Origin of the sequence: Microcoleus sp. LEGE 07076 (assembly GCF_015207455.1) — a bacterium.
Classification (GTDB): Bacteria; Cyanobacteriota; Cyanobacteriia; order Cyanobacteriales; family Microcoleaceae; genus Microcoleus.
Genome location: NZ_JADEWV010000006.1, coordinates 1 through 57671, shown reverse-complemented (window position 1 = coordinate 57671; position 57671 = coordinate 1). Strand labels below are relative to the sequence as shown.

The window sequence follows — 57671 nt, the reverse complement described above, 5'->3', positions numbered from 1 at the left end:
AGGTTTTCTTTAGAGGACTCATGAACTTTTTTAAATGTTGAGTATGAGTTGTCAGATGTTAGTTGTAGTTGTTATTTCTCTTAAATCGGCTGTTCTTTGTTATTATATAATAATTTCTGCTTGCCGATCGCCGGACCGAATGTTTTCTCCTTTCTGTTTTGTTAAATTCTAGCTTCTACCTTGTTGTGCGGTTGTCTCTTGGCTGTGAGGCGATCGCCAGTTAATGACCAATTACTCGATTTCCCAATCTGAAATCTCAAACTTGTACGTTGGCGAAGTCGAAGGATCTCAAATCTCAACCTGTACCTCATCTACCCAAGAGATATTTTACTTTGCGATAGTTCTTTCGGAATCGATCGCCTGTACATCTCGCACAGATGAGCGATCGCGTCAATCAGAGTCAAGCGGTAATCGAGCAATATTTCCTCGCTGCGCCCTTCTAATTTTAGCTGTTTAGCAAACTCCTCCATCAATTCCATGTGAATTTCTACAAGTTGAGTCACAGGAACGTCAGCAAAAAAAGCCAAATTCACAAATTCATCTATTTGATTGTTGACCGAACTATCTTCTGAAAAATAATGCAAAACGATGTCGCGATAACTTGACTTGAGTTGCTCCAAAAACTTTTGCTTGTCTGACTCAGACAGATTTCGTAAAAAAATCTGGGAGTTTCTTTTATAATACACACCTAAGTATCCCAATCGCTCACGTAATTTTTCCGCAAGTCGCCGCTGCTGTCGGCTTAGCAAACTTTGAGCTGTCAATTGGGTGGTCGCATCGACGCTTGCGGATTGGTCATTGATAGGAACCGGAGTTGAAAGTTTGAGAAATTGCGCGATCGCCCGATCGATACTGGCAGCTATTTCGCTCGCTCGGGCGATCGGCAGTTGCACCTCAGCAGGGTGATAAAAAAAAGCACAACTTTGCTCTTGACTCTTGTCGGCGCGACTGGGCGCGGCCTCAAAATGATCTGAAGGTGGTGGTTCTGGTATTCCATCCTCCGCCGGCTGGGGCGAAAAAATCACAGCAGGCAAAAAGAGCGATCGTTCTTGGAGCTTGCTCAGAAGCGCGCGCCGATCCCCATCTACCTCAACAACCAAACAATCGAGGTGGTAATTGTGTTTTAGGAGTCCCAAAAACTCCACCGCCGACTTCATGTGCGTTAAAGCATAGCGCTCGTCCCTCAAAAGATCGATCGCAGAGCCTGCGAGTTCCTGTGAGCCTACAAAAATACCGATTGACAGTTGGGGAAGCAAAGCTGTAGGTGAAACACCAAAGTTGCCCGAAAGTTCTGGATCGCTCAGAGCTGATATCTCCTTTACAAAAAACTTAACATTTGTAGGACTTACGCACCGATAGCGTTCGCCTTGATTTTTGGAGAAAATTATTCGTCCTAGCCCAGGAATCCTTTAAAGAACCCGGTTTATGCAAGTTTAGATAAGTAATTCCCCATTTGAAAACTTATCTAAAACCCAACGAACTATCAATACTTGCAGCCATTCAATAGTTCCTCTCTAGGAATAGTCGAGCAAAACACCGTTTTTAGGTGCTTTCAGGCCGTACTGGGACTGACTTGCTACTTACAGTGTCCCTTACTTGCTACCGCCGTACAAGCATACTCATCCATAGAATCTCTAGAGTTTGGTTGCTTGGGGAAAAAAACCGCTGGCGACGGGTTGCTAACGGGCAAATCTTGCTCGACGAGTGTTCGCTCACCCTGATTTTTTTGATCGCAAAATTGGGTTGGGCTGATTCATTTCCTAAAAGAGCTGCAATCTCAAACATCTAGGAGCAGAAAAAAATCAGTACAAATGCGATCGAACTGACATCTTGCACCACAGTCAAGAACAGGCTCTGGGCCTGTTCCACAACAAGTGCATTTTCTTGTGGGGTGGGGCCGAGAACCCGCCCATAAAAAGCTTATTGACCTTGGTGCAAGATATCAGTTAAAACAGACATCTTGCACCACAGTCAAGAACAGGAAAGATGCCCGTTCCACAAAAGATAAATTTTCTCGCTTCACAGGCAAAACAGCCTGTTCCCAAACAACTAATTGAGAATGGTGCAACATCTCATATCGAACAAATCAAGCAAGTCTTTAACTTCCGCTAAAAGACGGACAAAGACATTTATTCTATAGTTTAAGCGTGCAACAAACTCCCTTGCGCCGTCAAACATAACTACCCAAAAGTCCCCGAACAGTTGCTTTTACAAAAAATGTCAAAAAACGAAAAAAACAGATTTGTGAAAGAAGAATCTGCGACTTCAACCGCTGCTTGTCAGACCAAACCAGCCGGCATCCGTTGAAGATAATTTATCCGAATCTTTGGCGCAAAATGAATTCTGCTACGCTCAAATCAACGGGCGTTGTCACCTTCAAATTCGTATCTTCCCCCTCCACAATTCGCACTGCTAAACCGCATTTTTCAAACAAAGCCGCATCGTCTGTAACTTCCCAACCCTGCTGTCGCCCTTGTTCGTGACACTGCTTTAACAAATTCACTTCAAATCCTTGGGGAGTCTGGGCCGCCCACAAATTGCGCCTGTCGGGCGTGTCTCGCACGATTCTAGACTCGTCCACCACCTTGATTGTATCCTTGACCGGGACGGCGACAATCAAGCCAGGACAGTCCAACAGAGCCTCTGCCGAGCGATCGAACAATTCAGCAGTTGCCAAACACCTCGCCCCGTCATGAATCAACACTCGATCGGCATTGGGCGGCAAAGCCTGCAAACCCCTGTAAACTGACTCTTGTCTGGTAGCGCCTCCCAAAATCAGTTCCACGGGCTTCACCAAAGCTAAATCGCCCAAAATTGCCTTAAAATCTGGAAAATCATCAGGCTGGCCCATAATGCCGATCCAGCTAATCTGCTGCGAAGCTTCAGCAGCAGCCAAAGTCCAACTCAGCAAAGGTTTAGAGAGCAAAGTCAGCAGCAGTTTGTTCCGCTGACTCCCCATCCGTCGCCCCGAACCCGCCGCCGCAATTAATAAGTGCATTAACTAACCGTTTTTAACCCAACTAGATATATATAATAAGAGCGTCCTGTACTTTTGAGTCAGTTGTTTAGTTATCAGCCAGTAGCTTTTAAACTCTAAAAATACTATAAGCTGATAGCCGAAGATTGATCTCGGAGAGCTACCTCGATCAACAATAGCCCGATCGTTTATGATGCGAATACTAGCACTTGTCCCTGGCGGGATTGGCGACCAAATTTTATTTTTCCCCACTCTTGATGACCTCAAACAGTCTTATCCAGAGTCTCAGATTGATGTCATCGTGGAACCGAGGGCAAAAAGTGCTTACCGAGTCTGCAAGTCCGTCAAAGAAGTCTTGACGTACAATTTCAAAGACCGCAACGCTATGGCAGATTGGGGCAATTTACTCGGCGTAATTCGCGATCGCGAATACGAAGCAGTGATTTCCCTCGGCCAGCGGTGGACTGTAGGACTTTTGCTGTGGCTGACTGGAATTCCCCAAAGAGTTGGCTATGCAGCAAGCAACAATGGTTTATTTCTCACCGAGCCCGTACCGCTCAAAACAGAACAGTACGCCGCCCAAATGTATCACGATTTGCTCCAAGGATTCAACATTAACAATCCTTGTCCGCCCCTAGCAATTAATGTACCAAAACAAGACATTCAGTGGGCGGAAGCCGAACAGCAGCAGTTGGGCGTAAAAGAAAGCGGTTACATTCTAATTCACGGCGGTTCCAGTCAGCTAGCTTTGTCTAAAGGTATTGACAAAATTTACCCTACAGACAAATGGAAACAAATAATTGAAGACTGTCAGCAGCGGCAGCCGAATTTGCCCGTTGTTGTGGTAAAAGGCCCCGAAGATGAAGCTTTCGTGACCAAATTAGTTCAGTTGTGTCCGAAGCTGAAAGTTATCTCGCCGGAGGATGTCGGCAAGTTGGCGGCCACCATTGCTGCTGCTAATTTGATGATATGCACTGACAGTGCACCGATGCACTTAGCTGTGGCGGTGCAAACTTACACAATAGCTTTGTTTGGCCCGACTGAACCGGCGAAATTGTTGCCAAAGAGCGATCGATTTTTGGGAATTAAATCTCCTACTGGCAAAATGGCAGACATCTCTCCTCAAGAAGTTTTAAAGAAAGTTTGGGGCGCCTAAAAACAAAAGTTCGTAGTAAGGACTTTAGTCCTCCCAAAAGTTCGTAGTAAGGACTTTAGTCCTCAAGGCAGATTTGGGTAAGATAAAAAATGACAAAAGTCCTTACTGCGAACAAATTTTTTGAAACTTTTGTCAGATTTTCATCTATCAGAAAGTTAGATGTACAAGATGATGACACTTATAGTTGCACACAAACACATGAATTTACCCAAATTGATAGCAGTTACTTGTAGTGCGATCGGCCTAGCATCATCTGGAAATAGACCTTCCGAGTTAGCCGCAGATCCGCAACCTGGAAACAATAAACCTTCCGCATTAGTCGCTGATCGGCAACCGCGAAATAGTGGACGAACATTTGCGGATTGGTGTCGCCAAAAAGCTTCTTTGAGTCCTGAAGCTAAATATACTGTTGAGGCGCTATTGAAGGAAGCGGGGACTACTGAGTGCGATCCGGCTAATCAGAAACTTTCTAGTCTCACGCAACTCAACCTCGGCGTCGAGCGTCAAATCAGCGATCTCAAACCGCTAGCATCCTTGACTAACCTGACTGGGATCTGGCTCAACGGCAACCAAATCAGCGACATCAAACCGCTAGCATCCTTGACTAACCTGGATTGGCTTTACCTCAACGGCAACCAAATCAGCGACATCAAACCGCTAGCATCCTTGACTAACCTGGATTGGCTCATCATCAACAACAATAAAATCAGCGACATCAAACCGCTAGCATCCCTGACTAACCTGACTTGGCTCAACCTCAGAGACAATAAAATCAGCGACATCAAACCGCTAAAATCATTGACTAGACTGACCGATCTCGAACTCAACGGAAATCCGATCGCACCCAAAACTTGCCCTCTCAAGCCAGAGTCGATCTGTAATTGGGAACCACAAACTTAACCATAAAACTTTACAATTAATCACCCAATTTTTAACAAACAATACAACCATGAAACGAGCAGTATTTCTCGATCGAGATGGCGTTCTCAACATCGAAGCCGGCTACATCCACAAAGTAGAAGATTTGCATTTAATCCCCGGAGTCGCCCAAGCTGTACGTCGTTTAAATGACCGACAAATATTTTGCTGTCTGGTTTCCAATCAATCAGGCCCAGCGAGAAATTATTATCCTGTTAGCCACGTAGAAGCGCTGCACAAACGCCTTTGTCAGCTATTAGAAAATGAAGCAGGAGCAAAGTTAGATGCTCTTTATTATTGTCCTTATTTGAGCGCCGCCGAAGGCGGAACTAACCCCGAATTTACGCGCTATACAACTTGGCGAAAACCGAATACAGGGATGTTGGTAGCCGCGGCTTGGGAACAGGATTTAGATTTGCAAAATAGTTTTATGGTGGGAGACAAAGCGACTGATGTGGATCTGGCTCACAATGCCGGTTGTACTGGTATTTTGGTGCAAACTGGTTACGGGGAAAGCGTGTTGAGCGGTGAGTATCAGCACCATACTAAACCGGATTTTATTACACCAAATTTAGCGACGGCGGTTGAGTGGATTTTACAACACTTTGATTAGTGTTTGTAGTGGCATTTAAGTTGTTGACAATTGAGTTGTGGAGGAAAGGGCAACGTAAGGAAGCGCCACTCTAAAGGTAGTACCAAGGCCGATTTGGCTTTCGCAGAAAATCGCACCTCCTTGCACATCCACAGCTTTTTTAACAATCGTCAGTCCCAAACCACTACCTTGAATCTTCCCAGTATTCTTGCAGCGGTAGAACATTTCAAATATTTTCCCTACTTCGGTTTCTGGGATGCCGATACCTTCGTCTCGGATGCGGATAATTAGTGAGGGAGAGTTAATATTTGTAACTTTGGAATTGCGAAACAAACACTCAGGAGACAAGCACAAAATAGCTTCTTTGTCACCACCTTCTGCTTGATGGTATTCCAATTCCAAGCTGACTTCACCGCCGTTTGGGGAGTATTTGATGGCGTTGACAATTAAGTTAGAAATAATGCCGTGCAGCAGTTGTTGGTCTAACATCGCGCTGGTAACATCTGACGGGATTAATGTTAGTTTGTGCTTGGATTCATTTCCTAACTGCAATTGAGCCAGCAACTCTTGACAAAATTCGACTAAATTTATGGGTAATGGATTACATTTTAGTTTACCTGCTTCTGCTTTGCCCATGAACAGCATATCGTCGATTAGCTGGTTCATTTTTTGGGTAGCTGAGTGTACTAGCTGCAGGGTTTTGACTTGGGATTCGTCACTGCTGCGAGTGCGAAGCTTTAGCAGTTCCGCAGATATTAAAATCGCGTTTAGCGGGTTACGCAATTCGTGAGCAGCCATTGAAATATACTGGTTTTGGCGGTGCGATTTTTCTTCTAGCGACTCTGTAGTTGCTTCCGAAACTTTCAGAGATTCTCGCATCTTGGCTTCGATGGAGTGCCTGTGCAAAGCAATCTCGATCGCCACCCGCAAATCATTTTGTTTAAATGGTTTGATAATATAACCAAATGGATCGGTGATTTTCGCTCTTTGCAACGTTTTATCATCTGCATAAGCTGTTAAAAATATTGTCGGTACATCAACCTTGCTTCTGATTTTTTCGGCTGCTGTTACGCCGTCCATTTCACCTTTGAGCACGATATCCATCAGCACTAGGTCTGGCCGTTCTTCTGCGACTTTTTCAATGGCTTCTTCCCCTGAAACAACGGTAGCTATTACTGCATAACCCAGTTTTTTTAATCTGCCTGCTATGTCCTCGGCGACAATAACTTCGTCTTCTACAACCAAAATTTTTATATGGTTCATATTCTTTTCTTAAAGGCGCATTCGATATTTTAATTCAACGAAACTAATATTGTAACAAGTTCCGCACTCACTGTCAACAACAAGGGTTCCATCTAATTGGTTGGTCAACATCCGTACTAATCGCAATCCTAATGATTCGGTATTTTCTACGTCGAAACCCGCAGGTAATCCGCTGCCGTTGTCTTGAATACTTAAGTGAAATTGCTGAGAATTTATTTTATGAAAATTAATATTAATTTCACCGGCTAAACTTTGGCTGAAAGCATATTTTAAGGAGTTAGAAACCAGTTCATTAATAATTAAACCGCAAGGAATTGCTGTTTCTATATTTAAAAAAATTGGGTCAACGTTGAGATTGAATTGGATGGAAGTGTTGCCGCAACCAAAAGATTGATACAAATTAGCTACCAAATTTTCTACGTAGGGCGGGAGATCGATCCGATCGAGATTTTCCGATTGATACAGTTGCTCGTGAATCAAAGCCATTGAATGAATGCGGGTTTGACTTTCTTCAAATAAAGCTAGCGTCGGTTCGTCTTCAATGTATTGAGCTTGTAATTGCAGCAGGCTGGAAATTACCTGCATATTATTTTTGACTCGGTGGTGAATTTCTTTGAGCAATACTTTTTTTTCGCGGAGTGCTGCTTGGATGCGGGCAGAAGTCAATTTGCGATCGCTAATATCTTCGCAAATACCCGCGATGCGGTAAATGTTGCCCAATTCGTCGTAAATAGGAAAAGCTCGATCGCAAACCCAGCGAATACTACCATCTGGCAAAAAAATCCGATATTCGGTACTGGTGGACTCGCCCTGCAACACTCGCCCTATTGCCTCTTGCAAGCAGTGTTTATCTTCTGGATGCACCCAATCCATCCATTTTATCGGCTCTGCATACAATTCTTCGCGACTGCGCCCCCAGATTTGTTCGTAAGCTGGACTTAGATACAATAAATCGGTCAATTCAGCAGAAACTAGCCAGAAGGAATCTTGGATATTTTCTGCTAGCTGGCGGAAGCGTTCTTCACTTTCGCGGATGACTTTTTCCGAATGTTTTCGGTCGCTGATATCTTCTGCAATGCCAACGACGCGGTAAACTTTACCAGCTTGATTGGTAATCGGAAAAGCCCGATCGCGAATCCAGCGAATTTCGCCGTCAGGTCTGACAATTCGATATTCGATCTCGTCCTCAGCTACAATTTTTTTAGTGAATATAGCAATAACGCGGTCTCGATCTTCTGGATGGATAGAATCTGCAAAAAAGCGCCCGGAAGCATACAATTCAGCGCAGCTTCTGCCCCAAATTTTTTCGTAACCCGGACTGACATAAATAATTTCCTGGGGTTGAATGCCTACCATCCAAAACACGCTTTCAATATTTTCTGCTAGCTGTCGGAACCTTTGTTCGCTTTCTTTCAGTGCTGCTTCAGCTTGTTTGCGTTGCGTAGCTGCCGCCACAGCATCGCTAATATCGCGCTGCACGCCAAAATACCCCACAATTCTGTCGTGGGAATCGTAAATGCAGATATAGTCGCCTTCCACCCAAATTTTATCTCCGTCAAACTTGCGATTCTCATTTTCGATGTGAATTCTGCCAGCATCAAAAAATTGCCTGAACATCTCTCTGCTCGTTGCCAAGTTGTGGGACAAGAAAAAGTTAATTGTCCGGCCAATAAACTCTTCCCGAGTAGCTCCATATTGAGCTATCAAAGCATCATTGGCCTTCGTTACCCGCGCGTTAGCAAATACGTAATCCAAAACTTTTTCCTGGTCAGCGGTATTGTTCCAGCGCACTGGTTCCTCCAGCATCATAAAGAAAAAGCCATCTAAAGATTGAGAAAAAAACAATTCTAGCTGTTGCTGGCTTTCCCGCAAAAATTCTTCAGCGCGCCAGCGATCGATAATTTCTTCCCGCAATTGTTGGTTGGCTACTTTTAAATCTTCTGTGCGCTTTTGATATTTTATTTCTAGCTCGTTTTTCATCCGCCCAATCCCCAATTTTGCCTGCTTTTTTTCGCTAATATCTTGAGTAACTACCATGCCTGCAAAAATTTCTTTTTGGTCGTTTTTGACGGGAGAAATTGTTATTGAATAAAACCGATCGCGGTATTTATACTCAAAAGTATTTTCTTCTCCTGCCAAAGCGGCGCGATATTTGGTCTCAAAAAGTTGCAAATCTTCAGGTGGCGATATTTCCCGCAATGTTTTGCCTTCCAACAGTTCTTTAGACCAACCAGCTAGGCCCAAACCTTGACCGTCAACCAGAGTATAGCGCAAATCGCGATCGAACAAAAACACCGAGCCATTCGGATAGTTTTTAATCAGACTTCGGTACATTTCCTGGCTTTTTTGTAGAGATGCGATTAACTCAGGGCGATCGTCCTTGGCGAGATCCAATTCAGTTGTGGAACCGGAAGAACCAGGATTCTCGACTGCTTTGAGTTGTGCTTCTAATTTCTGGCACAATTCTCTCTGCTGCTCTAAATCCTCTTCGAGTTGCCGAATTTTTACTTTTTGCTCTGCTACTAATGCTTCGCAGGTTTCCAGAGGTCGATCGATCTCTGTAGGATCAATACACATAATGGCTGTATGTTTTTTAGTTGCAGACTTGAGTTTCAAGCCAATACTAACAAAACTCAAGCCTTGACTGCCAACTTATAGCACTTTTCTTGTAGCATCGGAATAATATATTTGGATGATAGTGAGCTAACCAAAGCGAACGGCATATCGCTCGCCAGACGCTTGCACGCTCATAATTCCGATGCTACTGAATTTGAGATTATATCGTTTGCGGTTGCATCGCTATTGTTCAAACAGTCAACAGTCAACAGTCAACAGTCATTAGTCATTAGTCAGTAGGGGCGGTGCCTGTGAGTGCGGGCCCTCAAGCGTCATTAGTCAGCAGTCATTAGTCATTAGTCAGCAGTCAGCAGTCATTACTCATTAGTTATTTGCTAGCAATTCCCAATGACCAATTCCCAATTCCCAATTCCCAATGACCAATGACCAATTCCCAATGACCAATTCCCAATTCCCAATTCCCAATGCCAACAGTCAACAATCATTTAGGAACTCCCGCCGTCAAGACCTCGCTACCGTCAACTGTCACCAAAACATCATCTTCAATTCTCACACCAATACCGCGCCATTTTTCAGGAATCTCCGGCTGTCCTTCAACGGGTTTAATATGAGGAGAAATATAAATGCCCGGTTCCACCGTCAGGACTTGTCCCGCCTGCAAAACTTGCGGATTTTCGCCGTACTGATAAACGCCGGCATCGTGCACGTCCAATCCCAGCCAATGCCCGGTGCGGTGCATATAAAATGGCTTGTATTTTTCCTCTTTAATTATCTCTTCTATGTCACCGACCAATAGTTTTAAATCCATTAAACCTTCTACCAAAACGCGCACTGCTGTTTCGTGAATTTTGCTGTAAGGATTTCCGGGATATACTTGACTAATTGCCTGCAATTGCGATCGCAAAACTAAGTCGTAAATAGTCTGTTGTTCGGCGGTGAATTTACCGCTGACGGGAAAGGTGCGAGTAATGTCGGCGTTGTAGTAGTTGCAAGCACAACCGGCATCTATTAGCAGCAAATCATTTTCCTGCATTTGGCGGTTGTTTTCGATGTAGTGGAGGACGCAGGCATTGTTACCGGATGCCACAATTGAAGGATAAGCGGGAGTGGCACCGTTCATGCCAAAAATATGTTCGATTTCTGCTTGAATTTCGTATTCGTACCTGCCGGGTTTGGCGAATTCTTGGGCGCGGTTGTGGGCGGTAACTGAGATATTAGCGGCTTGGCGCATTAATGCTAATTCTGTTTCGCTTTTTAGCAGCCGCATCGGGTGTAATATGATGTTGGAATCTTCGATTGCTGTTGGGCCTGTACCGCGTTTCGGGTAGGTTGCCATCAAGCTTTGCCAGTGATTGAGGATTGTTTGGTTGAAGGTGCGATCGCGCCCGAGGTGATAGTATATGCGATCGGCTTTTTCTAAAAATTTTGGCAGCTTTTCGGCAAGTTCGGCGATCGTCCAAGCTTCATCCGCGCCGTACAATTCCTTAGCGCCTTCTACTCCAGCGCGATAACCGTGCCAAGTTTCTTTTTCCAAGTCTTTTGGCTGCACGAACAAAACAAATTTGTGCTCTTCGTGGTGCGGCGCGAGCACTGCTACCGCCCCCACTTCGTTGAAACCTGTTAAGTAGAAAAAATCGCTATCTTGTCGGTAGGCGTATTCTACATCGTTGTGCATAACGGCTGCGGGCGCGCTGCGAAATATTGCTGTCCCGCTGCCAATTTTTGCCATTAACTGTTCGCGTCTTTGCCGGTATTCGCTGGGGTTTGTCATTCGATTTTAGATTTTAGATTTTAGATTTTAGATGGCAGCCTACACAAGTATAGGGTGCGTCAGGGGGGATAATTTTTGAGTAGGTACTCAAAATATTCAGCCCCCTGACGCACCACCCTACAATAACTTTTTTCTTGTGGGGTCGGTACTTTCGGAGTCCGTCCCAAAATTTGATTAAAAGGACTTTGGCAATTCAACTCTATTGCGCCCTAAGTCTCGATCGACATTTTAGGCTTATTCGATCGCCAATTGGCAAGTAAAGTCAACCAGCCGAGACAAATATGAGTTGCTGCGATCGACTAAAGTCCATCTGGGATCGAAATTCGACCAATTTTCGCCATCTTCGCTAACTCTGACAGTTCTAAACTCTCGCGAATTGCAGTTAACTTCCATCTGCACCTGCAATTTCTCGTTACTAAACTGCTGAGTTCCTATCATAGTTCGGACGGGATAAGATGGAGCACCGGGAATATCTGATTTAGTTGATTCAACGCTGCTGGGGTCGATGCAAATATCTACAAAACATCTTAATTTTTCGGCCCGGGCGCTCAAAGTATTGACGGAAATTAACGTTGAAATTACTATCAAACAAATCGATGAACTCTTAATCATATAGTTTCTTTTGACTCGGCGGTTGAAACCGCTTCTACACAGACAAAACCCGCCTGCGCGGGTTGAATTTCTTCAGTCCGCGTAGGCGGACTTTGTTTGTGTAGAAGCGAATTCTATTCGCCCTAAATATTCTAGTTAAAGCTGAGGAACGTATTGTTCTTTTTCAGGAACAAAAGTGTATTCAGAGACGATCAGTCGCAACTCTTCACCGTCGATGGTTTCTTTTTCGATCAACAAATCGACTAGGCGATCGACCACGCTACGATTGTCGCGAATAATTCGGCGAGCATCTTCGTAACAGCGATCGACAATTTCCCGGACTTGTCCGTCAATTCGAGAGGCAATTTCTTCGGAATATTCCGATCGCGCGGTGTAGTCGCGGCCGAGGAAAATTTCGCTTTGCTGAGCTTCCAGGGCGATCGGGCCCAAGGTAGACATCCCGTAGCGAGTCACCATTTGCCGCGCCATACCGCTGACTTGCTGCAAGTCGTTGCCGGCACCGGTAGTAACTTCAGCATCGCCGAAAACTACTTCTTCCGCCGCGCGGCCGCCCAAAGCACCGCTAATCCGGGCTAAGATTTGCGATCTCGAAATCAAACCTTGGTCTTCGCTGGGCATGAACCAAGTTAAACCGCGGGCTTGTCCGCGAGGAACCAAGGTAACTTTTTGCACGGGATCGTGGGCTTGAATCACGGTACCGACGATCGCGTGACCGATTTCGTGGTAAGCAATCAAGCGTTTGCTCTTGCTGTCCACCAGCGGTGTGCCTTCCATACCTGCTACCACGCGATCGACTGCATCGTCAACTTCGAGCATCGTAATCGCTTCTTTCCGTCGTCTCGCTGTTAAAATAGCAGCTTCGTTGAGCAAGTTAGCCAAATCAGCACCCGTAAAACCCGGAGTGCGACGGGCGATGGCATCCAAAGAAATCTCTGCCGACAGCTTCTTGTTGCGCGCGTGAACTTCCAAAATTTCCAAGCGGCCTTTGATATCCGGCGTATCTACGCTAACTTGGCGGTCAAAACGTCCCGGACGCAGCAGCGCTGAGTCGAGCACGTCGGGGCGGTTCGTCGCAGCAATGATGATAATGCCAGTATTGCCTTCAAAACCGTCCATTTCGGTCAGCAACTGGTTCAGGGTTTGTTCCCGTTCGTCGTTACCGCCGCCGATACCGGCGCCGCGCTGGCGGCCCACTGCATCGATTTCATCGATAAAGATGATGCAAGGAGCATTTTCTTTAGCTTTCTTGAACAAGTCGCGGACGCGGGATGCGCCGACACCGACGAACATTTCCACAAATTCTGAACCGGAGATGCTGAAGAAGGGCACGCCGGCTTCGCCTGCGATCGCTTTTGCTAGCAAGGTTTTACCTGTTCCGGGAGGGCCCACTAGCAGCACGCCTTTGGGAATCTTCGCTCCGACTGCGGTGAAGCGTTCGGGTTTTTTGAGAAATGTCACGACTTCTTGAAGTTCTTCTTTGGCTTCTTCCACGCCTGCTACGTCGTCGAACAGTACGCCTGTTTTAGCTTCCATTTGAAAGCGTGCTTTGGATTTGCCAAAATTCATGGCTTGGCCGGGGCCGCCGGGAACGTTGCCGCCGCGACGGAAGAGGAAAAATAGCCCTCCTACTAACAAGAGGGGAAATACTAGATTGCCTAAAAGTCCCCAGACAGCGCCGTCGTTACGCAGGGGATGAGTGTCGAAGCTGATTTTGGAGTCTCTGAGCCGAGAAACCAGTTCCGGGGCATTTGAGGGCAAGTCCACCCGCCACCGCTGCTCGTGATTGTCTAGTTCCGGATCGATTGCTAGGACGATCGCCGTGCGGCCTCCGTCGTAAAGGTCAACGCTGGTGACTCGATCGGCGTTTAAGTAATCTAAGAATCGACCGTAGCTTAAGCGGGTGCTGGCGGTGTTCTTGGTCATTTCTGCCGGGGAGGGGGCAAAGGCTCCCTGCCACAAGAAAAAGCCGATGACTAAGGCGGGTAAAGTCCAAAGTAGTATAGTTCGCCAAGATATTTTCATAAATGCGGATGCCTTGAATTAGGGACAGATCGGGTTAGATCGGGGTGCTGGAAAAGTGGGACAAAAATTTACACTCAGAATCTTAACTAAATTTAACTTAACAATGCACTCTCAGGCAACCAGGCCTTCGATCGCGATCGCTCGAAAATACTCCTTGACCGAAACCATTCAGGAAGCAAGCCCCCGGCTCGCGAGCCCTGTTGCCGCCTCAAAAATCAAAAATCAAAAATCAAAAATCTAAAATTCATGTTTGGGCGATCGTCCCGAATATAATGTTTGGTGCTGATTTCAATACGGATCTAGGTACAGTTAAAAGAATCGCCTCAAAACCGACTGTCTTTAAGCGCGACAGTGTCAAGGGATAAGGCATGATAATGGTGAGGCTCAGTGAGGTAACACATTTCAATGACAACTAGACAGCTTGTTCCTAATTCGGCTATGCTGACGCAGCAGACTAAGATCGCTTCTCACAAATCGATTATTAGTGCTGATTTGGGTCGTACTGCAACTAAAGCTTGCGTAAGTCGCAACCCGAGCAGCGTTGTTTTTATCCCCGCCAACGTGGCTAATATGCCAGTGGAAAAGGTGCGGGGCGGCAGCTTTGAGTCCAAAGCAACAGACCCTCTGTTGGATATGTGGCTGGAGTATCAAGGCAAAGGATACGCCATCGGTCAACTGGCTGCGGACTTTGGCGCTAATCTCGGCGGCGCAGACCAGTCGAAAGTAGTGGATGCTTTGGTTAAGGTTTTTTCCTGTGCTGGATATTTCCAGATGAAGGGCGAATTGGCAGTAGTGTTGGGTTTGCCTTTTTATTCGCAGGATCAGTTTGAAAAGGAAAAGGAAGAGATTATCAGCCAACTGCGCTCTCCCCACGTTGTGGTGTACCGCGGCGAGCGCGTGGAAATTGACATCCGCCACGTTTGGGTGATGCCGGAAGGATTCGGCAGCCTGATTTGGTGCGAGGCTCAAGACAATAAGGAGTTTACGCCGGATTTACCTGAGCTGTCGGTGGCTGTTGTCGATATCGGACACCAAACTACTGATTTGTTAATGGTCGATCGTTTCCGGTTCGCCCGGGCAGCTTCTAAGAGCGATTCTTTCGCCATGAACAAGTTCTACGAACAAGTTGCCTCAAAAATTCCGGGGGCAGACCCTCAATCTCTGTCTTTACTAGAAGCGGTGAATAAACCAGAAGGCGAGCGTTTCTACCGTCCTAGAGGAGCGACTAAGCCGACTAATTTAGATCCGATTATTAAGGATTTGCGGGAAGCTTTTGCTAACGAACTGTCCGAACGTTTGGTGCAGTGGCTGCCTGAACGGGTGACGGATGTGGTTCTGACTGGTGGCGGTGGCGAGTTTTTCTGGGAGGTGCTGCAACCTTTGCTCAAAGACGCCAATCTTAAGGCTCACTTGGCTCAACCTTCTCGGAAAGCTAATGCTTTGGGACAGTTTATTTATGCTGAGGCTCAGCTAGCCACAATTAAGTAACGCATTAAGGCTTGAACCCTATGGCACTGTGGGCAAAAAATAAGGCTAATTTTTCGGTGGCGTTTACGGAAGATGCTGCGGATCAAACTTTGTTGGCAGCTATTGAAAAAGAGTTAGCTTTTACGAAGTATCAGACTTTCAGTAATCTCTGCAAGCAAGCTTTGTGGCAGTTTTTGTCTGTCTCTGAGTCTGCTAGCTCGACAGATAGCTTTCAGCGGTTGGAACAGATTATTGCTGAACTTGCGGTCAAATTTGCTGAGTTTGAGCGCCATGTTTCTGCTGAGGAATTAAGCCGTTTGGAGGGACTGGAACATCACCTGAGTCAACTCGGCGCCCAGTTGGATCAGTTGCAGGGGAGTGTTAACACTAAGTTTGCTCAAGTTTCTTTTGCCCAAGTTTCAAAAGTAGTAGAGCCTGACCCGATAGAGTCTGATTCTGTGGCGGATGATAATGTAGTGTCTGATGCTGAGGTTGCTCCTCGTCGGGATTCCGATCCTTTGTTGGAGCGTTTAAGTTCTTTGTTACCGCAAGATTTCTAGAATGAGGTAGACCAAGGCTATAAATCCTTGAGATGTGATGTTAGTAGCCCGCTGTTGACAGTGGTTACTGAATAAATAAACAAAACGATCGCTCTTTTTTTCTAAAGGGCGATCGTTTTGTTATTAGTTATTGGTTGTTGGTTATTGGTTATTTGTTATTTGTTATTGGTTATTTGTTATTGGTTGTTGGTTGGTTGTTGGTTGGTTGTTGGTTATTAGTCTCGATATAGCGGTTCTCAATTTTCTTGAAATCGTAACCAATGCCCAATGCCCTGCTTAGTTATTTGTTGTTGGTTATTTGTTATTTGTTATTGGTTATTGGTTATTTGTTATTGGTTATTTGTTATTGGTCATTAGTCTCGATATAGCGGTTCTCAATTTTCTTGAAATCGTAACCAATGCCCAATGCCCTGCTTAGTTATTTGTTGTTGGTTATTTGTTGTTGGTTATTGGTTATTTGTTATTGGTTGTTGGTTGGTTGTTGGTTATTAGTCTCGATATAGCGGTTCTCAATTTTCTTGAAATCGTAACCAATGCCCAATGCCCTGCGCGGGCCAATGCCCTGCGCGGGCCAATTCCCAATTCCCAATTCCCTTGATATTATTCGAGCAATCCTAATTTTTGCAGTCGCGAACGAATGGCAGCAGGCTGTCTCTGAAATTTCTTAACTAATTCGTCAATTTGTTGACCGCTAGCATATTCTTGCTTCAAATTTTCGTCTTCATCCTGACTCCACTTGACATAAGCTCTGGGATATTTTTGGCGAATTTTCTCATTCTGGGTTTTAGGTGGATCGGCATTGTTTTGACCGGCAGAACTCTCTGGTTGAGAATTGCGATCGCCCACTACTTCCTGCACGCGGTTGGGAATAGCAGCAATTTCTTGAGAAAGCTCAGCCAAAGCATTGTCTACTTTTTGCTGAAGTTCTGTTAGCTGCCGCTGCTGTAAACTGCCCCACTGCGGCAGTTCGTTGATAAACTGCTGCAAGTCGAGAATGATTGTTGTCAAAGTTTCGACTTGTTGCAATTCCGGCCGCTGTTTGAATTGGCGGCTGGTGACTTCGATCTCGCTTTGAATCATTTTAATAGTTTTTTCTAAAATTATTAGTCGCTGGCGCAGGTTCTCAATTGCGGAAATTAGAGAGTGTACGTTTTCTCCGGGCCCAACATTCAGATTTTCGCGTGAGGTTTGGGCGAGAGCTTCGTCTAGGGTATTTACAGCAAGTTGCAGTTGCTCGATCGCGCGATCGGTAGTAGCTGCTTGTTGATTTACGCGATCGAACGTTGCCGCCGTACTGACTTTAACTTGCCCGTGCAGCTTCCGCCGGTTCACAAAATTCAACACCAGGGAAATCACTACAGGCACTTCGACATAAAAGCTCTGCTGCCAAACCAAACTAGCAGCCAATCCCGCAACAGCAGCAGCAATAAAAACCAACTCAGCAGTTTCTAACAAATTGCTAGATTTTTGATTTGTGATTTTAGTTGGTGAATTGGAGGGTGACATAATTTAATTGGGAATTGGGAATTGGGAATTGGCCCGCGCAAGGCATAGGGCATTGGTCATTGGGAGGCTGTACATCGCGGAATTTAAAATTACTGTGGGTTGTTTATTTATGCCAATCTACTTAAATACATTAAAGCTGCAAAATTAGCCTAGCTAAACTGAAATAAATCAAAACTCCGAGGACATCAACTGCGGTGGTAATAAAAGGAGCAGACATTAAAGCGGGGTCTAAACCCAAAGAACGAAATAGAAACGGTAGAGATGAGCCGGCAAGAGAAGCTAAAATTGCGATCGCCAACAAACTTACTCCCACTGCGATTGCCACTGCTAAATTCCCTTGCAGAGTGTAAGCCCATCCCGTCGCTACAGTCCCCAATATAGCTCCTAAAAGCGCTCCCGCCATCCCCTCGCGCACAATTACTTTAAACGGGCCCATCGCTGTAATTTCGTCAGTGTTCAAACCGCGAATTATAACTGTCGAAGACTGGGCTCCGACATTGCCTCCAGTGCCCGTCAGCAGCGGAATAAAGGCTGCTAGGGCGACTACTTGCTGCAAAATATCTTCTTGCGCTCTAATAATGGCCCCAGTGACTGTATTGGTTAAGAGCAGAACAAACAGCCACACCACCCTTTTGCGAGCAACGGTGATTAAATCGGTCTGAAAATAATTGTCGCCGCCGGACTGGACACCGCCCAAGGTATAAATATCTTTATCGGCTTCTTCTTCTAAAATGTCGATCGCGTCGTCAACTGTAATGATCCCCACAAGACGCTGTTCGCGGTCTACAACGGGCACTGCTAAAAAATCGTAACGCTGGATCAGCCTAGCTACTTCTTCTTGATCCGTTCCAGTCTGAACAGAAACTACATCGCGGGTCATAATTTCGCCGACGGTTTTGTCCAGGGGAGAAGTGACTAAATCCCGCAAGGATAAAATGCCCGTCAGGCTGCGGGCTGCATCGGTGACGTAAAGAGAATAAATAGTCTCGGTAGTTTTTGCCAAAGAGCGAATTCGGTCTAAAGCTTGGGAAACGGTAAAGCTTTCCTTGAGAGAAATATATTCTGGGGTCATGATCCGGCCGGCGGTACTGGCTTCGTAACCCAAAAGTTGGGCTGTAGCTTCGCGTTCTGTGGGGCTCAATTGACCTAAGAGGCGGCGGACTAATATCGCCGGCAGTTCGTCAAACAGTTTAGCTCGATCGTCCGGCGACATTTTGTCTACAATATCGAGGACTTCTTGGCGTTTGAATTTTTCGCAGAGGGACTGCTGAACGCTGGAGTCGAGATATTCATAAACTCCGATGGCTTCGTCTTTGGAAAGCAACCGGAAAGCTATTACTTGCATGGTTTCTGGCAGACCTTCGATCGCTTCAGCAATGTCGGCCTCCTGCACCGGATGCAAAATCGCTTTTGCTCCCTTAAAGTCTCCTTGTTCCAGCAAAGCCCTTAACTGCGATCGAACTAATTCCCGCAGTTCTTTTCGCGCGTAGGTGGGAAGCGAAGAGGATTGATAATTTTTTTCTGTCACTGATGACCCTCCTAAACCTGTGCTGCGCGCCTTCCTGAATCCAGTTTAGAGCCTATTGACACCACTGATTGCTGCGAGATCGGACTTCCCCTGAAATTCGCACCTTACCCCTACTTATAGGGCAGACACGCAGCACCTTACCCGATTTCGACTCAAATACATTTATTTTGATCGGCGACACTCATCGGTAGGAAAGGAGAATTAGGCCCGAACACTTTTTCCAACAAATTCGTCGAACTTTGATTGCGAATAAAATTGTTGACTGTTTCTTTCCATTCTGTATCGCCTGCAGGCAGGATCATGCCATAGGAAATACAAGTTAAAGGCTGCTCCGGTATCACAGAATATTGGCTTGGAGTTAAACCCTGTCTCAGCGCTTCTCCCACTAACAGCATTCCGTCGCTGGCGAAGGCATCGATTTTTCCGGCTGCAGCATCTGTTACACCCGACTGTCGGCCCGCCATACCTTCATAAATTTGCTGGTTGGCTAGTTGATATCTGCCTGCAATGAATTGTTGGGTAAGAGAACCGCTCAGCACGCCAATTGTCGCACCTTGTAGGAATCCAGAAGGATTGACTCTCAGTTTGTTTTCTGGCTTGACTAACAGATACGTGCCGCTGTATAAAAAGGGCAGCGAATAGGCAATCCCGCTGGGGGGATTTTGGAGGATTGTATTGGGCCCGCATTCTAAGTGAGCGCGCTGGCTGGCGACGCTCCGGAATCGCCCTTTTTCGCCCGATTCGTTGAGGTCTGTTTCTAGTTTTTCTAAGCGGACAGAGCGATTTAATTTCTTTTCTAAGTCAGCTCGGAAAAGTTCTAAGCCTTCGATGCAAACTCCTTGCCAATTTTCGCCTTCTAAGTAGCCGAAGGGAGCGGCATCTTTTCTGATTCCGACTTTGAGAATGCCTGTTTGCCGAATTTCTTGCAGTGCTGTCTGGGCCGAGGCAAATGCAGGTAAAGCTGCGGGAAACAATATCGAAAATACGAAGCCGACCGCAGCCAAATTTAAGCTGTTCTTGGTGTATTTTTTGTCGTTCACTTTTGTCTTCAAATAGATATTTTGCTGGTTTTTAATATCATACGCACAAAACCAAAATTGTCAATATATTTTGGAAGTATAATTTTGGGGAGCGGGGTGTTTTCGCTGCGGCGCGCGATCGGGTGTTCTCCGCATCGGAATGCAAGTCATCATCAATCAAACGACTTTCATTCAAAACGATCGCACCAATTTTATTGTTGTAGAGCGACGAGACATCATAGTGCCGCCGGAATTAAACCAACAACTGATATTTTTCTTGTGCCAAACGGTAAAGCGGTCGCCACACCAAACGGTTAGTCAATACAACCAACAGCGACATCACAGAAGTAGCCGCTAACAGCAAAGGAAAATTGCCAGATGCTGTGGCTTCAGAAATCGTCTCGCCCAAACCAACGGTTCTAATTATTTCACCTTTAAACTGCACGTATTCACTGACAATACTCGCATTCCAAGCTCCGCCCACCGCTGTAATAATTCCCGTAATTAAATAAGGAAATATTCCCGGAATAATTAAAGTTTTCCAGCGCTGAACGAGGGAAAGCTTGTAAACTTGCGCGACTTCAAACAATTCTGAAGGTATCGATTGAGCACCCGCAATCACATTAAACAGCAAATACCACATTGTACCCAACATCATCAGCGCTACAGAACCTATTTGCAATCCGCCTCCAGCGTGAATTAAAGCTAGCAGCAATACAGGAAATAAAGCTGTTGCCGGTACAGAAGCAGCTATTTGTACTAAGGGCTGCAAAATCTGGGCTAAACGCGGATTTCGACCGATCGCCACTCCGAGGGGTACTGTCCACAACAGCGATAAAAATAGAGCGCAAATGACTCGCAAAGCTGTAAAAAATGCACCTCCCACGACTTTTTGCCAGTCAGACAAACTCACCAACTGTAGTAGCAGCACTGCTTCCCAAGTTCCCCAAAGCACGATGAAGGCAAACCCACTGACAAACAGCCAATTTATCCAATTTCCGATCCGGTTTTTTGGGATGGCATTTGCGGGTAAATTAGCAGGTGAAAAACTTCTTGTCACATAGCGATCGAAACTGTCGCCGACGGGCGAAATGCGCGACTTCAACACCCGCAGCGTCGCCGATCGCCTTAAAAAATCCAACACCTTTGACTGAGGTATATTGGCAGCTTCCACAGCTTGATATTTAAATTTTTCTACCCAAGCAATCAAAGGCTGCCAGATTAAAAAGTCGATCGCTACAATCACACCAATTAAAACTGCTAAACCCCAGCCGATCGCCCCAAAATTCCCTTCACTGGCTGCCTTGGCCAAATAGGAACCAAGTCCGGGCAAATTAAAATTTTTATCGCCCAATGTAAAAGACTCGATCACCATCAAAAAAAACCAGCCACCAGCTACTGACATGACGCTGTTCCACACCAGTCCGATCGCGCCAGCGGGCAATTCTAACGTCCAAAATTGCTGCCAAGCATTGAGCCTATACACTCTAGCAGCTTCCTTAAGTTCTTGCGGAATGCCGGAAAGCGACTGATAGAAACTAAAGGTCATATTCCAAGTCATCCCAGTAAATATTAAAACGATCGATGCGAGTTCTACGCCGATTCTTTGACCAGGAAATAAAGTCATTAGCGCTAAAACAACTCCAGGCAAAAAAGATAAAACCGGAATCGACTGCAAAATATCTAACAACGGAATTAAAATTTTAGCTGCCAGGGGGAAACGGTAAGCAGAATAAGCATAAACTAGAGTAAAAAGGAGTGATAAAAAATAAGCTGCTGCCATCCGTAAAATAGTCTGGGCTGTATATGCTGGCAAGACATTTAGTGCCGTCTCAATTTTAAAATTTGGGTTGTAGTCGCTGCTGAATTGAGAAGCTGTTTGGACAATTAGGAAAATTAGAGAAAAGATTGCTAGAATCAGCAAGCCGTCTTGCCAAGTCCAAGCTGACCTTTCTATGGTTTTATTGGCTGGTGTTAGAGGTCTTGTCATAAGAATTGGGGATGGGAAATTGTTGACTACTGACTGTTAACTGTTAACTGTTGACTGTTGACTACTGCCAACTACCAACTGACTACTGCCAACTACCAACTGACTACTGCCAACTACCAACTGACTACTGACTACTGACTTCTAAGAAGATTTCGCCACCAGGTTCGTCGTAGCTGTACAACTCTGCATAGCGGCCCCAATCAATAGCGGTTTGCAATTGCCGCATTGCTTCTTTCGGGCTAAAGTGGACTTCGAGAATATCCAGAATTAACTCTTCTGAAATGCGGTGGTTGCGCTTGGCCTGAAGCATTCTATAAATTTGCTGTACTGCACGAATGTTGCTGAGAATTTGGCTGCGGACAATTTCTTTGCGCTGGTCAATTCCGCCGGCAATGAATTGAATGCCAACTGGTGTTAACAGGAGGTCGCCTTCTTTGATTACTAGGAATTCCATTAATTTGGCTGCTTCGACGATCGGCAAAATGTCGTCAACCTCTAGCATTAATTCTTGACCGAGACGGTAGAGGTCTTTCTCCTTGCGGTCTTCTAGGAGTTCCAACAAACCTGCGATCGCACCGGTTCGCACCTGCGGCAGAGATTGGTATTTGGTGGTTGGGACTGATTCAGGTTGAGACACAGCAGCACTTTCAGCAGGTGCTGCCACTGTGGGGTCGCTCAATTCGGGATTGGTGAGGATTTTGTAAACTTGGTCTACGATAGCTTGGAATTCGGCTGTTTTGCGATCGCGATAGTGCGGCAAACTCACCGTCAGTTCGGCGCGAATTCGCCCTGGATTGCGTCCCAATACTACGATGCGATCGGCTAAAATTACCGCTTCCTCAATCCCGTGAGTTACAATTAACACAGCTTTAGTCGGAATCTTTTTTTCTAACCACAAATCTAATAATTCAAACCTTAAGTTTTCTGCGGTTAGTACATCTAAAGCTGAAAACGGTTCGTCCATGCAAAGCAATTCTGGTTCCACAGCCAAAGCTCTAGCAAATCCTACCCGCTGCCGCATCCCACCCGAAAGTTCTTTCGGATAAGCATTCTCAAATCCGTCTAAACCAATAATGTCAATCATCCGCAAGGCTTTTTGGCGGCGCGGTTCAGGCAATTCTCCTTTAGCTTTTAAGCCTAATTCTACATTTTCTAGTACCGTCAGCCAGGGGTAAAGCGCAAAGTTTTGAAATACTATTGCTATCCCTGGATTTAAGCCAACTAAAGGACGATTGTGATATAGAACTTGACCTTTGCTGGGCGGGATCAGTCCGGCAATCATCCGCATTAATGTTGACTTTCCCGAACCGGAAGGGCCGAGCAAAGCTACTATTTCGCCCGCTCGCAGTTCTAAATTAATTGGCTCTAAAATAGATATTTTTTGACCGTTGGGCTGCTGGTAAACCTTGCTAACGCCTTCTAAGGTAATCAGGCTTTCTGTTGCTATTTTAGCTGCCACAACTAAACTTCCTCTGTTTTGTTTAAATTTAGTCATTAGTCATTAGTCATTGGTCATTGGTCATTAGCACAAAAATATCGAAAACGCACAACAGATATTTGTCTGGAGGCACGAGTCCGCGTCCGGCGGTTTTGAAATTAATTCTTGGGTTCTCATAGCTATAGCCCATAAATTCATTTTTAGCTAGACCTGTTGCCGCGAATGCGTAAAATCTGCCAGATGTTAATTAAAGCAGAAATGAGGAGCGATCGCCAAAACCCGGTTTTATCAAAAAACTGGATTTTTAGATTGGGCATTAATTTAATCAATAGCCAGCCAAGGGGTGGCGATAGAGATTTTTCACTCTTATTTTATCTGTTGGCGCGATCGCGCTAGAATGATGCCTAATCCCAGAAACCCGATTTCTGGCGCTAAAGTCAACGAAAGGCAGAATTGCCACAGAAACCCGGTTTCTTCACCGACACTGTAGATAAGTTAAGTTTTGCTGCTGGATGCTGCTACCGCCTAGATTTAGCTCGCTTGTGGAGATGAAAAAATTATCGCGCTATCGAATACGATCCTGTAACAATCCCCGTCGCTCCGAGCAGCTTTCCCAAATCAAGTAGACGAAAAGATATCTGCCAACCGAGAATAATTTCTAGATAATTTAGGCAATGGCTTTTTGAGTTTTTTTGGGAGGAGCTGTTTTTGATATTCGCCAATTTAAAAATTAGCTCGAAGCCAGTCTGGGAGAGGGAGTTGTCTCGCTGCTCCTTTAATCTCTACCTGATACCTGGGCGATGTTCAACAATGCTTTGATAGCAAACCCGGATTTTGTCTTAGTCAATTCGCCAAACTGCTGGTGCGGAGCAGGTTTTTAGAATATCTGCCACCGTTGCAAATTAGACAATTTTGGCGCAGGCTGCCCGAATCCGACACCAATTATTAAATGCCCAGAATCTGGCGATCGCTAAAATTTTGAATGCCTTAAAAAATTCCCAATTAAATATGTAAACATGAGGTTATATCTAGAACCATTTTGTTGGAAAAAACAATTTTTATTTATTTACAAATTCGTGCTATGAGCGCACCTAACTGAACTGCAATTACTCCTAGTATCGCACTGCCAGCCAAGTAAAAAGTGGCAACGCTGTAAGATCGATCGCGCCACAAGACATTTGCCTCTAAACCGTAAGTAGAAAAAGTAGTATAAGCCCCCAAAAATCCCGTCGCTACAATTAACCGCACTTCCGGCCCAACAGCCGGCACCCGTTCAAAAACCAGGGTGACAAAAAATCCCATAGCCAAGCAACCAGTCATGTTAATAAAAAAAGTTCCGTAGGGAAAAGCCGTGCCGAAGCGGTTGGCAAACCACAAGGTGATATAATATCGGCTCAAAGCGCCGGCAACTGCACCGAAGCTAATGGCGATCGCCTGGCGGAGATGGGGGTTTTGCAGCATACAGCTCTTGAAGATTTGTGAGTTGACATAAGCTGTCGGACATTTAAATTGTATGTTGAGGGCGGGCTAGAAGCAACGACCCACAATAGTTTTATTATTTTTTTAGATATAGTTTAAATGTACAACAGCTTAGAGATTAGTTAAAAGTTTAGCGAACTTATGTCAAATATTGTACAATCAAATTGGCGATCGCTCAGGCTGTTGAAAATTCAAATATATGGAGACTATTTATGCAAATTGTGTTGGCTACGGCGGACGATGACTTAGTTAGAGCTTGGGAAAAAACTTGCGGGAATATTGAAAACGTCAAGATACACCGCTGCTCAATCTTTGAGGTGAAATGCGATGCTATCGTTAGTCCTACCAATAGTTTTGGTTTCATGGACGGTGGCTTAGATTTAGAAATTTCGGAATATTTTGGAAGTCACGTTCAAAAACGCCTGCAAAAACTAATTCAGACTCGCCACTGCGGCGAACTCTTAGTAGGTTCGGCAGAAGTTGTAGATACAGATCACGATCGGGTTCCCTATTTAATAGCAGCCCCCATCATGCGCGTTCCCACAATTTTAACAGAGACAGTAAATGTTTATCTAGCAACCAGGGCTGTTTTAAATCTTGTAAAATTTGGCACACTCGCAGATGGAACCCCGGTCAAACATATCATTGAAACGATCGCTATTCCTGACATGGGTACGGCAACAGGCAAAGTGCCACCGCACATCTGCGCCAATCAGATGAAAGTCGCCCTCGAAGAGATCCTCCTATCTCAATACAAGTTTCCTGAATCTTGGCTGTACGCCCAAAAAAATCACAAATTATTATATACTATCGATGCCGGAGATTGGCCGCTGAAAATTTGAAAAGTTAAATCTAAAAATTTGCTATTTTTGACATACTAAGTTTGTTGTGTGTTTTTAGGTGCAGCGACTTGTCAGCAATTGAAGTGCGCTAAACCGTACCTACAAGTTGGCGGTATCCGACACGCGATATCGAGTTGGGTAGATAAAATGTATTAGAATAGGACTAAGTTTTTAATGCCTGTCTTAAAGACCAGAATAAAATCTGGGGCGACACATACTTTAGTCCGCGTTTTCAGACGAAAAAAGGAGATAATTGATATGACAGAACCAAATGTGACTGAGGAAACAATTGTAGAGGTAACTCCAGAAACGACGGATCTCGTCAAAAAAGAGATGCCCGACGCGACTGATGAGACGATCGCAGAAACTGCTGCCCTGTTTGAAGCAATCAAAAAACGCGCAGCCACGGAATTCCAAGCAGCGGGCGATCTGACTCGCGAAGCTTATTTAAACGCTGTGAATAAAGCCAGCGGCGCGATCGCAGAAAATAAGACGGCGGCGAAAGAGAGAATGACAGAAGCAGTCAGCCTGATTAAAAAGGAATCCGAAAAAAATTGGCTGGTGGTTGATGCGATTAAAACGCGGGCGCAAGCGCAGGTACAAGAGGCCGGCGAAGTCAGTCGCGAAGCTTATTTGAAAGCAGTGCGACAAGCGCGAGAAGCGGTGGAACAAAATAAATTGATCGAACGCGATAGTATCGAACAAGCTGTTGACCAGATTCAGAAGCAAACTGAAAAGAATTGGCACGTTGTTGTTGCAGAAATTGAGTCGCTAGGTACTCGTTTGACGGATGCGTCGAAATCTGCATTCCAGGCGCTAACCAAGTTTTTTGACAAGAAGCATTAAACTCATATTTTGCAGCATTTTGTGGAACAGGCAAGATGCCTGTTCCACAAACATTGAATTTTGTTGTGGAACAGGCATCTTGCCTATTCATAAAAGGTTTTGACACTAAGCGCTATAATCAGAAAGCCTTATTTTTAGTCCACAAACCCCCAACCATGAGAACTTACTACTGCGGCGAACTGCGAAGCGAACACATCGGAGAAACTGTAACCCTTTACGGATGGGTGGATCGCCGCCGCGATCATGGCGGGGTGATTTTTTTGGATTTGCGCGATCGATCGGGATTAGTGCAAATTGTCAGCGATCCCCAACGCACCCCCGATTCCTATCACGGGGCTGAGGCTTTGCGCGGTGAATACGTGGTGAAAATTACCGGGCGAGTCACCAGCCGCCCCGAAGATTCCCTCAACCCCAAATTGCCTACGGGTGAAATAGAAATTTATGCTGACGAGATTGAGTTGTTGAATGCGGTGCGGAAACAGTTACCGTTTCAGGTTTCGACGGCGGATAGTGAAAGCGTGCGGGAAGATTTGCGCTTGAAATATCGCTATTTGGACTTGCGGCGCGATCGCATGAGTCGCAATTTGCAGCTTCGCCACCAAGTAGTCAAAGCCATGCGCCGCCACCTCGAAGATGCTGAGGGTTTCATGGAAATTGAAACACCGATTTTAACTCGCGCCACTCCCGAAGGTGCGAGAGATTATTTAGTTCCCAGCCGCGTCAATCCCGGTGAATGGTATGCTTTGCCGCAGTCGCCGCAGTTGTTCAAACAATTATTAATGGTGTCTGGTTTTGATAGATATTATCAGATTGCTCGCTGCTTCCGCGATGAAGATTTGCGCGCCGACAGACAGCCGGAATTTACGCAATTGGACATGGAAATGAGTTTCATGTCTGTGGAAGAAGTGATTGCATTAAATGAAGGTTTAGTCTGCAATATTTTCCAAACAGTGAAAGGCGTAGAATTGCCTCGTCCTTTCCCGCGTTTGACTTACGCAGAAGCGATGGATCGCTACGGTAGCGACAAACCTGATACTCGCTTCGGTATGGAATTAGTTGATGTTTCAGATTTGATGAAAGATTCGGGATTTAAGGTATTTTCCGGGGCAGTTGCTGCGGGCGGAATTGTGAAAATTTTGCCGATTCCGGGCGGGAATGATGCGATTTCTAACGTGCGAATTAAACCGGGTGGCGATTTGTTTAAGGAAGCTAGCGAAGCTGGGGCGAAAGGATTAGCTTTTATCCGGGTGCGGGAGAATGGCGAAATTGATACGATCGGCGCAATTAAGGATAATTTGACTGAAGCACAAAAACAGGAATTGCTCGATCGCACGGGGGCGAAACCAGGTCATTTGTTGTTATTTGCAGCCGCTGATGCAATAACTGTCAATAAGACTTTAGATAGATTGCGTTTGTTTGTCGGTAACGAATTAGGATTTATTGACAAAGACAAGATGAATTTGCTGTGGGTGACGGATTTCCCAATGTTTGAATGGAACGCCGATGAGAAGCGTTTGGAAGCATTACATCACCCGTTTACCGCACCGCATCCCGACGATATTGCCGATTTGAAAACAGCCAGAGCTCAAGCTTATGACTTGGTATTAAACGGTACAGAAGTCGGCGGCGGTTCCCTGCGGATTTACCAGCGGGAAGTTCAGGAAAAGGTGTTTGAGGCGATCGGCTTATCGACTGAGGAAGCTTACAATAAGTTTGGCTTTTTGTTGGATGCGTTTGAGTACGGAACTCCTCCCCACGGCGGAATTGCCTACGGTTTGGATCGGTTGGTGATGCTGTTAGCTGGCGAGGAGTCGATTCGGGATGTCATGGCGTTTCCGAAGACGCAGCAAGCCGGGTGTTTGTTGACGAATGCACCGTCTAGTGTGGATGAGAAGCAGTTGAAGGAGTTGCAAGTGCGATCGACTTATGTAGCCAAGTCATAGGTATCTAAAACACCTTCAATGGATAGTGGATGGGTGGCGAGAAACCGGGTTTTTTCCAGAATACTTCGCCACACCTCCCAGAAACTGCGAAAAACCCGGTTTCTTTGATTTGTGGGCAGTCAGAAACCGGGTTTTCCCGAGAATACTTTGTTGTCATTAAACTAAAAACGCTATAATTATCATAATCAAAAATAGGTAAAAACTATTACTTTCCCAAGTAACGAACGAACAAATTGCGATCGTGGCTTGTAAGTATCATTACAATGAGATGAAAGATTAACCATGAAAACCCCCGTTGAACTTAACGAAGAGTTGGTTAAAGAAGCCTTTCGCTTAACCAATTTCAAGACAGAAAAAGAACTGATTGACTTTGCTTTACAAGAATTAATTCGCACCCGTAAAAAGCGGAATCTACTGGATTTAAGCGGACAAATTCAATTTTCGACCGACTACGATTACAAAGCCTTGCGGGAAAACCGAAATGTTTCTGATTGATACCTCAGTCTGGATCGGCGTTTTCCGCGACAGGACAGGTGTAGTACGCCAATCCCTGGAAGCAATAATCAATAATGAAAGTATTTTTCTGAACAGATTTACTCAGATGGAACTTTTGCAAGGTTGTCGAGATGAACGGGAGTGGACACTATTAGAAACTTATCTCCAAGAACAAGACTACATAGAGTCTACACCTAATACTTGGGTAGCCGCTGCTCGGATTTATTACGATTTGCAAAGACAGGGGTTAACGGTTAGAAGTAGTATCGACTGCTGCATTGCCCAACTTGCGATCGAACACCAACTTATTCTAGTTCATAACGATCGCGATTTTGAAACTATTCAGAGAGTGCGATCGGTCAATTGCTTGCGCTTCCGGCCTGACAGTTAATGAAGATTAAAAAGTTAAAAACCCGGTTTCTTTGGTTTTCGGGTGGTCAGAAACCGCGTTTTTTTGCGATACTGCGTCCTCACTCACCGAAAAAAGATTGACACAGATCCATAAGTAGTTCATTATACCAACAGGAGGGATATTACCTCAGCTATTTTACCTATGGCTGCTCACGACTCAGAGTAGGTCTTGGCACTTATATCTGTAGCTTGATATCTCTTCACCAGCATTTTGTAACTTAAGTAGACCAACAAAGTGAAAACTCCCATTCAGAAAATCCTCTTCGGTAGTCCTGGAACTGGAAAAAGCTACAGAATTGATCGGGAAATTGTCCCGATCAATCTGGGAATAACAAGTCCAGAGAATGTTATTAAAACAGTTTTTCATCCAGAGTACACTTATGGTGACTTCATGGGAAAACTGGTGCCGATTACTATATCAAAAAAAGTGGAATATAACTTTTATGAAGGTCATTTTTTAAAAGCACTTGCACAAGCTTACAAAAATCTTCTTTCTCATCAAGAAGGAGAAGAAATTAAAAATGTAGCTTTAGTGATTGATGAAATAAATAGAGGTAATTCCTCAGCAATCTTTGGGACAGTTTTTCAACTTTTAGATCGGGCTGAAAATGGTTGGTCTGATTATGGAATCAATGTCTCTGATTTAGAATTACGAAAGATTGTTGATTTGATAGGCTTTGAAGAAGCGGGAACGGAAAAATCGGGAGAAGGACAAATACCAACTTATAAGTACGAAGGAAAAGGTCAGGCAAAAACTCTTGAAAAACATCAAGATATTTTGTCAAAAGTTAACATCAAAATTGAAAATAATAAGATAATTGGTAGCTGTATTCGTATTCCTCCTAATCTTTCCATCCTAGCTACGATGAACACCTCTGACAATTCCATTTACTTTATGGATAGCGCCTTTAAACGACGTTGGGATTGGGAATTTGTCAACTGGGATAAAAGTACACCTCTTGCTGCAACATACGGTACAGCAGGTATTGTGGATAAGGATGAGTGGGAAGAGCTAATAAAAAAACTTAACAGCTTTATCAAAATTCATCACACTTCAATTCGGGGAATTGAGGACAAGCAAATTGGCTATTACTTTATCAAACAGCCTGTAACGGCTGAACAGATACAAAATAAACTCATGTTCTTCCTATGGGATAGCGTTTTCAACCGTGACAAAAAACCCCTTGTGGATCTTTTGAAGGTAACAAGAGATGAACTCGTCACTTTCGGTGATTTCACTAAATTGCATAATGAGTTCATTATAAACATAATGAATTTCAATGTTTGAATTGGTCTTAAGTCTCTACTTAAAAATAATAGCTTCTCTTTTTTGATACTCCATGTTTGATTTTTCAAGCTTTAACTTAATCAAAAATTCCAATGACTTTTTTGTTGGAATCCGTAAATCTGCTTTAGAAGATGGTTATGAGTTTTGTCTGCCAAATGGCTTTGATAATTTTCCAGATGGTGACTTTAACGAGGTGCGGGATTTATTTTTCCAGATGTATCGCACTTTCCGCAAGTTTGAGAGAGACAATACAGGCACAAACCGATTCAACCTTAACAGACCGGACTTCCAGCAAGACCAAGATCAGACTACCCTTTCTGGTGGCGGAGTCAGTATGCAAACCGAAGATGGGGAAGTTTGTGTACTCTATAGCAAGATTAAAATGATCGAGCGGGTACTGGAAGCCTACGATGACCTTGCTATCAACTCAATCCAAAAGAAAGCCAGACGCAGTGAAGATATTGATTATTCTCAAATTTACAAATACTTAGATCGCGCTATCTACCTCGATAACGATGTAATTTACATCGAGGCGATGGATTTGCCACGTCCGACGGTGCGCTATGAAAGCACTGATATCGTGAACCTGTATTGTTATATACTCGATGAGATTGTACAGCAGTTGGATGGCGATGTGCCGGATAATATTCAAGCACACAGTCAAGATATTCGCTTCCTTGCTCAACGCTTCCAAGACGGCTACTTGACCAGCAACCAGTCAATTTTTGACAAAGACACTTTTGGCGAAACTATCAGCATTCTTAAAGAAGCGCTGGATAACATAGACAAAAATACTTATTATAAAGACGCTGACTATTGGGGACTTTATGAAGCTATTGAAATATTCCTATATGGCGAAATAAATCCCGCTCAGAATGATGGTAACTACTGGGGAATAAAAGGGTTTTCTCTGGTTTGGGAGGATATGTGCAGCACCTATTTCTTCAAAAAATACCCAGATAAAATCTGCTATGCAGATACCGATATACCTTTGAAAGATCCTCCACATCCAGAACCTAAGAGGCAAGGTGAAGAACCAAAACGGGTTGGCAATTGCCGAGCCTCTTCTAGAAACGGATACGGTAATCAATGGATTTATCGGACAATATCTGATATTTCCTATCCTAATAAAGACGATTTATTTGGATGGAATGAACTCCTTTGTATTGAGTTTGATACTGAAGTTGGAACGCTGGTCTACTCAAACAGAAGGTATGATCAATTAGAACAGCGAGATATAAGTAGGGCAATGCGCCGGTTTCCCCGTCCCGACTTAGTTCTTAAATTTGAAACAAAAAATGGATTTAAACTAAAAATATTTGATTATAAAGATGTACCTCTTAACTTTTATCTTAATCCCTCATCGTCGCCAAAATCGGCAAATAAATACAAAAATGATATCATCAAGCAGCTTACTTATGAATTTGCTCTCCAGCAAACCCATACTGTTGCAGAGAGTGTATTTTTTATTCCTTGGTATTACACAGCAGAGCCTGAGCCTGAGCCTTTGGGAGAAACTGAACAAAGCCTAGATATTAAAGGAATCAAAATATTTAAGGCTAACTTCTTTATTATCCAAAAGCTCTACCTGGAAAACTCATGAATCAGAAAATAAATATTATAGGAATTTGCCCTGAAACTCTACTTTTTCAAAGCATTTATGTTCCTCTAATTTCATTTCAAAATGAAGAACAAAAAAAAGCTGCTGAGGATTACATAACTGGGGAAGCAAAGAAATTTTTTGATATATTGTTGCCCGATCAAGAAGTGAAACCACTAGCTTATCCAATGCTTATCACAGAATTGGACTTTCAAAAAATTGATATGAGGTATTTTTATGAAAATCTGTTCTACGATTTGGAGCGAAAGCCTGATGGAAAGTTAGAAGCAAAAATAAAATGGGGAATCACTTTTGATGAAAAATGCGCTCCTATTAACTTAGGTTATCTTAGCCCAAAATACGATGGCTATGAGCCTAAAATAAAATATACCAGTAGTGATGGTCGCCCATATCGTCGATATGGCACTATAGACATAAATGGAAAGCCAGTTTTTTACTACATTTACTTTACGCTTCAAGAAATACTGGACGAGATTAAACAATTACCAAACTCTTAAAAATCAATAGTCCGGACACTTTTTCTATGGGCAAATGGCTTATTCCCTAGGACTTTGAGGCGAGCGTGGATAATTAAATCAATGTCACGTCTACCCCTGACTTGCATTTAATTCTACTTTTTTGTGATCTTGCCCTGTAAGGCTTGTAGTATCGTTCCAAAAACTGTCCGGAGTATGGAAAAGTCATAGCCTTACCAACTCGTGACTACATCCAAAAAGGCAACTGCAATTTAATTAATGGCAGTGCGGTTTGAATATCTTGGACGATCGCACTTCACACAAAAATCCGATCGCCCTCAAAAACTACTCTTTCCAGTAACGGGTTAAAATCCGAATTACCTCACCCGCTAGAGGCGACGGTAGAGGCGGGCTCCATTCACCAACTTGTGCAAAACCCAAAACGTGCAGCAGATTAACGATGCTGTCTACCGCTTTAGGAACGCCGCAAATGAGCAAACGAATCGGTTGTTTCCCTTGAGGTACGTCGGGAATTTCTTCCCGAAGCAGCTCGGGAACAGATTTTGGCTGTGATATCATAGGGTTTCAACTACAGAAGTAGTGGATTTGCGATCGCCCTCAAGTTTTCTAGGCCAGGGGGCGATCGTTTTTGGGTTTGTACATCCTCAGTGTAGTTTATTCCCAACCCTCTGTCAATCGTTACGACAAAATAAATGGTCGTAGCGACAATCTAAACAAGAGTCAAGGTTGCAGAATGGTAACATCTGCTTGCAAAGTTATGAGTAGCAGTTGAGCATCACCAGTGATCCGTTGGAAATTGGCAGTTGTCATGGCCGATCGCAATATCAGCAATAAAGAATTGGCTGTTTTAATTGGGATGCACCCCACTTCTGTGTCTAAAATCAAAACCCGTCGCCGACTCACCCGAATTGACGAAACAACTCTCAGCGCTTTGTGCAGAGCACTGAATTGTCAGCCGGGGGATTTAATGGTGTATGAGGAGGACGAGCCCGATCGCGAAAAATGACATGGTGTCTAATTCGTGCTTCAGGGCGATCGGTCAAATTCAGCAACCTGTTTTTGACCAACAGATGTCATAGCTAAAATCAAAACACTTAAAGTAATCCCTAAAACCGCATAACTCGGCAATGAAAAAACAGTTACTTTCAACAAATAAGGCAATTCTCCCTCTTTCCAGTTCCAGCGCTTTCCCAGAAACACCAACAACCCAGCATGAATCACTGCGGTTTGCACCAGGAGACAGCCAACTCCTAATAACCAAACAGACATTCTTTGCCGAGAAAAAGCACAATGTTTAATCTGAAAACATAAATCGTTCAGCAAAAAAACCACCGCCGGCGCTAACATCACCGAACTCGTTGGCTGAGAATAGTTAATCGCAATACTCAAACATGAAACTAATACCATTTCGGCTAAATAAATATTTTTTGACCAAGCAGTGCGAGATTGTTTTCGGTAAAAATACCAACTCACTAAACCAACTAATACTAGAATAATTAAATCCGAAAATAGGTTAGCTAGAAATGGACTATCGGGGAAAAATCTGGGCCCCACAACCCTTAAATCGATGCGACTCATCGAAATATAAGGATTATTTGATGGATCGTTGAGCCACAGTGGAAATCCACGAATAGCATCCTGTAGAAACCCTGTTAAGGAATTACCGGATATTACCAAACCGAACAGTGCTAGGAAGATTCCGGTAATTATTGATACAAAGATTAGATCAAACCGCTTTTTGATGATAAAATAAGGAATAAATAACACAACTAAAGTTGGTTTAAAAAGAGCAATTCCCAATAAAACTCCTGCGGGAAAGTTTCGATTATTTCGAGCTAAGATAAACATCCACAACAGCAGAACAGCAATAAAAGTTGCCACATTGCCAACTTGCAGGTCGAAGACAAAACCGTAGATAAACGCCACTGATATAGTGCAAATAGTCCTCAAAGCTTGTGACTGGGAATCCAACAGGATATTCGCTCCCCATAAAACAAAACCTGTAGCGATAAGATGCAGCACAATCCAGATTGTGAATGCAGTCTTCATCGGAAAATAACCTAGAAACCAGATCAGAGGAATGATATTAGGTGGATAAACAAAAGATGGAATAAACCCGCACACCTTGGTGAGACTACAGAAACCCTTATTAAATACCTCGACATTAAACGGACTTAAATGCTGGTGAGCTAATTTACTCGCTACAAAAAACCACTTAAAATCCCAATAAGGAGGCTCTGGTCGATTAGTTAGATCGTAAACTAACCAACCCGTATAACAGATAAATCTGGTTACAACTAATACAAGAAATGCTTGCAAAAAAAAATTAACGATGGGTCGATCCAAGAACCGAATAAACCTTGGTAGCAAAGGATGTTTTAAAAACAAATAATTTTGCCGAAGGATTGGATCGCAGTTCCACCGCAAACTACGATTGAGAACAAAAGCAACTGCCATCAGAATAATCACATTCCACAAACCAAAACTAATCATAAAAAATAATTGTAAAAAAAATACTGCTTGATGATATCACAAAAAAAATGTCAACCAAAACACAACATTAAAGCCTAAAATATCAACTCCTATTCCGCATCCCCAGCCAAATCTCTTTGCCATCTTCTCTCTGCGCTCTCTGCGCCCTCTGCGGTTAATCAAAAAAAAATCTCAGTGTCACACCCAAGCATTTGCGTTAACCTAGTTAATCAAAGCTCTCCCCAACAAAATTCATGCTTCCCCGCATCCAAGAACTAGCCGCCACCCTCGCCCCCCGCTTGATCGAAATTCGCCGCCACATCCACTCGCACCCGGAACTCAGCGGCCAAGAATATCAAACCGCAGCCTACGTAGCCGGAGTGCTCGCTTCCAGCGGAGTCCGCGCCATAGAAGGAATCGGCAAAACCGGAGTCCTCGGCGAGATCAAAGGTAACAGCAGCGAGTCCCGGTGGCTAGCAATTCGCACGGATATGGACGCTTTGCCGATTCAAGAACTTACTAACTCAGAATTTGCCTCCCGCAACGAGGGAGTGATGCACGCCTGCGGCCACGACATCCACACAACTGTGGGTTTGGGTGCAGCTATGATATTGTCTGAGTTAAAGGAAAAATTGCCGGGTAATGTCCGCTTCTTGTTTCAGCCGGCGGAAGAGATTGCCCAAGGTGCTCAATGGATGATTAAAGATGGGGCGATGCAGGATGTTGACGGCATCCTGGGAGTGCACGTTTTTCCGACGATTCCGGGCGGTTGTGTGGGAATTCGCCACGGGGCCCTGACGGCGGCGGCGGATGACCTAGAATTGATTGTGATGGGCGAATCTGGTCACGGTGCGCGTCCCCACGAGGCGATCGACGCAATTTGGATCGCTTCTCAGATTATTACTACTTTGCAGCAGGCGATTAGCCGGACGCAAAATCCTTTGAGGCCTGTGGTGTTGACGATCGGGCAAATTAGTGGCGGACGCGCGCCGAACGTGATTGCCGATCGAGTAAAATTATTGGGCACAGTGCGATCGCTGCATCCAGAAACCCACGAAAAACTGCCGGCTTGGATCGAACAAATTGTCTCCAGCGTTTGCGCGACTTACGGCGCCAAGTACGAACTCACCTACAAGCGTGGCGTACCGGGAGTCCAAAACGATCCAAAACTGACGCAATTAGTGGAAACTGCGGCTTTAGAAGGTTTAGGTCGATCGCGCGTCCAGATTTTACCAGAACCATCCCTCGGCGCGGAAGATTTTTCGATGTATCTAGAACACGCACCGGGAACCATGTTTCGCTTGGGAGTGGGACTTGCTGACAAACCGAATTATCCTCTCCACCACCCGCAGTTTGAGGTGGATGAAGCCTCCATCGTGACGGGCGCTGTCACTTTGGCCTATGCCGCTTACAAATATTGGAAACAGCAAGCAAGTAAGTGATATCGTTTCTAATCGTAGTTGTAGGGTGCGTCGCGATCGACAATCCCTCAACTAATAGCGACGCACCTTACCCAATATTTACTGTAGCTGTAGGGTGTATCGCGATCGACAATCCCTCAACTAATAGCGACAATCCAGCGAGCGACGCACCTTACCAAATAGCTAACTAACCGTAGGCTGAGGAGCGGGGAAAAATGTTTAGTCTGTGGTCGCCACATTCAGCCTGACGCACCCTACAATAAAAACTAAAACCCTTGATTGTACAGCCAAGTTATGATACTCAATTAAGTAGATGGGTGCAAAAAAACATATATATGTCCGAAGATAGCAAAACGAAGTGAAGCGAAGCACTTCGCTTGCGGTTACGAGAGTTTTACATTCTGTTAGATACCACGGTTTATTTGCGCCTACCTACTTACTTGTATGCGATTCAATTAATTGATGAGTGGAATTAAGCGCCAAATCACCCTTGACAGCCGGCACATTGCTAAACAATTGCCAGACACGCCACAAATGAAAAGATTACTTAATAAAGGACGTGCTGCTCATATTTTTAACGATGAACCTACGATGAATCAGGTAGCTCAAGCCATAATAGAAGATGGAGACTTTACAGGTACGATTCGGGGCTACGATCGTTATGGTATGTTTTTTATTGAATCAATTGGTTATAGAGTTGACCCGGATGGTAGCCGTCTTTTACTTTATTACGGAGAGATAAAAGTTGATGCAGAAAACCGATACCACGTTACGCCTCGAACCCGACGTAGTGAAGAATAACTGGGAGTTTACAGAGGTATGGATCGATCCAAATCTTTCACCGCCTTATCTGCTTTTGTTACTAAGTGATGCTGAGGGGAATTGTCGGATTTACGATCCGGCTGAGGGTTATAAAGTTGTGTTTTCTAGTCAGAGTTATGATGAAGCGCAGTATTGGCTTTTAGAGGATGAGTATGAACCCGTAGAAGGGCGGCTGAGAGTGTCTGAGTTAGTTTAAATAATTGATCTAGAAAGGGCGATCGCACTTTTCAAAAATTTGGGAAATGAAGGGCGATCGCTTTTTATTAAAAACTAGAATATTGAGAGCATTATCGGATCGAAAAAGTATGCTTATTAGTATGGCTAAGGCGCTTTTGGGCAACTTTCCTGATTTTCAGGAAGCTGGCAGCGCAAACGTTCTAAACTCTGTTGAAGTTGTCTAACTTGGTTCTGTAAAGCTTCTATCTGAACATCTTTTTCCTGCAATCGTCGATCGAGTTGTTGAAAAGCATCCCTTGTACTCCCTCCTAATACAGGATTTGTGCTAATGTTGGAATCGTTCGCAGAGGGCATATTACTTGTAGACTGAGCGGCTGGAAAGTTGACTGATTGAGAAGGGACAGAAGACGGTGTGCGATCGACAACATTAGGTGTATTTCTATTCGTTGACTCGGGATTGTTTGTGGAGGTGCTATTTTGTCTTTTGGAACCAATGTTTCCTCGACCTCCCCACTCGATGCCAACTCCTATTCTGGTATCTCCACCCCGGACGCTAAGAGTTGTGCGTAACCCGATATCCTGCTTTCCTTCATCATCCAAATTATAACCAGTGCGGAATGACAGAGAAGTTACAGGCAAATTAGTCTCGCCGATGGGTATGGCGTAGTTACCAAAAGCGCTAAAGCTAACTCTTTCATTTGCTACAAACCCCGCTCCTATTCCTAAATTCAGACTGCTATTAGCAGAGTCTAACGGTTGAGAATATCCCAGAGAACCTAAGACAATTACAGGATCTCTGATTAAACTAGCTTGACTTTGAACCGTGACTGTCCAAGGGTAAGCAACACCGACTGAAAAACGAGGGTCTAGAGTAGAGCCAGGATCGGCACGGTATTCTACGGACAAACCAGCGCCAATGTCAGTGTTAGTTTCTGTTGATTTTTCAGTACGGTTGCCAAAATCGCGTTTTTCTGTGCCAATGAACAAATTAGGGTTGACATTAGCTGAAATACTTAAATTACGACTGAAACTGTAGCTTCCTGAAGCAGAAAAGTTAATTGATTGGTTGAATGTCTCAAAATTGAACGGACTCCCTTCTGGATCGAAATCCAATCCTTCTCGTCCGTCTGGTATGTAGTTGACACCAAAAGTGTAGATGTAGCCTCCCGCTTCTTCGTCTGGTAGTCGCAAGGGGTCAATGGGAATTTGAGCCACTGCCGGCTGACAGATCAGCAAAGCGATCGGCAGAATCACAACTCTTTTCATTATAATTTCCTTCTCAGTGAGTTGAGCCTTGCTAAACGGAATTCTGCCCAACGTAGCGTTTCGCTTTGCTGTTCTTTTGCAGTCGAAATCAAGTTTTCAGGTGGAATCGGTACAAGGGTTACACCGCTAAAACCTTGTTCGTTTACTAAAGCACCAAGAGGTTGAACACGCCGTCCCCATGATGGATCTGCTAAAATTACCCAATCCCCTACAATGCCCACTGCTAAAACATAGTGCATTTGAGGTTTGGTGACGTGCAAAACAACAGGCATTCCCCCTTTACGAAAGTAGTCGGCTAATGATATTAAGGTAAGTCGCATCCCTCTAGCTTGAATCCCTTTATCAGCTAAAGCCTGTCTTAATGCTAAAGCGGTGACTCCTTTTTCTTCTGGGCTTTTACCGCTTCCTGCCATTGCTTTTTCTGACAGTTCTAAAATCTCAGATTCCGCTGTCGGTTGACTGTAGTAGTGAGTCAGTAGGGTTGCTACAGCGGCAGGGCCACAAGTGTAATAGCTGGTCTGACCTATTACTCCTTGATAGCGAAGAGTACGATAAGAAACTATAGGCTTAGAAAAAGAGACCTGAGCTAAAATACAAAAGTTAACTAGATTACTTAAAATACAGCAAAAAATACTAAATTTAGACATATTTATTATAATATCAGTAATATCGGCTAAATCAAAATTCATGGGTTGAAATATTAGCTACAACCCATGCAATTTGTGAATTAAGCTAAATCACGAAAGTCAGCTATCATCTCCCACTAATATTTACCGTCGCATGAACCATGTTAATCTAGCTTGCCTGGCCACAGTAACTGCTGCACCTAGTTTGGCGGCAGGCGCAGCCGCTCCTATAGCGGCTCCTGTAGCGCCTGCCTTTGCATACTCTTGCCAACCACATTGAGCTCCTGGCAGCGTATGGCAAGACCAAACTGTTTTGCCAACATTCGTAGCAGCCCCTACTCCTGCACCGATTAAGATGGGCTTCCATAGCACCTCGCCTTCAACTTGGGCTAGTTCCGCATCACTCATCATTTGTCCTTCAGGTAATACAACCTGCTGTTGTTGCCTTGGTGTAGTTTGCTGTGCGAGTGAATCAGCAAATGCAGGGGCGATCGTCATGTTAGCAAGTAACATGGCTGTTCCTGTTGCGGTCAGTAACTTTTTCATTTTGAAATCTCCTTGGCAACTTCAGATTAAAAGTGTGTGAGAGGCCCTAAAAGCATCCTTTACTTTTTATACAACATAAATCTTTGAGTTGATTAATTTAAGTTAATATTTTTTGTAGGATAGAGTAGGTATTTGTTAAAAAGTTTGTGAGCTTAAAAACTAGGAAATAGTAGGATTTAGTTGCCAAAGTAGGAAACAGTAGGATAAAGTAGGGTAGCAATCGGCAAAACCACAACCCCTTAATTGACCTATGGACGATCGGCAAGTCGCAAAATGGGCTGACGACATTGTGTTCTCCGAAACAGGAAAACACCTCGATCATATCCAACAATCTATATTGCGCGGCACTTGGCAACGTCAGAAATACCCAGAAATAGCCAAAAATTGCAACCGTAGCAGCCCTCATATCAGGAAGGAAGCATCAAAATTATGGAAGCTTCTTTCACAAACATTAGGTGAAGACATCAATCAATCTAACTTTCGTCCCACAGTGGAAAGATGGCAATTTTCTATAGTTTCATCACATTTTGGGGACTATGCACAAGTTGGTAAGTTCAAAGTTTGTGGCAACTCTCCTCAATCCCAGCAAACCCCAAACTCAGAAAATTCCAATCAAGAAACCTCTAGCAAAACTAAGCTTCAATTGAGAATAGACTTAGGCGATGCACCTGAGCCTACACTATTCTATAATCGCACATCCGAACTTTCCACCCTCGAAAACTGGATTTTGGGCCGCACCCGTCTCATCACCATCCTCGGCTTATCCGGTATTGGCAAAACCGCCCTTACACTCCAACTAATCCCACAAATTCAACACGAATTCGATCGGATCATCTGGCGAAGCCTCCGCAACTCTCCACCCCTGGCATCACTCCAAACCGACTTAATTCAATTCTTCTCCCAGCAGCAAGAAACCGAATTACCATATTTAATCGACTATTTACGATCGCACCGCTGTCTCATCATCCTCGATGATATCCAAACCATCTTCAGCAGCGGACAACTCGCAGGAAATTACCAACCAGGCTATGAAAATTACGGCGCATTCTTCAAACAAATAACAGAATCATCCCACAACAGTTGCCTCATCCTCCTGAGTTGGGAAAAACCCAGAGAAATTGCCGCCTTAGAAGGCGAAAACCGCCCCTGCAAATCCCTGCAACTCAACGGTTTAGGCACGGAAGCACAAGAAATATTCAGAGAAAAAGGTTTAGCAGAACCGGAGAAATGGTTAGAACTAATCGACCTTTACCGAGGCAATCCCCTATGGTTAAATATAGTTGCCACAATGATTCAAGACTTATTCGGCGGCAGCGTTTCCGAATTCCTATCCTATGATACCCTATTTTTAGGTGACTTAGAATCACTATTGTACCAGCAGTGCGATCGCCTATCTGAATCAGAAAAACAAGTGATCTTCTGGTTAGCTAGTGAAGCCGCACCAGTTGAAATATCAAAAATTTCAGCCAATCTCGAATTATCACCATCATCTTTATTGCAAGCTGTGCAATCCTTGGGACGGCGTTTATTAATTGAAACAGTGAAACAAGGTGAAAAAACGCTTTTCACACTCCAGCCTGTATTGATGGAGTATGTGAAAAACCAGTGCCTAAAATTTGGATAGTTTCAGGGCTTCTCATGGGAGGCTAGAAACCGGGTTTCTGCGAAATTTTGCGTTTAGTACCGAGAAATCTACGCAGAAACCCGGTTTCTGAGGACACAACTATTTTGCAAGGTGCGTCGCTACTCGAAAAGTCGCTCTTTTTTAGGGATTTATGGCATATTTCATGTATGTGTGGTACACACTAGCGCGGGCGATATGTCGTGTAAGGTGCGTCGCCACCTGTAAATCTGCAAGTTCTATCCAAGATATAGGAAGCGACACACCCTACAAACTAGGTGCGTCGCTGCTCGAAAAGTCGCTTTTTTTTAGGGATTTATCGCAGGAGCCACACCCTACGACTAGCGCGGGCGATCTGTCGTGTAAGGTGCGTCGCCACCTGTAAATCTGCAAGTTGCTATCCAAGATATAGGAAGCGACACACCCTACAAACTAGGTGCGTCGCTGCTCGAAAAGTCGCTTTTTTTAGGGATTTATCGCAGGAGCCACACCCTACGGCTGGCATATCTTGGGCAATTCCGCTCTACTAGCGACCAAATGTGCTAACGTACAATCAAAACTTCCCAAATTTCAACTATCTGGAGACAGATAACTGTGTTCGCTCAAACACCTCCAACTCCCAGTTACAAATGGTTTAGCTGCGTTATTTCTCGCACTGTGTTCGCCACATTGTGCCTGTTGCCCATTTTTGGCCCTGCGACATACGCCCAAACTCCCCAAAATAGACTTATCAAAATTGGCGTGGTGCAGCGGTTTGGCACTAAAGCTACCGATAAACTAACGCTGAAAGCTTTACCTGGTGACAGCTTAACATTAAGTTACAAAACTCCTCAAGGCACAGAAACCAAAACTGCTGCCAGCATCAAGCTAGAAATCGCTAATAAACCTCTGGAATCGCCATTAGTAGAAGAACGAGTTGTTCTGAGTTCCCACCGCAGTTTCGAGAGTGCAGAAGATAGCGCCAATCAGTGGCGCGCCCAGGGTATTGATGTGGAAATTGCTCAACCTTTGCGCTGGCAAGTTTGGGCTAAGAGAGATACTTACAACTCTCCTATAGTGCGGCGCTGGCTGTTGCAAAGTTTGCAAGCTCAAGGTAACAAAACAGCTTTTTTGGAGACGAAAGTTTCCAAACAAATACCCCAGGCATTTTGGATTTTAAATGGCTTTCGTTTCAACCGCAATGAGTTGGACGTGACGGCGGGCCGAAAGGCGATCGAGGTATTGGAAGAAACTACCCAACTGGCGACAGCTACAGAACCAGAAAAAGTTCTTAAACAAACTCGCATTTATGGCGGGACTTTGCACCTGCAAAAAAATTCTTACGGCACTTATACCTTAGTTAATGACGTGCTGACTGAAACTTATTTGCGGGGAGTAGTTCCTCACGAAATAGGGGCTTTTTCGCCTTACGCTTCGATTATCGCTCAAACTATTTTAGCGAGAACCTACGCCCTGAGAAATTTGCGGAGGTTTGCTGTGGATAACTACGAGTTGTGCGCTGATGTTAACTGTCAAGTTTATAAAGGTTTGACGGAGGTTTACCCGCAAAGTGATAAGGCGATCGCCCAAACGAGCGGTTTGGTACTAACTTACGAAAATCAGCTCGTAGACGCGCTTTATTCCGCGTCTAGCGGCGGCGTGACAGCGACTTTTGGCGATGTGTGGCACGGCCCGGAACGTCCGTATTTGCGCTCGATCGTGGATTCCCCTAATAACGTCTGGAATTTGTCCCAGCAGAGCTTGTCTGACGAAAACAACTTCCGCCGCTTTATGACTCTGAAAAAAGGCTTTAATGAGGAAAAAGAAGATACTTTCCGCTGGCGGGAACAAGTTTCTTTAACATCGATTGGTGGGTTTCTCAAACAGTATCTTCAGAATAAAAAGCACCCGCTAGCTAATTTTCAAACTGTCACACAGGTAGATGTTGTGAAAAGGTCAGCCGCAGGTCGAGTTTTGCAAATGAGGGTACAAACTGAGTTGGGTCCGATTAATATCGAAAAAGACGAGATTCGCAATGCTTTTTTACCGCCGATCAGCACGCTTTTTTACCTAGAACCAATTTACAATCCAGACAAAACTCTTAACGGTTATGCTTTTGTCGGAGGCGGTTTCGGACACGGAGTGGGAATGAGTCAAACTGGTTCTTACAATTTAGCTAATTTGGGCTGGAACGGCTCTCGAATTCTGGGCTTCTATTTTCCCGGCGCTCAAGTTGTGCCGCTCAATGATTCCATTACATTTTGGCGCGAATAGTTGAGCTAAATTCCGGTTGCACTTTTGTTGATGTTGGCTGCTGACTGTTGACTGTTCGCTGTTTGAACAATACCGATGCAACCGGAAACGAGCTGATTGAGAGTCGGCGATGTCGCAGTATTTTAACGCAAAAATCCCGGTTTCTGAACGTAATTGAGATCGAACAGCTCAATTGCGAAAACCAGAAACCGGGCTACTTAACGAATCGCGCCTGTGAATCCTTTTTTAGTAAAGGGATTCTTCTTGGTGAGTTTCGATCGTACAATCAGACTTAGGATAGGCGACGCAGGTCAGAACAAATCCGGCTTCGATTTGGTCGTCATCCAAGAAAGATTGGTCAGATTGGTCAATTTCGCCTGATGTGATTTTGCCGGCGCAAGTGGAGCAAGCTCCAGCGCGGCAAGAGTATGGCAGGTCGAGTCCTGCTTCTTCGGCAGCATCGAGAATGTAAGTATCGTCATCAACGTCAATGGTCTGGTTGATTCCTTCGGCTTCGCTGATGAGGGTAACTTTGTAAGTTGCCATGCACTAAATCCTCTCAAAAATTCAACAATATTGATAATTTTTCCTAATGCAACCTTCAAGGCTCTATTAGCTGTGAGATTAGCTCTTAGGTTCGTTCCCTTTATGATAGTAGGGGAAAGAAGCAAGCTTGCAACACTGATTTACAAAAAATTTGAATGGGATTAGTTATAACTTTTTCTAATTTCATCTTGATTGCTTATACCTATGCGGGACTCAGCCCTGTGATACTGTTGCCGCAAGACTTACGCAAAATAACCGGGTTTCTCTTAAAAATCCTGTTTTGAGCCCTACAGTCCAAAAAACCTTTTTTTTGCTGTGCGGTGTGTCGATCGACTTTCAGTCCGGCTTGCTTGAGTTTGTCCGATCCGCCTAAAATTTGGGCAACAAAATCCGTAAACCCCCGTACCGCAAGTCTGCAACTGGCTAAAATCTCAAATTATATGACTCAAATTAATACTGGCTTTGGTTTTTCCCTAAATTCCCCAATTCGCGTCGGGATTGTCGGTACTGGCTTTGCGGCTAGGTTGAGGGCCCAGACGCTGGTAGCTGACGCGCGATCGAACTTGGTAGCAGTTGCCGGCCACAACCAGGAGAAAACCGCAGAATTTTGTCAAACATTCGGCGCCGAAGCTGCGGTTTCTTGGCGCAAGCTGGTAGAAAGAGACGATTTAGATTTGGTAATCGTCTGTACGGTGAACCGGGATCACGGAGCAATCGTCCTGGCGGCACTGGAAAATGACAAGCACGTTGTGGTCGAATATCCTCTATCTTTAGACGTATCTGAAGCCGAAAGGGCGATCGAACTTGCCGCCCAAAAGCAAAAACTCCTCCATGTCGAACACATCGAACTGCTAGGCGGTTTGCACTCCTCAATCAAAGAATCTTTGCCCTCAGTCGGTAAAGTTTTTTATGCCCGCTACGTGACTATTACCCATCAGCGTAGCGTACCTGAACGCTGGACTTTTCAACATTCCCTCTTTGGTTTTCCATTAATCGGTGCAATTTCTCGACTGCACCGATTTACTAATTTGTTCGGGGCAGCGACAAGCGTTAATTGCCAAGCTCAATTTTGGGACACTCAGCCGGATTTTTACAAAGCTTGTTTGTGCAACGCACAGTTACGCTTTGCTAATGGCGTTATCGCTGAAGCTGTTTATGGAAAAGGAGAGACTTTTTGGCAGTCGGAAAACATTTTTACTATCTATGGAGAAGCAGGAACACTGATTTTTACTCCCGAATCCGGTCAATTAATTCAGGGAGAAAATCGACAAAACATCAAAGTAGGAACGCGGCGCGGTTTGTTTGCCAAAGATACGGAGATGGTGTTAGACAGCTTGCTAAACGGTACGCCTTTGTACGTACATAATAGCAGTAGTTTGTACGCCTTGAAGGTAGCGGATGCTGCGAGGCGATCGAGCCAAACTGGTCAAACATTGGCGATCGACAATTCATAACTCTTCAGTCTCTTAGAGAGTCAACCGCAGATTCAAAGCAGATAAACGCAGATAATTTACTGCAACAATATTTGTATGGTGTGTCGCCATGAAAAGTGCCTAAATTTAACAGACAATATCACAGCGACGCACCTTGCACATGGCTAGAACAAACACACAAATATCAAAAATTATAGCAATAATTTTTACAATGAAATTACAGGCAAAATATCATCAATTCGATCCAGAAACAATCGGGCTAATTTACGGTTTTCTAGGCGTAGTTGGATTCAGCTTAACACTGCCAGCAACCAGAGCCGCAGTGCATGATTTAGACCCTATTCTTGTAGGTTTAGGGCGCGGATTAGTAGCAGCGATACTAGCAGCCTTTACTCTGCGGATAACACATCAACCTATTCCCTCCAAACAGCAATTGTGGAGTTTATTAGCTGTCGGATTGGGAGTCGTGCTCGGATTTCCGCTACTATCGGCTTGGGCAATGCAGCAAGTACCTGCCGCCCACGGTGCTGTGGTATTGGGATTGTTGCCCTTAGCAACAGCACTAGGGGGAGTTTTGCGATCGGGCGATCGACCATCTTTTAGTTTTTGGCTTGCTAGTATCGCCGGGAGTCTAACCGTTGTTGGTTTTGGAATTATTACCGGTGCAGGGCAACTCCAACCCGCAGATTTAGCTTTATTTGGATCAGTCATTGCTGCTGCCTTTGGTTACGCCGAAGGTGGGCAATTAGCTAAGACTTTAGGTGGGTGGCAAGTAATTTGTTGGGCATTGATAATTATTGCTCCATTCGAGATTTTGCCTACAATACTTGTGGTTTTAAAACATGGATTAATAGCTGCACCGACGGCATGGTTGGGTTTTGCCTATGTGGCTATTATCAGTCAATTTCTAGCATTTTTTGCCTGGTATGAGGGGATGGCTGTTGGCGGAGTTGCCCGGGTAGGGCAAATGCAGCTATTGCAACCATTTTTAACTCTGCTGGCATCGGCAATTTTGCTTGGTGAAACTGTGCAGCCGATCGCCCTGGGCAGCGCTTGTTTAGTTGTTGCGAGTGTAGCAGCGGGGAAAAAAGCATCAATTAAACAAGCAGCAGATTTATGATGGGAACTAATTTTTTTTGTGGCTTTTCATCGCTTAAATTAGGTAAAGTTCAACGCTGCACCCTAGATTCATGTAATGCTGATATATCGAGGCTGATTTTTAACTCGATCGATCCAATTTTGAATTGCCGGAAACCGAGTCAAATTAAATCCGCCTTCGCCAGCAACGTGAGTGTAAGCAAATAAACCAATATCAGCAATAGAATAGCGATCGCCTACAAAAAAGTCATTTTTTTCTAAATGCTGTTCCATCACCCCCAAAGCAGCATAACCCGGTGCTTGTTTTTGTTGAAGTGCTTCTTGATATTCCTCAGCTTTGCCCAACACAGAAATCCAAAATCTGGAAGTTGCAATGTAAGGTTCGTGACTGTACTGCTCAAAAAATAACCACTGCATCACTAAAGCGCGTTCCAATTTATCGCTGGGAAAAAACTCAGTTTTTTCGCTCAAGTAAAACATAATTGCATTCGATTCAAACAGAAACTTACCCGGTGCAATCTCTAAAACAGGAATGCGCCCGTTAGGATTTTTGACCAAAAATTCGGGTGTGCGGCTTTGTTTTTGGAGAATATTAATTTCTGTGCGATCGAACGGAATATTGAGCTGAGTTAAAAGCAAGCGAACTTTGTAGCAATTGCCTGACGGAGAATATTCGTAAAGTTTAAACATGAGTCTTGATACTAAGTCCGGGTTTCCTATCCCCTTTATCGTGTAATATGGTGCGTCGCAGGGTAATATTTGCCATCCGCAGGAATTATTCGTGGCGACGCACCCTACGCATTCATGGAAGGTCAAGGGTTTTCTTCCCCGGATTTGCTATGAGAAGATTTTATGGTGTTAAATTATATCATGAATTCAGAGAATTTAGGCACAATTAGTTAATTGTTGTTTGCTAAAATTATTTAGATGGCTTTGGGCGATCGCCAAAACCAACCACTTCAGCCAGCGTATAAAGCGGCCTCCCCTTCACCTCCTCGTAAATCCGCCCGATATACTGACCCAAAATCCCAATACTGACCAACTGCACCGCACCCAAAAAGAAAACCGCCATAATGATAATGGTCAAACCAGTTAAGGCCTTACCCGAAGAAAAAAGACGCCAGTACAAAACCAAAAAAGCCATTAAAACAGACACCAAAGCCGAAAACAAACCCAAATAAATCGACAGTTGCAGAGGAACTGTTGAAAAAGACACTAAACCGTTCATCGCCAAAGCAAAAGATTTGCTGAAGGTATACTTAACATCGCCAGCAAAGCGCGGATCTCGTTCAAACTTAACAGCAGTTTGTTTAAAACCAATCCAAGCGCGCAGTCCCCGAATATAACGGTTGCGTTCGGGCATGGCATTGAGCACATTTACCACGCACCTATCCATCAAACAAAAATCTCCCGTATCTAGGGGAATATCAACATCAGCAAGATTCCGCAAAATGCGATAATACAGATAAGCTGGAAACCGTTTAAACCAACTTTCTTGACGGCGATGAGTGCGCTGGGCATAAACAACTTGATACCCGAGCCGCCACTGTTCTATCATATCTAAAACTAGCTCTGGCGGGTCTTGCAAATCGCCGTCCATGATGATTGCAACTTGACCGCTAGAAAAGTTTAAACCAGCAGTTACAGCTATTTGGTGGCCGAAATTGCGGGCAAAACTGAGGTAACAAATTCGCGAGTCTTGTTCGTGCAATTCTCGCAAAATTTCCAAAGAGCGATCGCGGCTGCCATCATTGATTAAAATTAATTCTACTGGGCCGTCCATGCGCTCCATCACAGCGCCCATTCGCCGATACAATTCAGGGAGATTTTCGGCTTCGTTATAGATGGGAATTATCAAGGAATACTTGGGTGTACGGTTCATCGCAGTTTCAGTTAAAAAAATGGATTTTTAATTGTTAAATTAAGATTTGATATTTTACCAATACGCTGGCGGATTCCTTAGAGAGGAAGAGCTTCGGCGCGTAATTTCGTTCGTCGAACCCGGAACAGCCGCTGACAGAATAGCAGCGTACCAACACTTATAATTTTTTTTGATTCAAAAAATAAAACCCTAAATCAGACAGATGCCAGCCCAGAGAAATTATCTGTTATCATATATGTTCAGTCCAACTAAAAAAATTACAACCGTCACCGCTCGATTCAAAACTGTATGAGAAATTCCAATGATCTGTGGCAAGCAAATCGAGACTTAAGCGAAGCTTGTCTGCAACATCCGTTTGTTAGAGGCATTGCTGACGGCAGCCTTTCTCAAAAGAGTTTTGCATATTACGTTGCACAAGACGCATTTTTTTTGGAAGCGTTCGCCCGCGCTTACAGTATTGCTGCGGCAAAAGCACCAGACTGGGAGGGGTTTGAAATTCTCCATAATCTCGGCAGCGGTGTTTTAGAAGAACTTCGCTTGCATCAAGGATATGCAGCAAAATGGGGTGTAAACTTGCAAAAGACAAAACCGGGAATTACTACCCGTCGCTACACTGATTTTTTATTAGCGACAGCCTGGGGAAGCGGTGTAGGTTTGACAGCAGCGGCGATGACTCCTTGTTTGCGATTGTATGCTTTTTTGGGACAGCAGTTAGCTAAACCTAATATACCGGAACACGCTTTTAGCGACTGGATTTCTACCTATAGCAGCCCTGAGTTTGAGATTTTAGCAAAACAATTGGAAAGTTTGGTCGATCGCTATGCCGAGACAGCGCCAGAAGTTGCAGCAACCTACCGCTACGCTATGCTGTGCGAAAGAGACTTTTTTCAGGCAGCGCAGGAAGTAAAGTAAATTAAGTTGCTGCAAAAGATATGGATAACTATCTGAGGCTACCTACCCCCACGCAGCAAATTTAACAGCCATATACAGCAGAAATGTAGCAAATAATGTCATAACAGCGTATCCCCAGCGATGGTGACTGCTCAAAACCAAACCGAGTCCGATAGAGAGCGACACAATACCGTAAGCGTACCGGTGAACAGATTGGAGAGCACCGGAGTTTATCAGTAGCGCTAAAGAGCAAAAACCGAAGCAGAGGAGTGTAATACTCAGCCTTTTTCGCAAATACCACAACAAATAGCCACCGCCCACAATCATTACAATCTTACTAACAGCTTGCAAGCGGAAATTGAAAAAGTCCTTAAATATGTCCAACCAAGTAGGCTGAAACCAGGCTTTTTGGACGTGAACAAATGCTAAAGCATCTCCAAAAGCAATAGCACAATATAAGCTAAATGAACAAAACCCGATCGCGCTACCTAAACCCGCAACATCAGCGAGGGGAGGTCTTTTTTCCCTCCAAGCTGTCAGCAAAAAAGTAGGTATCAGCGCTACTCCGGGCCCCTAGTCGCAGTCGTCAAAGCTCCCCAAACAGTCGCCCAAATATACTCGCCTCTCTCAAAAGCTCGCAAAGCCGATGCTGTCAGCAACAAAAACAATCCTTCTGTATATATGACAGTACAAAATAGCGAAAACGGACACCATGCAAGCACAGAAGTTGTCCACTTAGCTGCACGGGTATCGTATCGCTGCTCTACCCAAAAGTAGACCAGAACTAATGCACTCAGAAATGCCAAACTATTGATGAGTACCCCTGCTACTTCCACTTGCATTCCCAGAGTTGTCAACCCGCGCATCAGCAAAGGAAACAGCGGATAAAAAGCCACAGAATGGTGTTCCCCGTCATCTGCATAGCTATAGCCTAGAGTAGCGATTTCGACGTACCATTTACCGTCCCAGTGCGAAAAAAGTTCCCAGCCGCTTTTGGGAAGGAAGCCGCTGACAAAACCGAGAGGCGGTCCAATCGCCTACACTGGCGGGTTCTTGGAGACTAAAGGAGCAATTAGCTGCATCCCGATCGCAATTATCGATCGACTCAGCAACCACATAGCAATTACAAAAATTTACCCGTCCCTGCTTTTGTTGCGTTCTCGACGCGGATTTACTTCTAGCTCTAAATCAGTATTTGTCATCGGTAAAAAAGCGCCCGACTGTAGATTTTAAGTTAAAGTAGAGTCCGCTGCGAGCGCGATCGCCAAATATATAGGTAAGTACAGCGCTACTGCTAATTTTAGCGTCCGAGCTTATTGGGAATCCCTTCACAGCCGCCGGGAATAGTCTCTCTCGACTGCGAGCCGCACCAAGCGCAGCAGTAATAGCGCTGCTCATCTGAGAGTCGCTTGACAGCAGTGAAATCAGCGCGTTCCACCACAGCGCCAGTATATTCGCCCGTTTCATAGTTGGCAAATTCGGTACGGCTGCGGGGAGATGCCGTTTCTGCCTTCCCGTAGAATACTTTCGCGGCCCTGAGATCGGCGCGAGCAAGATTGGCATCGTACAAGACAGCGCGCGAGATGTTGGCTTTGACTAAATCGCATTTGCTGAGATTGGCGCGGACAAGGTTGGCTTCGCTCAAGTCCGTCCACCGCAAATCAGTGCCAGCCAGGTCAGCACCGGCTAACATGACATTGAGATCGATAACGCGGATGCCGTGATCTCTGTCTTCAGCGTAGCCGCCGTCGCCGTCAAGGATTGGGCGGCCCAAAAGCCGATCGCGCTTCAGAGGAGTCACCAATCTCGACTGCGACAAAAACCGCAGAATCTTCGCTTTACCTTCAGCATCCACACTGCTCATAATCGCAGCGGTGCGACCTTCGGCGATCGCCCTTTCCTGCGGCCAATCTTCCAAAAACCCCTGTTCGTCCAGCGCTAAGTCGGAAACCCCTTGAAAATAAGCATCGATCGTTTGCTGCTGCGTAATTCGATTTTGCTGAATCGTCAAATCCTTCGAGATCACATACTGCCGCCAAGCCACGTAAACGCCCAAAATTGCGATCAAAATTTGGCCCAAAGCGCCGATTAGCTCGCCGAGAGCTCCGATAGCGTCCCAGTTGATTTGGATGTTGCGGGTTCCGGGTTGAGTATTAGTACCGCTGAGCATCAGCAAGCCAACAATCCCAGCTAAAAGCCCGAAGCAGGAGACAATTAGCGTGCGCCAAGTCGGCGGAATTACCTGCGACCAGATTTTGCCCCAACTCGGCCACATCAGCCGCAGCGATATCCCGATCGCACTGATGGCGCCAATTAAGCCGAGCAAAATATTGTCGTTAGCGAGTCCAAAAATCATCGCTGCGATCGACCCCAGCGTCAGCACTGACGCCGACATTTCAGTAGTCGTTTGGGCCGGCTGCTGCGGTCGCGCAAAAACCTTGCGGGTTGAAGTCGAGGGCTGCGGTTTTTCCGGTTCAGCAGTAGCAACGATTGTCGCGGGTTCAGGCGGCGCAGGAGGGATTGCACCGTTAGGACTTTCTACACTGACGTTAGATTCGCGGGGATTGGGTTGAGAAGAGTTTGGTTCTGGTGTCATGCGTTGAGGCGGATTCTAATTTTGGGCGGTCATTAAAACGATTTTAACGAACTAAGCATAATTCTAGATAGCATTACAATAGAAATATCCATTAATTACACTCAAAGAGGTAACATACTATGACCCTCGTACTCCCGAATCTGCCAGCAAAACAAATGGGTCAAGTAATCACTACAATCACCGTCACGAATCGCATCGATCGAGTTATGGCCGAACGGGGATTTATTTCTGCTGAGGAAGTTCGCTTTGTTACCCTGGGTAACGTTGTTGTCGATACCGGAGCAACTCTGCTTTCTTTGCCAGCTCGCATTATTAGCGAGCTAGGCTTAATACAAGTAGGAGAAAGAGACGTAGAAACATCGGCTGGCATCAAAAAAGGTAGAATTTTTGCCGACGCTCAAATTATTGTAGAGGGGAGAGAAGGCAGATTTGATTGTTTAGAATTGCCCGAAGGCGTTTCGGCTGTTTTGTTGGGCGTGATTCCAATGGAAGAACTCGGCTTAGAACCAGATTTAAAAAATCGACGGTTGCGAGTATTGCCGATGAACAATCAGCAAACATATCTGATGGGTTAGTCTATTTCATAAGATACCGCAGATATAGCCTTTCGAGCGTAACATGAGGTACTAGGAGTGGGTATAGGGCATCGGACATGGCCAAACAGGCCCGCGCAGGGCATACCTGACAACGCTTGAAAACCGCTATAAGATTTCTGTCGCAGCAATTTTGTTTTCTCAAACAAATATACTAACTATAGCAATATATTATGAAATCGGTTTTATCCATTAGCCATTACCTATTAACAGATATTAGATTAAATTCTCACGAAAAGTTCATGATAGCCTCTAATTACAGCTTAAATGATCACAGATGACAAATTACTCAACAAATTGATATTGATTTTTCCCGCCTTCCTTAGCACGATACATCGCAGCATCGGCATTTTTGACTAAAATATCTGACTCTTGACCGTCAATAGGATACAAACTAATCCCAACACTTGTAGTTACATAAACTGTATGTTCTTCTAAAATAAAAGGCTGCACGATGGCCTCGCAAATTTTTTCAGCTACTTTCGCAGCTTCCTCGTGACCGGGAATTGCCGGCAGAATTACTGTGAACTCGTCGCCGCCCAACCGCGAGATAATATCGCTACCACGCAAACATTTTTTGAGCCTACTGGCAACTGCTTTTAAGAGCAAATCACCCAGATTGTGTCCGAGAGTGTCGTTGATGGACTTAAATCCATCTAAATCTAAAAACAGTAAAGCTACTAAGTCTTGATTGCTGGAGGCTCTTTCTAGAGACTGATGCAAACATTCGTAAAACATTTTGCGGTTGGGCAAACCCGTGAGAGCATCGTGATAAGCTTGGTGGCTGAGTTCAGCATTTTTTTGTTCTAAGGCCTCTTCCCGGAGTTTGCGCTCGGTAATATCTCTGATTGCTCCGACTAAAAATAGGTTGCCGGCAGCATCTTTGTGGAGTGTTCTTTTGGTTGCAATCAAATGCGTAATTCCGTGAGCGTCGGTAAAATATTCTTCATTTTCTCCCGGCTGGTGAGTTTGCAATACTAATTCGTCTTGCTGCCAAAATATATCTGCTTCGGCTTGGGGAAATAAATCGTAATCTGTGCGGCAGGTTAAAATTGCCAAAGGATAGCCGATAAACCGACAATATGCCTGATTCAAAACAACCGAGCGGTGATTTATATCTTTGACAAAAATCGGGTCAGGAATTGTATCGATGAGCGATTGCAAGAATTCTTTAGAGCGTTTTAGTTCTTCTTGCAAGTGAGCCAGATAACAGACAACTGCGACGCCAGAACCCAAAAGACTGAGGATTGCAGGAATTAAGGGCAGCCACCAACCGGCTAAAAAGGCTAAGTATAAACTGGCACTCAGACCGAGACAGATACTTAACAAACACCAAGCCGATCGCCCTAGGGATCGCAACTTCCAGCTCACACTTGCTCCCGTCCAAGACCACAGTAAAATCCACAGCAACTCTGCGGCCTCGGGCCAGACATTGATACCCCTGCGCCCGTCGAGAGCAGCACTCAAAATTTGGCTCAAGAAATGAGCCTGAAGCTCGACTCCCGGTATTTGCTGGGGAGAAGCAAACAAACCGGAACTGTAAGCATTTTGGTAAAAGTCTTTGAGGCTGGCGGCATTTGAGCCGATCAAGACAGCGCGCGATCGCACAAAATCGGCCGGTACTTTATCAGAAAGCACGTCGCTCATCGATACTGTGCGGAAACTGCCGATCGGGCCGCGCAGATTGGCAAGAATTTGATAGCCGCGGCTGTCAGCTCGAACGTAAGCACCATCGTTCGGCTCAAAAGGTCGAAACACCCCCTTGCCTAACTGCAAGTATTTAGGATTGACTGTGGCTGGTTGAGGGGAAATCCCTTCGCGATCGAGGTAAAGCAAAGCCAGTTTGAGCGCGAAGCTTTGATGAGTTTTGCCGTCTCCAGGCCAAGCGTAGAGCAAAGTTCGGCGCACTTTACCGTCAGCGTCTATGACAACGTTGTTGAAACCGATTCGATCGAGCTTGTCAAGTACCGGAGGCGGCCCAACTCCGATCCTGGTTTCGTCTGGCATCAACTCAATGCCGATTAAGTTGGGAATAGTTTTCAAAGTTTTGAGCAATTGAGCGTTACCGGGTTGAGTTGGCAAATCTCGGTAAACGTCGAGGCCGATCGCCCGCGGCGAAGCAGCGTGCAATTTTTGCAGCAATTGGGCCAATACAGCATCAGAAATTGGGTAGCCGTATTTTTGCAAGTCAGCTTCTTTGATTTCGACAATGGTGATGCGCGAGTCAATAGATTCGGCTGGCCGCCAGCGGACAAAGCGGTCGAAAGCAGTCCATTCCCCCACCTGCAAAAATCCGCACCAGCGCAGTACAATCACCGTACCGGCAACTGCACTGGCAGTTATCAATACTCGGCGTTCTCGATCGACCCATTTTTTGATAGTTTTTAGCATATTTTGGGAATTTTTGCCTCGCCCTTCAAGCATTTAAGCTACTACTACATATAGCTTTTATATCTTCGGGGCGATCTATCGACTAGAGATTTTTGATTTTTAGATGTTTAGATTTTTCGGTGAGGGCGATCGGGCTGCAACAGCAGAAACCGGGTTTCTCGACCAAAATATAGCATTTCACCAATGAGTCTCGAAGCTGAAACCCGATGCTGAGAATTTTTGTATAAAAGTCCTATTATTTATAGCAATCCTTGCAGGATGCACAAAATAGATTTCTTGCAAAAATCCTTTTCATCAATTGATCGGACGGGTTCTCGGGCCCATCCCACCAGAAAAGATAACTCTTGTGGGATGGGCCGGAGAGCCCGTCCTAATTATTTTTGCAAGAGGTCTAATTTGTAGGGGTAGTGCTAAGAGTGCCTACCCGCGATCGGGACAACCCTACCTAATAAACTATACAAATGATGCGAGGATGATTATATTCGCCGATTATATTAGAGAGCCACAACTTGTTTTAAACTTCTCCGATATAACTAATGCCCATTGCATAAAGTGCAGCTACAAATACGAATTATCCCGCATCAAGTTCGACGTCTAAAAAAAATACTAAATATAGCAATATTTTATGAAAATGGGATCCTACCAAATTCTAATTTGCCACCCCATTTATCTGACAACTCCGTTTTTTTCTCTTATCTTCGCGTTCTTTGCGTCTTCGCGGTTCAATCAATCATAAAGGGGGGTATGCAATAGAAATTGCATAAAGTGCAGCTACAAATACGAATTATGCATCAAGTTCGAGGTCTAAAAAAATACTAATATAGCAATATTTTATGAAAATGGTATAACTTTTACTAGGTTTTGTAGGGATTTTAGATGCGAGATTTTAGATTTATTTGCCAGAACGAGACAGTGATAAACCGACTTAAAAACCGGGATGTGTTTCCTGCACTAAAAATCTAAAATCTGCCCTCTAAAATCTCAAACTTTCCTGTCAGTTTTGAAAGTTGCGCGGGCCAGTGTAACCGGATAACTCAGCGAGTTTATCCAATTTCTGTGTCCCCGAATAAAACTGACCATTAATCTCCCAAGTCGGGAAACCTTTAACATTCGCAGCAGCAGCTTGGCAAATTTCAGCGCGGGAATTTTGCCCCCTAGGATCGCATTCAAAATAATCAATTATTTTGGCTGCTTCTTTGCCGAACAGCATTTTTTGATCGTGGCAGTGGGGACACCAGTAAGCGCCGTATTCTTTAGCGCCAATTTGTCGGAGGTGGCGGGCTAAAGCAATTTGTGCCGGGCCGGAGGTTGTGGTGACGGCAGGGGGTAGAATTCCGGGGGTAGAAGAAACAAAAGTCGCAGGCGAACTGACGCTGTTGTACAGTCCCAAAGCGCCGATCGAACTTACCATCACCACCAAAATGCCTGTAAACACCAACTGTCCGATATCTTCCCACTCGCGGCCCACTAGCACCAGCACGAACAGCGACAGGGAAAATATGGCGGAACTGATGCAGTAAATGCAAAAATCCTGAATCTCAAAAGCCATCAAATACATCAAATAGCTGCTGAAAATTATCATCGCAGCGGTGATGATAAATAGGGCTTGCCAAGTCCAGTTTTCTAGTTGAGAATGCAGCCGTTTGTTGGTGTCGGGATTGACGGCTTTGGGAGCTAAGGCCAGAATTGCGATGCTCAGGTATGCCAGACAACCTAATAAACTTAAAGGCACTGTGCCCCATACGGTAGCGTAGGGACTGTTGAGCACTTTGTCGCAGCCGCTGGTGGGACAAATGACTGAACCTGTCGTGAATTTAGCGATCGTCAGATAGGCCGTTTCTAGAACGCCGATGGCTGCGATCGCTGCCATCACAGTCCTAGACCAGCGATGAATCCAAGGGGTTGAACGTCGGCGAATCATTTTTTTGATTGTTAATTGTTGAGTGTTGATTGTTGACTGTTAACTGTTGGCTGTTGGCTGTTGGCTGTTGGCTGTTGACTGTTGGCTGTTGACTGTTAACTGTTGACTGTTGACTGTTGACTGTTGACTGTTGACTGTTAACTGTTGACTGTTGACTGTTAACTGTGGGCTGTTGCCAACTAACAACTAACAACTAACAACTAACAACTATCAACTAACAACTAACAACTAACAACTATTAACTATTAACTATTGACTAACAACTAATAACTAATAACTTTTAACTATGAACTATTGACAAATAACTAATAACAACTAACAACTAACAACTAACAACTTA

At 44.7% G+C, this 57671-nt stretch carries 54 protein-coding genes (1 of these 54 running past the window's edge); 24 read left to right on the top strand and 30 right to left on the bottom strand.

Annotated elements, in window-relative coordinates; genetic code table 11:
• The 4 genes from kaiB to ispD all read right to left on the bottom strand — a co-directional run.
• A protein-coding gene (gene kaiB, locus IQ270_RS02000; RefSeq protein ID WP_006632119.1) for a circadian clock protein KaiB crosses the window boundary here: on the bottom strand, positions 1–22 show its beginning. 293 nt of this gene lie to the left of the window's left edge; 22 of the gene's 315 nt are visible here — the first part of the coding sequence; its start codon is at positions 20–22; its stop codon lies off the left edge, out of view.
• A gap of 289 nt (positions 23–311) precedes the next feature.
• The gene (locus tag IQ270_RS01995; protein ID WP_193971461.1) at positions 312–1256 is read right to left on the bottom strand and encodes a circadian clock protein KaiA; all 945 of its coding nucleotides are present in this window, start codon (positions 1254–1256) and stop codon (positions 312–314) included.
• A gap of 686 nt (positions 1257–1942) precedes the next feature.
• Entirely contained in the window at positions 1943–2071 is a 129-nt protein-coding gene (locus IQ270_RS31745) for a hypothetical protein (protein WP_255532349.1), read from the bottom strand.
• Between the two features lie 243 nt (positions 2072–2314).
• Positions 2315–2998: a 2-C-methyl-D-erythritol 4-phosphate cytidylyltransferase gene (gene ispD, locus IQ270_RS01990; RefSeq protein WP_193971459.1), complete on the bottom strand. Its 684-nt coding sequence runs from the start codon at positions 2996–2998 to the stop codon at positions 2315–2317.
• Positions 2999–3170: 172 nt separating this feature from the next.
• Between ispD and IQ270_RS01985 the strand changes: the two genes are divergently transcribed.
• The 3 genes from IQ270_RS01985 to IQ270_RS01975 all read left to right on the top strand — a co-directional run bounded on the left by IQ270_RS01985 (position 3171) and on the right by IQ270_RS01975 (position 5664).
• Positions 3171–4133, top strand: coding sequence for a glycosyltransferase family 9 protein (locus IQ270_RS01985; RefSeq protein ID WP_193971478.1), 963 nt, complete (start codon positions 3171–3173; stop codon positions 4131–4133).
• A 198-nt stretch (positions 4134–4331) separates the two neighbouring features.
• Positions 4332–5033, top strand: coding sequence for a leucine-rich repeat domain-containing protein (locus IQ270_RS01980; protein ID WP_228056004.1), 702 nt, complete (start codon positions 4332–4334; stop codon positions 5031–5033).
• 49 nt (positions 5034–5082) lie between these two features.
• On the top strand, positions 5083–5664 hold the full coding sequence (locus tag IQ270_RS01975; RefSeq protein WP_193971457.1) for an HAD-IIIA family hydrolase: 582 nt from the start codon (positions 5083–5085) through the stop codon (positions 5662–5664).
• 15 nt (positions 5665–5679) lie between these two features.
• Here IQ270_RS01975 and IQ270_RS01970 read toward each other — a convergent pair whose 3' ends face one another.
• The 5 genes from IQ270_RS01970 to ftsH2 all read right to left on the bottom strand — a co-directional run bounded on the left by IQ270_RS01970 (position 5680) and on the right by ftsH2 (position 13888).
• The gene (locus IQ270_RS01970) at positions 5680–6906 is read right to left on the bottom strand and encodes a response regulator (protein ID WP_193971455.1); all 1227 of its coding nucleotides are present in this window, start codon (positions 6904–6906) and stop codon (positions 5680–5682) included.
• Positions 6907–6915: 9 nt separating this feature from the next.
• The gene (locus tag IQ270_RS01965) at positions 6916–9483 is read right to left on the bottom strand and encodes a PAS domain S-box protein (protein ID WP_193971453.1); all 2568 of its coding nucleotides are present in this window, start codon (positions 9481–9483) and stop codon (positions 6916–6918) included.
• Positions 9484–9964: 481 nt separating this feature from the next.
• Positions 9965–11254: an aminopeptidase P N-terminal domain-containing protein gene (locus tag IQ270_RS01960; protein WP_193971451.1), complete on the bottom strand. Its 1290-nt coding sequence runs from the start codon at positions 11252–11254 to the stop codon at positions 9965–9967.
• A gap of 234 nt (positions 11255–11488) precedes the next feature.
• Positions 11489–11866, bottom strand: a complete 378-nt coding sequence (locus IQ270_RS01955; RefSeq protein WP_193971449.1) for a hypothetical protein — start codon at positions 11864–11866, stop codon at positions 11489–11491.
• Between the two features lie 135 nt (positions 11867–12001).
• Positions 12002–13888 (bottom strand): ATP-dependent zinc metalloprotease FtsH2, encoded by a 1887-nt coding sequence (gene ftsH2, locus IQ270_RS01950; RefSeq protein WP_193971446.1) that lies wholly within the window; start codon positions 13886–13888, stop codon positions 12002–12004.
• A gap of 405 nt (positions 13889–14293) precedes the next feature.
• Here ftsH2 and IQ270_RS31740 point away from each other — a divergent pair, with 405 nt between their 5' ends.
• The gene (locus IQ270_RS31740; protein WP_193971444.1) at positions 14294–15376 is read left to right on the top strand and encodes a ParM/StbA family protein; all 1083 of its coding nucleotides are present in this window, start codon (positions 14294–14296) and stop codon (positions 15374–15376) included.
• Positions 15377–15396: 20 nt separating this feature from the next.
• Positions 15397–15915: a hypothetical protein gene (locus tag IQ270_RS01940; RefSeq protein WP_193971442.1), complete on the top strand. Its 519-nt coding sequence runs from the start codon at positions 15397–15399 to the stop codon at positions 15913–15915.
• Between the two features lie 600 nt (positions 15916–16515).
• Here the strand turns inward: IQ270_RS01940 and IQ270_RS01935 are convergent.
• From IQ270_RS01935 to crcB, 7 genes are all read right to left on the bottom strand, one after another.
• Entirely contained in the window at positions 16516–17421 is a 906-nt protein-coding gene (locus IQ270_RS01935) for a hypothetical protein (RefSeq protein WP_193971440.1), read from the bottom strand.
• Between the two features lie 130 nt (positions 17422–17551).
• Positions 17552–18949 (bottom strand): magnesium transporter, encoded by a 1398-nt coding sequence (mgtE, locus tag IQ270_RS01930; protein WP_193971438.1) that lies wholly within the window; start codon positions 18947–18949, stop codon positions 17552–17554.
• A 152-nt stretch (positions 18950–19101) separates the two neighbouring features.
• A complete protein-coding gene (locus IQ270_RS01925) occupies positions 19102–19989 on the bottom strand; it encodes an amino acid ABC transporter substrate-binding protein (protein WP_339384208.1) in 888 nt (295 codons plus the stop codon).
• 232 nt (positions 19990–20221) lie between these two features.
• Positions 20222–21958 (bottom strand): ABC transporter permease subunit, encoded by a 1737-nt coding sequence (locus IQ270_RS01920; RefSeq protein WP_193971436.1) that lies wholly within the window; start codon positions 21956–21958, stop codon positions 20222–20224.
• Positions 21959–21994: 36 nt separating this feature from the next.
• Positions 21995–22057: a hypothetical protein gene (locus tag IQ270_RS32175; RefSeq protein ID WP_228056008.1), complete on the bottom strand. Its 63-nt coding sequence runs from the start codon at positions 22055–22057 to the stop codon at positions 21995–21997.
• 25 nt (positions 22058–22082) lie between these two features.
• Positions 22083–23453, bottom strand: coding sequence for a nitrate/sulfonate/bicarbonate ABC transporter ATP-binding protein (locus IQ270_RS01910; protein WP_228056003.1), 1371 nt, complete (start codon positions 23451–23453; stop codon positions 22083–22085).
• A gap of 1005 nt (positions 23454–24458) precedes the next feature.
• The gene (gene crcB / locus IQ270_RS01905) at positions 24459–24857 is read right to left on the bottom strand and encodes a fluoride efflux transporter CrcB (protein ID WP_193971434.1); all 399 of its coding nucleotides are present in this window, start codon (positions 24855–24857) and stop codon (positions 24459–24461) included.
• 230 nt (positions 24858–25087) lie between these two features.
• On the opposite strand from crcB, the gene IQ270_RS01900 reads away from it, so the two are divergent.
• The 8 genes from IQ270_RS01900 (at position 25088) to IQ270_RS01865 (ending at position 32818) form a co-directional block, all read left to right on the top strand.
• A complete protein-coding gene (locus IQ270_RS01900) occupies positions 25088–25717 on the top strand; it encodes a macro domain-containing protein (RefSeq protein WP_193971432.1) in 630 nt (209 codons plus the stop codon).
• Between the two features lie 258 nt (positions 25718–25975).
• Positions 25976–26563: a hypothetical protein gene (locus IQ270_RS01895; protein ID WP_193971430.1), complete on the top strand. Its 588-nt coding sequence runs from the start codon at positions 25976–25978 to the stop codon at positions 26561–26563.
• Between the two features lie 155 nt (positions 26564–26718).
• On the top strand, positions 26719–28506 hold the full coding sequence (gene aspS / locus IQ270_RS01890; protein ID WP_193971428.1) for an aspartate--tRNA ligase: 1788 nt from the start codon (positions 26719–26721) through the stop codon (positions 28504–28506).
• A 282-nt stretch (positions 28507–28788) separates the two neighbouring features.
• A complete protein-coding gene (locus IQ270_RS01885; protein ID WP_096829519.1) occupies positions 28789–29001 on the top strand; it encodes a type II toxin-antitoxin system VapB family antitoxin in 213 nt (70 codons plus the stop codon).
• A complete protein-coding gene (locus tag IQ270_RS01880; protein WP_193971426.1) occupies positions 28988–29392 on the top strand; it encodes a PIN domain nuclease in 405 nt (134 codons plus the stop codon). Before IQ270_RS01885 ends, IQ270_RS01880 begins: the two co-directional genes overlap by 14 nt.
• 255 nt (positions 29393–29647) lie before the next feature.
• The gene (locus IQ270_RS01875) at positions 29648–30700 is read left to right on the top strand and encodes a restriction endonuclease (protein WP_193971424.1); all 1053 of its coding nucleotides are present in this window, start codon (positions 29648–29650) and stop codon (positions 30698–30700) included.
• 52 nt (positions 30701–30752) lie between these two features.
• Positions 30753–32303 carry an LlaJI family restriction endonuclease gene (locus IQ270_RS01870; RefSeq protein ID WP_193971422.1) on the top strand — a complete coding sequence of 517 codons (1551 nt, stop codon included), beginning with the start codon at positions 30753–30755 and terminating at the stop codon, positions 32301–32303.
• Positions 32300–32818: a hypothetical protein gene (locus IQ270_RS01865; RefSeq protein WP_193971420.1), complete on the top strand. Its 519-nt coding sequence runs from the start codon at positions 32300–32302 to the stop codon at positions 32816–32818. The genes IQ270_RS01870 and IQ270_RS01865 overlap by 4 nt, the downstream gene beginning before the upstream one ends.
• 303 nt (positions 32819–33121) lie before the next feature.
• Here the strand turns inward: IQ270_RS01865 and IQ270_RS01860 are convergent, their stop codons facing one another.
• A complete protein-coding gene (locus IQ270_RS01860; protein ID WP_193971418.1) occupies positions 33122–33355 on the bottom strand; it encodes a hypothetical protein in 234 nt (77 codons plus the stop codon).
• 223 nt (positions 33356–33578) lie between these two features.
• Between IQ270_RS01860 and IQ270_RS01855 the strand changes: the two genes are divergently transcribed.
• Positions 33579–33803, top strand: coding sequence for a helix-turn-helix transcriptional regulator (locus tag IQ270_RS01855; RefSeq protein ID WP_193971416.1), 225 nt, complete (start codon positions 33579–33581; stop codon positions 33801–33803).
• A gap of 20 nt (positions 33804–33823) precedes the next feature.
• Here the strand turns inward: IQ270_RS01855 and IQ270_RS01850 are convergent, their stop codons facing one another.
• On the bottom strand, positions 33824–35254 hold the full coding sequence (locus IQ270_RS01850; RefSeq protein WP_228056006.1) for a glycosyltransferase family 87 protein: 1431 nt from the start codon (positions 35252–35254) through the stop codon (positions 33824–33826).
• A gap of 269 nt (positions 35255–35523) precedes the next feature.
• On the opposite strand from IQ270_RS01850, the gene IQ270_RS01845 reads away from it, so the two are divergent.
• From IQ270_RS01845 to IQ270_RS01830, 4 genes are all read left to right on the top strand, one after another.
• Complete coding sequence (locus IQ270_RS01845; RefSeq protein ID WP_193971412.1) at positions 35524–36711, top strand: M20 family metallopeptidase; 1188 nt, start codon at positions 35524–35526, stop codon at positions 36709–36711.
• Positions 36708–36881, top strand: coding sequence for a hypothetical protein (locus IQ270_RS01840; protein ID WP_193971410.1), 174 nt, complete (start codon positions 36708–36710; stop codon positions 36879–36881). Before IQ270_RS01845 ends, IQ270_RS01840 begins: the two co-directional genes overlap by 4 nt.
• A gap of 271 nt (positions 36882–37152) precedes the next feature.
• The gene (locus tag IQ270_RS01835) at positions 37153–37491 is read left to right on the top strand and encodes a hypothetical protein (protein WP_193971408.1); all 339 of its coding nucleotides are present in this window, start codon (positions 37153–37155) and stop codon (positions 37489–37491) included.
• Entirely contained in the window at positions 37439–37708 is a 270-nt protein-coding gene (locus IQ270_RS01830) for a hypothetical protein (RefSeq protein WP_193971406.1), read from the top strand. The genes IQ270_RS01835 and IQ270_RS01830 overlap by 53 nt, the downstream gene beginning before the upstream one ends.
• Positions 37709–37833: 125 nt before the next feature.
• Here IQ270_RS01830 and IQ270_RS01825 read toward each other — a convergent pair whose 3' ends face one another.
• From IQ270_RS01825 to IQ270_RS01815, 3 genes are all read right to left on the bottom strand, one after another.
• Positions 37834–38955 carry a hypothetical protein gene (locus tag IQ270_RS01825; protein WP_193971404.1) on the bottom strand — a complete coding sequence of 374 codons (1122 nt, stop codon included), beginning with the start codon at positions 38953–38955 and terminating at the stop codon, positions 37834–37836.
• A complete protein-coding gene (locus IQ270_RS01820; protein ID WP_228056002.1) occupies positions 38955–39644 on the bottom strand; it encodes a C39 family peptidase in 690 nt (229 codons plus the stop codon). The genes IQ270_RS01825 and IQ270_RS01820 overlap by 1 nt, the downstream gene beginning before the upstream one ends.
• 81 nt (positions 39645–39725) lie before the next feature.
• Positions 39726–40127 (bottom strand): hypothetical protein, encoded by a 402-nt coding sequence (locus tag IQ270_RS01815; protein ID WP_193971402.1) that lies wholly within the window; start codon positions 40125–40127, stop codon positions 39726–39728.
• A 250-nt stretch (positions 40128–40377) separates the two neighbouring features.
• Here IQ270_RS01815 and IQ270_RS01810 point away from each other — a divergent pair, with 250 nt between their 5' ends.
• Positions 40378–41751 (top strand): NB-ARC domain-containing protein, encoded by a 1374-nt coding sequence (locus IQ270_RS01810; RefSeq protein WP_193971400.1) that lies wholly within the window; start codon positions 40378–40380, stop codon positions 41749–41751.
• Between the two features lie 591 nt (positions 41752–42342).
• Complete coding sequence (locus tag IQ270_RS01805) at positions 42343–44001, top strand: SpoIID/LytB domain-containing protein (RefSeq protein ID WP_193971398.1); 1659 nt, start codon at positions 42343–42345, stop codon at positions 43999–44001.
• Positions 44002–44226: 225 nt separating this feature from the next.
• On the opposite strand, the gene IQ270_RS01800 is transcribed toward IQ270_RS01805, so the two are convergent.
• The gene (locus IQ270_RS01800) at positions 44227–44526 is read right to left on the bottom strand and encodes a ferredoxin (protein ID WP_193971396.1); all 300 of its coding nucleotides are present in this window, start codon (positions 44524–44526) and stop codon (positions 44227–44229) included.
• Between the two features lie 440 nt (positions 44527–44966).
• On the opposite strand from IQ270_RS01800, the gene IQ270_RS01795 reads away from it, so the two are divergent.
• Complete coding sequence (locus tag IQ270_RS01795; protein ID WP_193971394.1) at positions 44967–45980, top strand: Gfo/Idh/MocA family protein; 1014 nt, start codon at positions 44967–44969, stop codon at positions 45978–45980.
• A 190-nt stretch (positions 45981–46170) separates the two neighbouring features.
• A complete protein-coding gene (locus IQ270_RS01790) occupies positions 46171–47079 on the top strand; it encodes a DMT family transporter (protein ID WP_193971392.1) in 909 nt (302 codons plus the stop codon).
• Positions 47080–47147: 68 nt separating this feature from the next.
• Here the strand turns inward: IQ270_RS01790 and IQ270_RS01785 are convergent, their stop codons facing one another.
• On the bottom strand, positions 47148–47747 hold the full coding sequence (locus IQ270_RS01785; RefSeq protein WP_193971390.1) for a glutathione S-transferase family protein: 600 nt from the start codon (positions 47745–47747) through the stop codon (positions 47148–47150).
• Positions 47748–47976: 229 nt separating this feature from the next.
• A complete protein-coding gene (locus tag IQ270_RS01780) occupies positions 47977–48939 on the bottom strand; it encodes a glycosyltransferase family 2 protein (protein WP_193971388.1) in 963 nt (320 codons plus the stop codon).
• Between the two features lie 288 nt (positions 48940–49227).
• Here IQ270_RS01780 and IQ270_RS01775 point away from each other — a divergent pair, with 288 nt between their 5' ends.
• Positions 49228–49851: a TenA family protein gene (locus tag IQ270_RS01775; protein ID WP_193971386.1), complete on the top strand. Its 624-nt coding sequence runs from the start codon at positions 49228–49230 to the stop codon at positions 49849–49851.
• Positions 49852–49893: 42 nt separating this feature from the next.
• Here the strand turns inward: IQ270_RS01775 and IQ270_RS30590 are convergent, their stop codons facing one another.
• The 3 genes from IQ270_RS30590 to IQ270_RS01765 all read right to left on the bottom strand — a co-directional run bounded on the left by IQ270_RS30590 (position 49894) and on the right by IQ270_RS01765 (position 52426).
• Positions 49894–50373 (bottom strand): hypothetical protein, encoded by a 480-nt coding sequence (locus IQ270_RS30590; protein ID WP_228056001.1) that lies wholly within the window; start codon positions 50371–50373, stop codon positions 49894–49896.
• A 17-nt stretch (positions 50374–50390) separates the two neighbouring features.
• Positions 50391–50864 carry a mannosyltransferase family protein gene (locus IQ270_RS30585; protein WP_339384209.1) on the bottom strand — a complete coding sequence of 158 codons (474 nt, stop codon included), beginning with the start codon at positions 50862–50864 and terminating at the stop codon, positions 50391–50393.
• A gap of 266 nt (positions 50865–51130) precedes the next feature.
• Entirely contained in the window at positions 51131–52426 is a 1296-nt protein-coding gene (locus tag IQ270_RS01765; RefSeq protein WP_193971384.1) for a pentapeptide repeat-containing protein, read from the bottom strand.
• A 119-nt stretch (positions 52427–52545) separates the two neighbouring features.
• Here IQ270_RS01765 and IQ270_RS01760 point away from each other — a divergent pair, with 119 nt between their 5' ends.
• The gene (locus tag IQ270_RS01760) at positions 52546–53001 is read left to right on the top strand and encodes an aspartyl protease (RefSeq protein WP_193971382.1); all 456 of its coding nucleotides are present in this window, start codon (positions 52546–52548) and stop codon (positions 52999–53001) included.
• Positions 53002–53304: 303 nt separating this feature from the next.
• On the opposite strand, the gene IQ270_RS01755 is transcribed toward IQ270_RS01760, so the two are convergent.
• The 3 genes from IQ270_RS01755 to IQ270_RS30580 form a co-directional block, all read right to left on the bottom strand.
• A complete protein-coding gene (locus tag IQ270_RS01755; protein WP_193971380.1) occupies positions 53305–55443 on the bottom strand; it encodes a CHASE2 domain-containing protein in 2139 nt (712 codons plus the stop codon).
• 961 nt (positions 55444–56404) lie between these two features.
• A complete protein-coding gene (locus IQ270_RS01750; RefSeq protein ID WP_193971378.1) occupies positions 56405–57331 on the bottom strand; it encodes a vitamin K epoxide reductase family protein in 927 nt (308 codons plus the stop codon).
• Positions 57332–57370: 39 nt separating this feature from the next.
• Positions 57371–57517, bottom strand: coding sequence for a hypothetical protein (locus IQ270_RS30580; protein WP_228056000.1), 147 nt, complete (start codon positions 57515–57517; stop codon positions 57371–57373).
• Between the last annotated feature and the right edge of the window lie 154 nt (positions 57518–57671).

Excerpts from the sequence above, each read along its gene's own strand:
- IQ270_RS31745 (WP_255532349.1), bottom strand. The coding sequence starts at position 2,071 with ATGTTGCACCATTCTCAATTAGTTGTTTGGGAACAGGCTGTTTTGCCT.
- ispD (WP_193971459.1), bottom strand. The coding sequence starts at position 2,998 with ATGCACTTATTAATTGCGGCGGCGGGTTCGGGGCGACGGATGGGGAGT.
- IQ270_RS01985 (WP_193971478.1), top strand. The coding sequence starts at position 3,171 with ATGCGAATACTAGCACTTGTCCCTGGCGGGATTGGCGACCAAATTTTA.
- IQ270_RS01980 (WP_228056004.1), top strand. The coding sequence starts at position 4,332 with ATGAATTTACCCAAATTGATAGCAGTTACTTGTAGTGCGATCGGCCTA.
- IQ270_RS01975 (WP_193971457.1), top strand. The coding sequence starts at position 5,083 with ATGAAACGAGCAGTATTTCTCGATCGAGATGGCGTTCTCAACATCGAA.
- IQ270_RS01970 (WP_193971455.1), bottom strand. The coding sequence starts at position 6,906 with ATGAACCATATAAAAATTTTGGTTGTAGAAGACGAAGTTATTGTCGCC.
- IQ270_RS01965 (WP_193971453.1), bottom strand. The coding sequence starts at position 9,483 with ATGTGTATTGATCCTACAGAGATCGATCGACCTCTGGAAACCTGCGAA.
- IQ270_RS01960 (WP_193971451.1), bottom strand. The coding sequence starts at position 11,254 with ATGACAAACCCCAGCGAATACCGGCAAAGACGCGAACAGTTAATGGCA.
- IQ270_RS01955 (WP_193971449.1), bottom strand. The coding sequence starts at position 11,866 with ATGATTAAGAGTTCATCGATTTGTTTGATAGTAATTTCAACGTTAATT.
- ftsH2 (WP_193971446.1), bottom strand. The coding sequence starts at position 13,888 with ATGAAAATATCTTGGCGAACTATACTACTTTGGACTTTACCCGCCTTA.
- IQ270_RS31740 (WP_193971444.1), top strand. The coding sequence starts at position 14,294 with ATGACAACTAGACAGCTTGTTCCTAATTCGGCTATGCTGACGCAGCAG.
- IQ270_RS01940 (WP_193971442.1), top strand. The coding sequence starts at position 15,397 with ATGGCACTGTGGGCAAAAAATAAGGCTAATTTTTCGGTGGCGTTTACG.
- IQ270_RS01935 (WP_193971440.1), bottom strand. The coding sequence starts at position 17,421 with ATGTCACCCTCCAATTCACCAACTAAAATCACAAATCAAAAATCTAGC.
- IQ270_RS01920 (WP_193971436.1), bottom strand. The coding sequence starts at position 21,958 with ATGACAAGACCTCTAACACCAGCCAATAAAACCATAGAAAGGTCAGCT.
- IQ270_RS01910 (WP_228056003.1), bottom strand. The coding sequence starts at position 23,453 with ATGACTAAATTTAAACAAAACAGAGGAAGTTTAGTTGTGGCAGCTAAA.
- crcB (WP_193971434.1), bottom strand. The coding sequence starts at position 24,857 with ATGCTGCAAAACCCCCATCTCCGCCAGGCGATCGCCATTAGCTTCGGT.
- IQ270_RS01900 (WP_193971432.1), top strand. The coding sequence starts at position 25,088 with ATGCAAATTGTGTTGGCTACGGCGGACGATGACTTAGTTAGAGCTTGG.
- IQ270_RS01895 (WP_193971430.1), top strand. The coding sequence starts at position 25,976 with ATGACAGAACCAAATGTGACTGAGGAAACAATTGTAGAGGTAACTCCA.
- aspS (WP_193971428.1), top strand. The coding sequence starts at position 26,719 with ATGAGAACTTACTACTGCGGCGAACTGCGAAGCGAACACATCGGAGAA.
- IQ270_RS01885 (WP_096829519.1), top strand. The coding sequence starts at position 28,789 with ATGAAAACCCCCGTTGAACTTAACGAAGAGTTGGTTAAAGAAGCCTTT.
- IQ270_RS01880 (WP_193971426.1), top strand. The coding sequence starts at position 28,988 with ATGTTTCTGATTGATACCTCAGTCTGGATCGGCGTTTTCCGCGACAGG.
- IQ270_RS01870 (WP_193971422.1), top strand. The coding sequence starts at position 30,753 with ATGTTTGATTTTTCAAGCTTTAACTTAATCAAAAATTCCAATGACTTT.
- IQ270_RS01865 (WP_193971420.1), top strand. The coding sequence starts at position 32,300 with ATGAATCAGAAAATAAATATTATAGGAATTTGCCCTGAAACTCTACTT.
- IQ270_RS01860 (WP_193971418.1), bottom strand. The coding sequence starts at position 33,355 with ATGATATCACAGCCAAAATCTGTTCCCGAGCTGCTTCGGGAAGAAATT.
- IQ270_RS01850 (WP_228056006.1), bottom strand. The coding sequence starts at position 35,254 with ATGGCAGTTGCTTTTGTTCTCAATCGTAGTTTGCGGTGGAACTGCGAT.
- IQ270_RS01845 (WP_193971412.1), top strand. The coding sequence starts at position 35,524 with ATGCTTCCCCGCATCCAAGAACTAGCCGCCACCCTCGCCCCCCGCTTG.
- IQ270_RS01835 (WP_193971408.1), top strand. The coding sequence starts at position 37,153 with ATGAGTGGAATTAAGCGCCAAATCACCCTTGACAGCCGGCACATTGCT.
- IQ270_RS01830 (WP_193971406.1), top strand. The coding sequence starts at position 37,439 with ATGCAGAAAACCGATACCACGTTACGCCTCGAACCCGACGTAGTGAAG.
- IQ270_RS01825 (WP_193971404.1), bottom strand. The coding sequence starts at position 38,955 with ATGAAAAGAGTTGTGATTCTGCCGATCGCTTTGCTGATCTGTCAGCCG.
- IQ270_RS01820 (WP_228056002.1), bottom strand. The coding sequence starts at position 39,644 with ATGAATTTTGATTTAGCCGATATTACTGATATTATAATAAATATGTCT.
- IQ270_RS01815 (WP_193971402.1), bottom strand. The coding sequence starts at position 40,127 with ATGAAAAAGTTACTGACCGCAACAGGAACAGCCATGTTACTTGCTAAC.
- IQ270_RS01810 (WP_193971400.1), top strand. The coding sequence starts at position 40,378 with ATGGACGATCGGCAAGTCGCAAAATGGGCTGACGACATTGTGTTCTCC.
- IQ270_RS01800 (WP_193971396.1), bottom strand. The coding sequence starts at position 44,526 with ATGGCAACTTACAAAGTTACCCTCATCAGCGAAGCCGAAGGAATCAAC.
- IQ270_RS01795 (WP_193971394.1), top strand. The coding sequence starts at position 44,967 with ATGACTCAAATTAATACTGGCTTTGGTTTTTCCCTAAATTCCCCAATT.
- IQ270_RS01790 (WP_193971392.1), top strand. The coding sequence starts at position 46,171 with ATGAAATTACAGGCAAAATATCATCAATTCGATCCAGAAACAATCGGG.
- IQ270_RS01785 (WP_193971390.1), bottom strand. The coding sequence starts at position 47,747 with ATGTTTAAACTTTACGAATATTCTCCGTCAGGCAATTGCTACAAAGTT.
- IQ270_RS01780 (WP_193971388.1), bottom strand. The coding sequence starts at position 48,939 with ATGAACCGTACACCCAAGTATTCCTTGATAATTCCCATCTATAACGAA.
- IQ270_RS01775 (WP_193971386.1), top strand. The coding sequence starts at position 49,228 with ATGAGAAATTCCAATGATCTGTGGCAAGCAAATCGAGACTTAAGCGAA.
- IQ270_RS01765 (WP_193971384.1), bottom strand. The coding sequence starts at position 52,426 with ATGACACCAGAACCAAACTCTTCTCAACCCAATCCCCGCGAATCTAAC.
- IQ270_RS01760 (WP_193971382.1), top strand. The coding sequence starts at position 52,546 with ATGACCCTCGTACTCCCGAATCTGCCAGCAAAACAAATGGGTCAAGTA.
- IQ270_RS01755 (WP_193971380.1), bottom strand. The coding sequence starts at position 55,443 with ATGCTTGAAGGGCGAGGCAAAAATTCCCAAAATATGCTAAAAACTATC.
- IQ270_RS01750 (WP_193971378.1), bottom strand. The coding sequence starts at position 57,331 with ATGATTCGCCGACGTTCAACCCCTTGGATTCATCGCTGGTCTAGGACT.